Raw genomic sequence first — 52,431 nt, forward strand, 5'->3', positions numbered from 1 at the left:
CCTGGAAGCAATGGCTGCGCCATGCGCATGAAAGCGAAATACCAGCTCTGATCCAGTTCGCCAAACGGCTAAAGGGTTACTGGCGGGGCATCGTGAGCCGGGTTCGCTGGCCGATGCACACCGGTCAGTTGGAAGGAATAAACAATCGAATAAAGGTCATCAAGCGGATGGCGTACGGTTACCGGGATAGCGAATTCTTTTTCATGAAGATCAAGAGCGTCTTTCCCGGTAATCCGTGAAGAACCTTTTTTTGGTGCGCCAGGCATGGCGCGTTGCGCGCAAGCGCAACCAGCTTGGCTGTGGTGGCCACGCTGGTGACTTGGAGGTGAAAGTCCTCTACACACCCGGCAAGGGGAAGTGTTAGCCAGAGGCAAGGGTGTCGCGGGTGACTGCGAATCTGAAGGAAGCCCAAAATTGCCAAAGCCCAATACTTGCACGGAACGCTGTGACGTAGATCCGACAGGCATAAGCAGGAAGGTCGCGCGAATTACCCTGGGAGATCTGCCCGTTTGCCAATGTGCTACCGAGCGTCGAGAGGCGACGGGATGAACGTGTAGAAGTCAGCCGAAGCCGTAGTAAGTGGCGGTTAACCGCGTCACCAAGGGCCGAACAGGTTGTGCCGCCGGTAGGCGTCAGAGTCTCGTTGAATACCGAAATGCAGAAATTTCTCCCAGAGAAGACTGTGACTCCGAGTCCCGGACAGAATCCGAGGATGACGGCTGACAGCGCACAGGTATCAACGGCGTTTGTGACGTGGACGAACGCGGAGCCGGACACGCTGATGGAGCGAGTGCTTGCACCCGCCAACCTCAGACGTGCGTATCAACGTGTGGTCAGCAACAAGGGCGCACCGGGTGCCGATGGCATGACGGTCGACCAATTGGCGGATTACGTGAAACAGTATTGGCCTATCGTCAAGGCTCGGTTGCTGGCCGGTGAGTATCACCCGCAAGGTGCACGCGCCGTCGAAATCCCCAAACCCAAAGGCGGAACCCGTCAGTTGGGTATCCCCAATGTGATGGATCGCCTGATCCAACAAGCTCTGCTGCAACAGCTCACGCCGATCTTCGATCCTCTGTTCTCGGACTACAGCTATGGCTTTCGTCCAGGTAGAAGCGCTCACCAAGCTATCGAAACCGCCCGTGCCCATGTGGTTGCGGGTCACCGCTGGTGCGTGGAACTCGATCTGGAGAAGTTCTTTGATCGGGTCAACCACGATGTATTGATGGCCTGTGTAGAGCGTCAAATCGAAGACAAACGGGTGCTGAGGCTAATCCGCCGTTACCTCGAAGCCGGTGTAATGGTGGGCGGGATCGTCAGCCAACGGCGAGAGGGCACGCCGCAAGGCGGCCCGCTCTCGCCACTGCTGTCGAACATCCTGCTCAACGAATTCGACCGCGAACTGGAACGGCGGGGCCATCGCTTCGTGCGTTATGCCGACGACGCCAACATTTATGTACGTAGTCGTCGTGCAGGCGAGCGAGTGATAGCCGGTGTCGAGCGCTTCCTGAGTCTGCGGCTGAAACTGACGCTGAATCGGGAAAAGAGCCGGGTAGCAGGATCTTGGGTCTGTGATTACTTGGGGTATGGGATGAGCTGGCATCAACAGCCAAGGCTTAGAGTGGCAACGATAAGCCTGGGTCGCTTGCGCGACCGGCTCACAGACCTGTTGCGCGGAGCGCGGGGGCACAAGATGGCGAATGTCATCGAGCGGATAAACCCCGTGCTGCGCGGTTGGGCGGGCTACTTCAAGTTAACTCAAGGCAAGCGAGCGATGGAGAAGCTTGATGGCTGGGTACGTCACAAACTTCGCTGCATGGTATGGCGTCAATGGAAGCAACCCTCGACGAGGGCTCGCAACCTGATACGTCTGGGAATCGGCGAAGGGCGCGCCTGCGCATCAGCCTCTAATGGGCGAGGCCCATGGTGGAACTCGGGGGCACCACACATGAATCAGGCGCTACCGAAGAAGCTATGGGATCGACTGGGTCTGGTCTCGATACTGGATACTGGATACGATAAACCGGCTTAACCGCACAGTCTGAACCGCCGTATACGGAACCGTACGTACGGTGGTGTGAGAGGACGGCGGATGTAAATACGCCTCCTACTCGATCCTGTAAAATGCCTAAACGTTTGATGCGCTGTGCTAAACGTCGGACCGCTCCTTCTTGGGATCATCCTATGCTGAGCGATAAACAGAGACAATTACACCTCATTACAAGAAGTTCGAGCCCTACGGGGCCGAATGAGCAGCGGGCGAATGAGATCGGGCAGCTGGCCAAGGCCAGTGTTGAGTTAACTCACAGTAAAGGACAGATAATGCTTATCGTATTCAGCGGTCTTCCTGGCACCGGAAAAACCACTATTGCCAAAGGGCTGGTCGATACGATAGGCGCTCTCTACCTGCGGATCGATACTATTGAGCAAGCGATACGAAATTCCGGTGCACTTGCTCAAGATGTAGGGCGTAGTGGTTACATGGTCGCTAATGAACTTGCGCTGAGTAATCTTGATCTAGGACGTACCGTCATCGTTGACTGTGTAAATCCAGTGATCGAAAGCCGATTGGCCTGGAGCGAAATCGCCTCAAGGGCTGGTGTTCGGTTGATGAATATTGAAGTGATTTGTTCGGACAAAAATGAACATCAGCGTCGTGTAGAGACAAGGCTGGGTGATATTTCGGGGCTGACTCCACCAACCTAGCAATCTGTGTTGGATCACGAATATGAAGCGTGGGCTGAAGCACCGTTTACGATAGACACGGCCCTGACTTCGCCGATTCAAGCCGTATCGATGCTCGCCAAACGCTTACTGGCCGGTGCGTAGCGTCCGCTAAGTGCAATGCGGCAAGGCGTAATACCCGTTCACTTACCCCTGTCCCGCCATACGCACCAACGGAGTTTTTTGTGGGCGAGCGTTGCCTCACTCAGCGCTTAACGCTAGAGTCTGGTCTTAGGCGTTCGCTGCGCCCGCGGTCCGCGCGAAGGGGCAACCCAGGCTCGTTTTACTTATTTTCTTTTTCCAACTCCCGGCTTGCGGGCGGACCGAGCCAGACAAGGAGTTGGCATGCCCGCCATTAATACTTCCCGCCATCACGGCCGCCTCGATCTACCCACCTTGCGTAAACGCGCCAAGCGCTTGTTGACGGCGTTGAAAGATAACCAGGCCAGCGAAGCTCGCGCACAGCTTTGCGCGCTCGGCTTGCCTGGTCCCGCTTACTGTCTCGCTGACACCCAGTGGCTGGTGGCCCGCGAGGCCGGCTTCGCCAGCTGGCCCAAGCTCAGAGCCCACGCCGATGCAGTGGCCTTCGCCGCGCGCCATCCGGGTTTCGTTGCCGATGACGAGACCGCAGTACAGCATTGGCGGTGCGGCAACGATATCGAGCACAGCTTGCGCACTGCTGGCTTCCAAGGCGCGTTTCACATGTTCGACGACCCGATGGTGATGGGGCCAGTCCCCACACTGCCGGAACCTGAGTACTGGCAGGTACGCAGCGCCTATGCGCAACAGGCGTTCGGCCTTGCCGCCAGTGATATCGCACAGCGCCAGGCCACACAGAGGTTGGCATTGGCGCAACTTCATGCCGATAGCGAAGTGGTACTTTGGTGCGAAGCCGACGCCTATGACCAGTTGTTCCTGATCCGTCTGCTGGCAAGCCTCTCCAGCCGACCGCGCCGACTCGAACTGATCGAAATTGCCCAGGTGCCGGGAGTTGAACGGTTTATTGGTATCGGTCAGTTGGCGCCAGATCTGCTCGCCTGGCTCTGGCCACAACGCCGCTCGCTAGGGGACGACGCGCTGGCGCTGGCGCGCCAGACGTGGGCCGCGTATACCGCGCCGGATCCGCGCCAGTGGGCGCAGTTGGCGGGCCAGCAGCATCCGGTCTTGCCGCTGCTGGGCCCCGCCCTGGCACGGCAACTACAGGAGCTTCCGGGCGTAGACGACGGCCTGAGTCTGACCGAGCGTCTGGTGCTACGCATCCTGGGAGAGCATGGCGAGCTGCCCGCAGGTCGGGTGTTCGCCCAATTAATGCAGCACGATGAGCCGCTACCGTACTTGGGCGACTTGATGTTCCATGCATTGCTGCGGCCATTGATCGATGCGCCCCAGCCGCTATTGCGCGAAGGGCAGGGAAACACCTGGCCGCAACGACTTCTACAGTTGACGGAGCTGGGTGTCAGGGTTCTCACCGGACAGGCGCATTGGCTCGACCAACAGCCGCCGGAGCGTTGGGTGGGTGGGGTGCATTTGGCTGCCGGCAAGACGCCCTGGGTGGTCAGCGCGGAGGGGCAGGTATGGCGGCGCTGAATGATTGCAAGCCTTCTTGGACGACCTGGGATTTGAACGGCTTTGAGTTCCGTTGATGCATGGCGATCCTGCTTGCATGAGCTAAAAATGGTGTCCACTTAAATAGGTAGACATCAAGCGTCACTGGTGTGCCAGGCATGGCGCGTTGCGCGTAAGCGCAACCAGTTTGGCTGTGGTGGCCACGCTGGTGACTTGGAGGTGAAAGTCCTCTACCGAGCGTTTAGGAGGGACGGGACTGAATGCGCAGAAGTCAGCTGAAGCCGTAGTAGGTGGCGGTTAACCGCGCCATCAAGGGCTGAACAGATTGTGCCGCCAGCCCATCAGGTTTGGGTATTCTCCGATGTCACAATCTGCAGCGGAATATGCACCCGGTGACGCACAGGATCGAACTGCTCCGCGGTCTGCAATTCCACCAGTAGATCCACCAGCGCCGTTGCAGTCTGGCGCGGCTGAGAGTCGATCACCACGTCGACCAAACCCTGGGCAAGGGCTTGGCGTGACAGCTCGGTGGACTCCTGCAAAATGCAGCACAGCGTCGGGCGCTTGGGCAGTTGCGCCAACGCGTTGATAATCCCGTCGCCACCGCCGCCTACCACGCATAGCCCGCGCAAATCGTCATGCCGAACCAGCAGGTCGAGGGTTGCTTCCTCGGTGATGTCGCAGTTGTCCAGATTGATCAGCGGCTCCAGCGGGCGCAGCCCAGGTGCGTGTTCGGCCAAGTAACTGTGCAAGCCTTCGACCCGCGCCTGGTGGCCAAGAAAGCGATGACCTCCGAGCAGAATGCCGATGCTGCCTTTGCGCGCGCCACAGGTGCGGGCCAGCAGCCACCCCATCGTGCGCCCGACGACCTGATTGTCTTGGCCGACATAGGGCTCGGTCGCCGCCTCATGAATGCCCGACAGCAGTGCCACCACGGGCACGCCAGCCTCGCGAATCTGGGCAAGGGCGGCGTTGATCTGCGGGTGGGCGAAGCTGACCACCGCCAGGCCGTCGCACTGCACCGCCAACTGTTCGATCTGGGCGATGATGGCGCTGGGGGTGCGATCAAAAACGTATTCGAATTGGCAGGTCAGGTTGGCCCCGACCTGGCGTTGCGCGGCCTCGGTGATGGCTTGGGCCAGGTTGGCGTAGAACGCCTGGGCGGTGCCCAGCAGCAGGATGCCGAAACGGTACGTGGGGCGACGTTCGAGAATACGTTGGCCGATCAGCCGTGCGGCAAAATAGCCCACGGCTTCTGCGGCCTGAAGCACCTGTTCGGCTGTGGCTGGATTAACCGGGGCGCGAGCGTTGAGCACGCGGTCGACGGTGGCGACACTTAAGCCTGCGTGTTTGGCGACCGTGGCGATGGTGGGGCGTTTATTGTTATTCATGATGGACCTTCAAAGCGTCTTGATAGAAAACTATCAAGCCCTGCAGTAGCTGGATGATAGCTTGATAGGGAATGTATTCAAGACCTTGAGAGGGCCTTTCACGCTCTCTATATTTTCTTACGCAAAGCACCTGACATCTCACGCTTGCGGAGAACAATAACAATGTCTCAAGACAACACAGCCTCTACTCGCGACTATCGCCTGACCGGCCCTGAAGCTGCCCGCGCGGCTGAAAAAGGCCTTGTATCGGCCAGTTGGTACCAGTCGCCCATCTCCCGTCAACGTATGAAGCAACTGATGCAGCGCCGCGACGGCCCGGCCTTGCTCGACACCGCCATCTGGCTGCTGGCCCTGCTGATCACCGGCTTCGGCGGCTACTGGTTCTGGGGCACTTGGGCTTGTGTGCCGTTTTTTCTTGCGTATGGCGTTCTGTACGCCACCGCCTCCAACCCGCGCTGGCATGAAAGCGGTCACGGCACGGCTTTCAAGACTCGCTGGATGAATGATGCGCTCTACCAGGTGGCGAGCTTCATGTGCATGTTCGAGCCCCACGTGTGGCGCTGGAGCCATGCCCGGCACCATACAGACACCATCGTCGTCGGCCGCGATCCGGAAATCGTCGAACCGCGTCCACCGAGCTTGTTCATGATGCTGCTGAGCCTGTTCCAGATCCCGTTGCTGCTGAAGACGATGGGGGGCGTGTGCCGGCACGCGGTTGGCAAAATGAATGCCCAGGAACAGACGTTCATCCCTGAGTCCGAGTGGCCCAAGGTGTTCCTGGCGGCCCGTATCTGGCTCGTGATTTACGCCGTTATCTTTGGCGCGGCGCTTTACCTGCACAGCTGGTTGCCGCTGATGTATATCGGCCTGCCCATCCTGTATGGCGGCTGGTTGTCCTACCTGTTTGGCCTCACCCAACATGTAGGCCTGGCGGAAGATGTGCTGGACCACCGTAGCAACTGCCGCACCATCTATATGAACCGGGTACTGCGCTTTCTGTACATGAACATGAATTATCACCTTGAGCACCACATGTATCCGATGGTGCCGTACCACGCCCTGGCGCAACTCCATGAAGAGATCCGCCACGACTGCCCGCCGCCTTACGCCAACATAGGTGAGGCCTTCAAGGAAATCATTCCGACCCTCTTGAAGCAGCGCAAGGACCCGACGTATTTCGTGCGCCGCCCCGTCGGTAGCTCAAGGCCTGCCACCGACGCTCATCCACAGGCTGAAGCCACCCTGGGCTGACACCTTCCGGCTGTATCCCGAACAAGAGAAAACGCCATGAACGATCAATGGATCGATGTATGCGCCGTGGGCGAAATCAATGAAGAAGACGTCATTCGCTTCGACCACGGTCCGCATACCTATGCCATCTACCGCTCTGCTGACAACGAGTTTTTTGCCACTGCCGGCCTGTGTACTCACGAGTCGATTCACCTGGCTGACGGCCTGGTGATGGACCACGTCATCGAGTGCCCCAAGCACAATGGGCGCTTTGACTATCGCACCGGCAAAGCCTTGGGGGCGCCAGTGTGCGTCAACCTCAAGACCTATCCGGTACGGGTCGACGCGGGACGGGTTCTGCTCGCCATTTCGGCTTGACCGCCAGGAGTGCACGCCATGAATGCTCCACTGATTATCGTCGGCGCCGGCCATGCCGGTGGCCGCGCGGCGTTGACCTTGCGCGAGCAGGGTTATACCGGTCGGCTGATCCTGATCGGCGATGAACTCCATTTGCCGTACGAACGTCCTCCGCTGTCCAAGGGCTTGCTGCAGGGCACGATGGACCTGGACGATTGCAGCCTGTGGAGCGATAGCCGGCTCACTGAATTGAACATCGAACACCTGGCGGGCAACCCGGTCAAAAGCCTGGATCCGCAGCACCACCGCCTGCAATTGACCGACGGACGTTGGTTGCCTTACAGCCGATTACTGTTGGCAACCGGGGGCAGAGCGCGTCGCTTGTCCCTGGTGCCTGAACCTCTGGCCAACGTGCTTTACCTGCGCACGCATGACGAAGCCCTGGCCCTGCGCAGCGCATTGATGCCCGGCACGCGCCTGGTGATCATCGGCGGTGGCTTTATCGGCCTCGAAGTCGCGGCAACGGCCCGAACCTTAGGCTGTCAGGTGACGTTGCTGGAAGCCGGGCCACGACTGGCCGGGCGAGTCTTGCCTGAAGCCGTATCCCAGTCCTTGTTGGAGTTGCATCGGCAACAGGGCGTGGACGTGCGGCTGAACGTAGCGCTTGAAAGGGTACAAGGCATCGAACGCGCTGAGGCGGTGCAACTGGTGGACGGCCAGGTGTTGCCCTGTGACTGGGTGGTAGTCGGTATCGGCATGCAACCCAACATCGAATTGGCCGCGGCGGCGGGGCTTGAGGTGGGCCAGGGAATTCGAGTCGATGCCCAGTTGCGCACCAGCGCGCCGGACATCTTTGCTGCCGGCGATGTGTGTGAGTTTCGCCTGCACGCCGACGCGTTATTCCAGCGCCAGGAGACCTGGCGCAATGCCGAGACCCAGGGCCGTCACGCGGCATTGAATCTGTTGGGCGGCGAGCTGCCGTTCGAAGGTGTTCCCGGCTTCTGGTCTGATCAGTACGACTGGGGTTTACAGACGGTGGGCGTGATCTCACCGGCGCCACTTTCCGCCGCTCGCACCTTGGCAGGCGGTGGTCTGCTGCTGTTCTACCTGGACACCGAGCAACGTTTGCAAGGCGCCTGCGGCTGGGGGCAGGGCAACAGCGTTGCCAAGGACATCAAGTTGTGTGAACGGCTGATTGCCAACCTGACCCCACTCTCTGTGGACGCGTTGGCCGATGCCGATGTGCCTCTCAAACATCTACTAAGGCCCTGACATGCGTGAGTTCCTGGTATTTCAGTCCCTGTGGGCCATGCAAGATCACCGTGGTCAATGCGATCTTTCCCTGGAGGCGCAGGTGGAGAAGATTGCCGCTGCTGGCTTCGATGGGATCACCGACCATTTCTGGATCGCGCCACAGGCCGAGCGCCTGCATGCCGCTGCCAAGGCGCAAGGCCTGCAAATCGAAGGTCAACTGTTTCCTCGCACCGTGAGTGACTTGGCGCAAGCGCTTGAGGTTGCCTCCCGCTACGGCTGCCACCACCTCACGCTGCAAGCCGATGTCCGGCCGCGCACGCTGGCACAAGCGATCACTCTGGTCGAAGGCTGGCAGCGTCTGGCCGAGCAGGTGGACTTTCCGATCCTGCTGGAAACCCACCGCTATCGTCTCACCAGTGACCTGTTGTTCACCCTCGACTTGCTCGCGCAGATGCCCGACCTCAAGTTGTTGGCTGACTTGTCTCATTACGTCGTGGGCCGCGAGTTGCCTGAGTCGGCCGCGGCCGAAGACGACGAACAGATTCACACCATCCTACGACACAGTTGGGGTTTTCACGGGCGGGTCGCTAATAGTGAGCAGGTCCAGGTGCCCTTGACCTTCGCCAAGCATCGCCTCTGGTTGGACTGGTTTCTGGGCTGGTGGCGTTACGGGATCAAGGATTGGCTCGCGCGACCGAACACACCCGCGAGCCTGTCCTTCACCTGTGAACTTGGCCCGCCACCCTATGCGATCACAGGGAGTGATGGGCGCGACATAACGGATCGCTGGCGCGAGGCGCTGACGCTGAAGGAACTGATGCGGGGTGTTTGGGATGAATGTCAGGCGGGGCGCTGATCTAAGGCATGACGGGTTATGACGGTTTGTATCGATGGTGTCTCTGGAACCATCATTTGCCTGCCGAGCCTCGAACCAGTCAACCATGCGAATCAAATGCGGTGTCCAATCTCGATTGAGATCCACGGTGGCCAATGCGGCAGCACCCCACCCGAACTTGCACAACTGAACAGAGGGCAGATCCTCGAACTGTTCCGGTGTGCCATGCTGCCGGGCTATTCGGAGCACAGCGCCTTCACTCGCGTCTTCAAGGAGTGGAGCGAAGGTCGCCGCATGAGGCCAGGCAACTGAATTCGGAGCCTCACTGAGCAGGAGTGGAGTTAAGGACGCTCCAGGGAGCGGGCCTGTCTCTGGTCGGCTTCGGGACATCAAGCCCTATATGAGTGGTCGCAAGTGGTCCAGAGTGTATGAATGCACTGAGGCACTATCGGCGAGCAGCGGGGGGACCAAAGTACAGACCTCCTCAGGCCGACGGCGACTTTATTAAGCCGCAGGTAACGAGAGCTTTCATAACCCGCTTTAAGTTGTAGTCGAGGATGTTCAGGTTGATCTTCGCACTTACTTTGTTCAGTTCTCGTGCCAGGAAATGCGTGGCGCCCATTCGTTGTTTGAGTGCCTCGAATGGACACTCAACCTTCTGTTTGCGTAACAGCATCATCTCCGGCGTGTTGCTCAGCCTATTCTGCATTTCATCCACTACGGCCTCATGCTCACGGCGTCTAATCTACCATTTCGTGCTCGGTGTGCACCGCGTTTTCATTGCGCCGCCCGGCATTTCGAATTCCAGTGACGATGCAGCGTCGGGCCGTTTTCAACGTTGGGATAGCGCCAGGTCAACGCCTCTCCAGTGGGGCAAATTTCTTGGTTTTTTGCCGCCTCAGATACAGGCATCGTTATTGAAATGCTCGTCCGCTTTGGCTCCAGAAGTCATCGGCTTGGGCACGTAGTCAGTGATGCTTGCATCATGGCAAGCCACGATATCTTCGCTTTTGAAGTAACTTCAATCGGCTACTATCGACACAGTTTCTGACGCCGTAGCTTCAAGGGCCTGCTTGGCCGTCGAGCTGAGTTGATCTCGGTCGGAACCGACGTTAGTAAATTCATGGCAATGATCAAATGGTGCCTATCGACCCCTGTCTATACGTTGTAAACAACGATTGCGGTGCCGTACATCATCATGAAGCGACTGTTTGAACCGGTCATTGAGACCTATTTATTCTCGATGCATTAAGCTGGATTTTGATCGTTTGAAGCTCTTTCATTTGCGTTTTGAGCTTGGCGACTTTTTCTTCCAGCCGTACGGCGCTCAGCTCGGAAGCTGTGGCTCTTGCTGATCGGCAGCATCGAGTGCTGTCTGGTAACGATTGAAGCTCGATTCAATTCACTTCGTTCGTCGCTCAGTTTTGCGCAGGTGAAATGGCGGTCGCGGTTGTTGATTTTTTTAAATTTACTACCCTGATGGTGACCAGATTTTCCAAGCATTTCCAACTAATGACAGAGCACAACTAATTGGCGACACCTATGTGAATGTACTTTTTGTAACCCTTGAGGCTGTTCCCTACATTTCTGCGGTTTGTAGAACCAGCAGCAAAAAATAGAAAGGCCTTGCTATCTAATGGAAGGTGATTTCGCCAAGTCAAGTCGTGCTGAATTGGCCGTTCGCAATTTCTCAGGGCGTAAAAATGATTAAGCACATCGTTATGTGGAAGGTTGTGGGGGATGATGAGGCGAAACGCTGCGCTGCAGCACATCTGGTTAAACAATCTTTTGAGGCGTTACGCGGGCGTATTCCAGGCATGCTGCACATTGAAATCGGCATTGACTACTGCCATTTCGAACACAGCTGCGACGTGGTGCTTTACTCCGAGTTTGAGTCAAAGGCTGCATTGAATGCTTACGCCATGCACCCGGAGCATCTGCGTGTACGTGATCTCTTGATAGGGGTGCGTATTACTCGTCACCAAGTCGACTATCAGTCCGAGTAAGACTGGCTGAATGGGCGTCTCTAAATCAGGATTGCTGCTATTGCGGCGAAACGCTTCCTCGCAATTTTCTCTCTGCATGAGACGGTAATTCTGTAGCGTTGTCCTGATTTTTTTGCTTGCGTTACTACGCCCGTCCCCCTCAATTGGTTCGTTTTTTTTGCATAGGGGCAGCTCAATACCACTTTGCATTAATGCGTCATTAACCTATCGAACAAACGTCGCGACGGCGGGGCGCCTATCTTTCGAGAGGCGATTTGCAGGCGAAGATGGCGGGAACATGGAGTCACCATAATAAAAGGAGAACCCCATGTCTCAAGCCATCTCTCTTGACGAGCGCATAGCTGCCGAATGGGCATGTGAGCGCCTAATCAAGCAATTCGCTCAATTGAACGATGCACAGGATCATGACGGTATTGCCGAACTATTCGTTGAGGACGCCCGCTTTTCGCGACCTTTGGCCCCGGATGTTTACTTTCAAGGTCGTGAAGCTATCCGCTCCATGTTCCGTGACCGGCCAACACGGTTAGCACTGCACATCATGGCTACCATTCTGATTGAGCAGACATCAGCGTCGACCGCGCGTGGTCGCTGCTACCTGATTTACGTGTCGAATGGAGATGCTTCATCTGCGCATCCTGCCCCCCTTGAAGGTGCACCAATGTATGGCCAATTCGATGACGAATTTGTCCTGACGAATGATGGATGGCGGTTCTCACATCGTCGTGGCAGCTTGGTACTTAAGGGCTGAGGATCTAGCCATGGCAGCTCAAAAATTCCGCTGTTGGCAGGTAGGTGACGTACTCATCACCCGCATTGTTGAAACCGCGCCCGTCGTTTCTCCCGTTTCCCTAATGTTTCCCGAGGATGATGATGCGCTCATTGCTCCTCACCTCGACTGGCTCAAGCCTCACTTCCTTGATTCTGATGGCCAGATGCTCGTCGCTTGGCAGTGTTTTATCATCGAAACACCGGATCGCCGAATCATGGTCGATACATGTATCGGCAACGATCGTAAGCGTTACTTTGATATTTTCAACGACATGCATAACCCTTTCTTGGAGGATCTGCGCAGCGCAGGTTATCCGCCAGAAAGTATTGATACTGTTCTTTGCACCCATCTTCACTACGACCATGTTGGTTGGAATACCCGATTGGTTAATGGCAAATGGATTCCGACATTCCCGAATGCTCGGTACCTGTTTGGGCAGGTGGAGTGGGAATATATGCTCGGTCTTGCTGAGTCGGGAGATTGGCATCATGCCGGGCACGTTCCTGACTGTCTGCTGCCAATCATGGAATTCGGTTTGGCAGACCTTATTGATACGGATTTCGAGGTTTGTGCGCAAGTCCGTCTGCTTCCCACTCCCGGGCACACCCCAGGGCATGTGAGTGTACATATCGAATCTCAAGGACAAGTCGCGGTAATCACCGGTGACATCATGCACCACCCGGTTCAGATGGCGATTCCTGATAAACATTGCGCGTTCGATCATGACAAGGCTCAAGCCTGTTGTACCCGTCGTACTTTCCTGGCTCGTTACCAAGACAGTGATGCATTGGTGATCGGTAGTCATTTCCCCGAGCCCACCGCTGGCCATGTTCTTAGTGACCAATCGGCATGGCGTTTTGAAGGGAAAGTTAACGATATAAAAATAACCGAAAGAGGGGGACTGAACTTGACTAAGGCTACCAACGCGAATGAACAATTGGTGATCGATTTCTTCACGACGTTGAGCACGGGTGATCTTGTAAAACTCGGTGCTTTCATTGATGCCGATACAACTTGGACACCGATGATTGAAAATGTCCCAGGTGCCGGAACACACACCGGAAAGGCGATTTGTGAAGCGTTCCTTGCTCCAGTTCGTGGCCTCTTCACTGATGGTGACCCGAAGGTGCTCGTCGACAGCGTTGTCTCCAGTGGTGACAAGGTGATGTGTGAAACCCGAGGAGTTGGAAAGTTGCGTGATGGGCGCCCTTACAACAACCGGTATGCGTGGGCATTTGTCATCTGCGATGGCCGTATCAAAGTGATTCGGGAATACATGGATAGCCACTACGTTATGGTCAATCTCATGGATGGGCAGTCATGACTCACGACTTCTCTCGTTTCAATATCTTCATTTCCGGCGCGGGAAGGGGGTTAGGGCATTCCACGGCGCAATATATGGCTAGCCTCGGTGCGACCATCGGTGTCGCTGATATTGATGCAGCCGGATGCGAAGAGACGGTGAAAAAAATTCGAGAGGCTGGTGGGAAGGCGTATGGCTATGTAGCCGACTTGGCCTCTCGTAGTGAATTTCTTCGGGTTGCTTCGGAGTTTTCTGCTGAAGTAGGAACACTCAACGCCGTACTCAACAATGCTTCAATCCTTCGTTATGCACCGATTGAATCCGTCGACGAGCAGACAATCGACCTGATGGTAGGCGCTGGCCTGAAAACAGTGTTCTGGGGTGCTCAAGCTCTCCTCGCAAACATGGATGCCAAGCAGGGCGGCATGATCATTAATTATGCCTCGCCAGTTTCCCATCGTGGGTTCGCGAATGCTTCTGCCTACACCGCCGTTAAAGGCGCAGTGCACGCATTAACTCGTTCGATGGCCGCTGAACTTGGTCCTCGCGGTGTGCGAGTGAATGCCATTTCTCCAGGTTCCGTACCAACGCCTGGAGCCGTCGCACATGTCTCTCAGGAGGAATACGCCAAGCGAGCTGCCAAGATTCCTTTGCGTCGATTGGGTGAGGACGCAGACATCGCTCAGGCGATTGCATTTCTTCTTAGTCCAGGCGCCGCATTTGTACATGGTTCCGTCTTTTGTGTTGACGGCGGCATCGTGGCAGCAGGCTAACGGCCATTTAGATTATTTGAGGTGCACATGGGTGCAAGTAATGTAGGGCGGCATTTTAATGAGGAGCGCCTTCAGGAGCTCCGTGCAGTGATTGAGCGTGACATTGCTAGAGGTGACTATCATGGCGCTGTGATTCGAGTTTCATTGGGGGGAAAGGTTGGTCTGGATACTGCGATTGGAAGTGCCGACGCAGATCAGACTATGCCCCTGTCTGTGAACTCTGTCTTTAGCATTTTCTCTCTGACCAAAGCCCTCACAAACGTGTTGGCGTTACGCTCGGTAGAGCTCGGACGGTTAGCGCTAACGACTCGTGTTGTTGACATTATTCCTGAGTTCAAAGGTGTACCACGTGAGCAGGTAACCTTGTTCCATCTGCTTACCCATACCACCGGCATGCCAGGCGTATGGATCCCTAAAGTAGATATGTACCAGGATCGTCTTGATGAACTTGTGCAAGCAGTTTGCGAGAACGTACATGGAAGCGTTCCGCCTGGAGAGCGCTGTGATTATTCACCTGTAGCCAATCAAGTTTTGATTGGCGAAATGTTGCGTCGTACAGACCCAGAAGAACGCAGCTTCAGTGATTTGATTCGCGAGGATCTTTTTGAACCGCTTGGTATGCATGACACCCACATGGGAGTGCGTTCAGATTTGCGAGCGCGCAAGGTCGTGCCTGACATGCGGGGCGTCATTCCGATCAAGTGCCTTGGACGGACTCAGCCTGGGCCCTTCAGTCTGTTTGAGGAAGAGGTATGTGAGGCGCCACACGTAGGGGCCGTATCGACTACACGAGACATCTGGCGGTTTGCAGAAATGCTTTGCCGTGGTGGTGAACTTGACGGGGCTCGTATTCTTTCTGCTCGAATGATTGAGGTGGCACGACGCAATCACACGGGCGATCTCTACAACGAGCTGTATCGAGCGGTTGCACTGCGCGCGGGATGGTTTACTCCGCCGCCTGCGTACATTGGACTTGGATTTAGCGTACGCGGTGAAAAAATCGTGCATCACCAGTTTGGTACCCTCACCTCGACAGAGACATTCGGTAACTACGGCGCAGGTACGACTATGTTCTGGATTGATCCGACCCTAGACCTGGTTTTCTCCTGCCTCACCGCCGGTGTCATGACTCAGGCTGCCAATATTCAGCGCTTCCAGCGATTGTCCGATCTTGCCGTTTGTGCGGTGGTGTGAGCTGACCTATGAACGATATTTTCGACTATGTGATCGTAGGTGGTGGGTCGGCTGGTTGCGTTCTAGCCAATCGTTTATCAGCGGACGGCCGCATCACCGTGGCGCTCATTGAGGCAGGCCCCAAAGACGATCATTGGGTGCTGACGATTCCAACTGGGGTGGCAGCAGCCTTGAGCAAACCGCAATTTAGCTGGGGTTACGAAAGTACACCTCAGCTTGGCCTGGGATCTCGTCCGTTCCCGATTCCACGCGGTAAGGTCTTGGGGGGATCAAGTTCAGTCAACGGCATGGTCTATTTCCGTGGGCACCCTGCGGATTTTGACGATTGGGCAAACAACGAAGGTGCCACAGGATGGAGCTATAGGGAGGTACTTCCATACTTCATACGCTCCGAGGATAACCCTTCGTTTGCGGAATCCCCTTACCATGGCAACAAAGGAGAAATGCGTGTTTCCAGCCCACCTCGTCCAAACAAGCTTGTGCATAGCTTTTTAGACGCCAGCAGCGATATGGGCCTGCCCAAATGTGAGGACTTCAACGCCGCCGATCCTGAGGGGCTTGGGCTACGCCAGGCTACGATACGAAAAGGCCGCCGTGAATCAATGTCGACGGCTTTTTTACGTCCAGCGCTTGATCGGAAAAACCTCACTGTCATTACAGATGCGTTAGTCGACAAAGTGTTGCTCGATAATGGCCAGGCCACAGGAGTGAGTTTTCTGCTCAAAGGCGAACAATGCAGCATTCGTGCTCGTTTGGAAGTGATTCTATCTGCCGGAGCATATGGCTCGCCTGCGGTGCTTTTACGTTCTGGGGTCGGTGATGCCAAGGAGATACAGCGACATGGCATTGCTTTGCAGCATCATTTACCCAGCGTAGGGGTAGGGCTGCGCGATCACCCAAGCGCTGCTGTGCAGATGTATACCGACAAGGACTACACCTCATACGGTGTTTCGGCACGCTCGATGTTGCGTAATATCGGCAACGTTGCTGAGTACTTACTCTGGCGTCGTGGTCCGATCGGAGGCAACGTTTTTGAAGCAACGGGTTTCCTGCGTACCACGCCAGATTTAGACCGCCCTGACTTGCAACTCGTTTTCATGCCGGCGCATCGTGGGCCAAAGCCGACCTTGCTGCCCATAGGACATGGTTATGGCGTATTATCAATTGCAGCTCGCCCGAAGAGTTATGGTCGAGTGACGTTAGCCGACAGCAATCCGTCGTCCAAGCCACTGATCGATCCGAATTTTTACGCTGATGAAGACGATCTTGGAGTTGTACGTCATGGTCTGAAGCTAGCGCGTCAAATTCTCGATCATGCTGCATTTTCTCGCTATCAAGCCCGGGAGATTTTGCCTGGCATGAATGTCCAGCACGAGAGCGAGTGGGACGATTACATCCGCCGAACTACTGTGACTGTTCACCATCCTGGATGCACCTGCAGAATGGGTAGTGATCCAGCAACGACTGTGGTGGATCCTCAACTCAAGGTGCGTGGAATTCGTGGGCTACGAGTAGTCGATGCATCGGTATTCCCGACACTGATCGCCGGTAATACAAACGCGGCTGTGGTTATGATTGCAGAGAAAGCTGCTGACATGATTCTGGGTAAGCGGGCTCCCGCCCCCATTGATGTGCCGTACGCCAAATAAGCCAATTGTCCAGGAGCACTGCTCATGGTGCTCCTGTGCTGATCTTGTGTTGACCTGCTAGCAGCATCCTGAAGGTATTTCCGATCGCTGTGTAGAGCCCTGCGAAGGGCTACTACTTGTGTCCAACAGCCCATTGCCTGGTTTTCGGCCCAATTGCTATCTATGAGTACGGCCCCGCACCGAGGTAGCGCGACAGCGCTGCCTAGCGTTTCAAACTATAGTCGAGTGATTCACTGTATGAATTTCTAGCGAGTGCACAATGAAAATCCCGGCAGTGTGGCCGGGATTTTCAGTTCCTTGACGTGTTACGCAATGAGCCGGCTCAACTCTGAGTGATTACTCAATCTCACTGGTGTGGCTCAACGTACTGGTTGTGCCACCGACTAAAGCTTTCTGCTTTTCGGCTTCACTTCGCTCTTGATCCTGCTTAATCACAGCCTCTCGCCAATCAGATTGATATGGACGACTTTCCAAGCCGAAGACCGACATCAGTGCACCGCGTAGAATTTCATGGTTGCCAGTCATGCCAAGGAAGTTACGCTCATCTTCGGCACGTTTTTCAGGATCGGCCTCTTGGGTTCTACGCTTGAATTCAATGGCGGTTGGATTAGCAACTTCGAGGAAAATACGGCGGCGCTCATAGGCATACCAATCAAGCACATCGTCACCTGCCTGCCCTTTGAATAGCTTCTCAAAAGTATCAATGAGCGTTATGGCATCCTGAATGCCCGAGGTGAAGCCCATGCCGCCGATAGGGTTGGTAGCATGCGCAGCATCGCCGGCAAGCAGTACCCGTCCTGCACGGAATGTTGAGGCCGCTCGTTGGTGCACTCGATAAGAGTTGGCTCGTTCCAAACGGTACTCAGCCCCTTTCGGTAGCCAATGGCGCAGCCGCTGATCGACTCGAGCCATGCGTTCTTCATCACTTGAACTGCTGTCTTCACCGTAGGCTACGCGCCACAGATTATCGTTGTTCACCCGTGCGATAACTGCCCAATTTACCGGGTCAGAAACCATGTTGGAGGCAGCATATCCATGCTTGCTGAAGTCGAAGAATATGTTAGTGGCCATGAATGTGTCTGGCCAGGTAAAGCCGTCAAAGCTTGCACCTATCAGTTTGCGCACCGTACTACGTGCCCCATCAGCACCGATCAGCCAATCTGCTTCGAGCTGATGCTTACCACTGCTATCACTGATGTTTGCAACCACACAATCATCATGCTGCTCAATACTGTCCAGCGTTGTGTTCCAGAGCACCTGACTACCAGGAAAAGTAACGAGTCGTCGGAGTATCATTTTGGCAAGCACATCCTGACCAAAATGCAGGACGTAATGATAAGGCGTAAGGTCTTCTACAAGGCGATGATCCATTCGTCCCACGTTGCCAGACTGGGCAAAGTAGCATTGATAGTCGTAACTTTCCGGCCCGAGTTTTTTGGCCGCTTCGAGTAGTCCAATTCTATCCAGGGCTTTGACTGTCGAAGGCAGGTAAACCATCGCTCTAGGTGAGTCAACCACTTGTGGTTCGCGGTCAATGACGGTGACTTGCGCCCCTCGTTGAGCCAAACCAAATGCAGTAACAAGGCCAGCAGGCCCGGCCCCAATAATGATGATGCGTTTACCTGCAGTCATCGCGTATTCCTCTTGTTGTTTTTCGAGTACTTGGATCAGGGTTTGAAAGCTTCTATTGCGGGAGCGGTATCGGTGAACTCTTTCAGTTTCTGCAACAGCCCATTCCGAACGATGAACAGGAAGTGATAGCGATTGTTGTAGATGCGCTCGTTGTTCAACTCAGCTCGTCCATCTACCTCGACAGCAATACGCTCTCCGTCTTCGGTTATGCCGCGAATGGTAAATTTCATTGAGCGAATAGCCGGCAATACAGAGCCTAGGAAGTTCGCGAAGGTGGCCTTGTCTATCTCGCCAGTGTTCGGTAACCAAATCACGGCATCATCGCTGACCAGTTCCAAGGCATTCGTTAGGTCGCCGGCTTCAATGAGCGTCAGATATTCAAGTGCGATTAAGCGATTCGAAGAGGTTTGCATGGAGCTCGCACCTCATCGTCTTAGCAGCATGCTGATCAGGAACAGGGTGAGTTTTGCGCTTAGAAGTCGGAAGCCGCCGCGCAGCTCCTCGGGGCGCAGCTGTGCAGATATCGGCATTGCTCCAAACGCGGTTCCCTTCAGAATCAGTCGATTTCCATCGCGCTCTAAGGCATCGATTTTCATCAGTTCGCTACCGTCGGGGGAATAAAGTCTCATTGCATTACGCCTTATTAAATTGGCTGAAGTTCATTTTTAGGTCGTCGAATACACGCATTGCGGCAGCGCGGCCGGCACCGAAAACACCGCCGCCCGGGTGTTGGAATGGGCCTACCAGATACAGCCGGTCGACGCCTGGAACAGTGTTTCGGCCAAGATCTGGAGTTGGTCGGTGAGCACCGAATTGGTGCTGGTGTCCTGCGATCCCATGAAGGTCGCCACGCTGGAAGCTTGGAGATGTGCGCTGCATATCGAGAGGTGTGTCGACATGGCGGCCAATGATCAGATTGCTGCTCAAGTTATGGAAGTAGGGTGACATGCGCTCCAGCAGTCTGTCGGCATAGGCTTCCTTGATCTCGTCCCAATACGCAGCAGGGCGACCGTCAACTTCGAATGGAACGTAAGCCCAAGCGTGCATGGTGGCTTTGCCCATCGGAGCGCGACTGGGGTCAATGTTTGTCGGGGATGCGAGGGCAAGAAGCGGATCTTTTGGCAGCTCGCCATATCGAACATCATCAAATGAGCGACGGAAGCGAGCAATACTGACCGGCAGCAGTTCGATAAAGGCTGCTTTGTCGACATGGTTCCCAGCTTTGAACTGGAGTTTTTCTTGCAGTGATGCATGGATAGTGATGCAGGCACAAGGCGAAGTAGTCGTTCGTTCTGCTCGTTCAAAAACATGAGGCGCTACGCCGGCCTCATGCAAATACCCGCGTAGGAGGTGTGGGTGGATACCTCCAATGACTGCATCTTTAGCTTCGAAGCGTCTACCGTCATGCGTTAGCACAGCCGAAGCCCGGCCAGCTTTGGTCTCAATTATCGAGACGTCTACTTCGGAAATGACCTCGCCGCCATGATCTTCGATGCAACGAATCAATGCAGCGGTGAGTGCACCGCTGCCTCCGACTGGAATACCAATTCCGTATTTTTCCATAAAGCCAAGGAACATGAACAAGCTAATACCGGAGCCAAGCTCCTCCGGACTAGCAAGGTTTTCGCCAACCATGCGCGCGAAGTGCAGGCGCGTTTTTTCATGTTCAAACCAGTCGGTAATGATTTCCCAACTGCTCTTCATCATGGTGGCAAACATCTCTCGACCTTCTGGGCTTTGATCCATCATGGCGAACTGAGCACCCATTGGAACTGGTGCTGAGTAGAGTGTGCCGATCAGCATAGGCAGATAGTGAGCGGCGATCTCAGAGAATTTCAGGTATGCCTCAGCGTCTCTCTGGGAGAATTTTGCAAGCTCCTGGTAATTGCGTTGGCGATCACGGTAGAGGCTCAGAGTCGTTCCATCATCGAACACTGAGATTAGAGGTACCTCGGGGTAGATGTACTTCAGTCCATACTTACTGATGAGACCCAACTCATCGTTGCGTATTAGCGGGTTCGCCTGGATGAAGATATGACCAACGCTGTGCTGGTCATGCTTGAACCCTTGAACCGTGAGTTCGCGCGTGACAACGCCGCCACCAAACCAGGCGTTACGCTCAAGTACCAGAACTTTTCTGCCGGCTGCTGCTAGATACGCAGCGGCTACCAAGCCGTTATGGCCGGAGCCAATGGCTACCACATCGTAAGCCATGGACATGTTTGGTTCCTCTTGTTTTTATCGAATCGAATGACTTCACGATGCGACAAGCAATCAGACCAAGCACCTATCCATGGATAGCGTAAAGTGAGAGTAGAGCCGCAAGGCAGAGCTTGCAGCTCTAGTTATCGGAGGATGCCAAGTTGGCGAGCCCTCTCCGCAGCTTGAGAACGCCGGCGAATGCCGATCTTGTCGTAGATCTGCTGGAGGTACCACTTGATGGAGCCTTCGGTCATTCCGAGTTTGATACCTATCTCCCGATTCAGCATGCCAATGCTGACCATCTTCAAAATATCTAATTCTCTGCTGTTTAGAGCGCCGAAAATGGCGCTGCCTTGCTCATGGGGCGCTGCTTTTGGCGTGGGAGTGGCGGGAACACTACCATCCACTCTTTCCAATAGGTTGCTTGCGAATGCGTCCGCTGGTTCCCCCTCGAGTGTTGCCGCCCGCAGTTGATCGCGTAGTAACCGCACTAGCCATTCACCTTCATCCAGGAACACGCGAATGAATCCACAAGGTGCTGCCTGGAACAATGCTCTACGCAGAGCACGTTGCGCAGCTCGCTCATCACCGGTAAGCAGTGATAGATGCGCGATGATGACATTCCAGCGAAGCGCGCTACGAACTGCGTTGGCTGCTTCAAGATGACGATTCCACAGCTTCGCCAGGTTGAGAGCTTCGACAAGCCGGTCTTCGGCTTGAGCGACCCTTACCCAACAAAGGGCACGCGCCTCATCGCGAGTACTCACATTTCGATGAGGAGTTACATCGCTTACTGGCCCTCGTAGTTTGTTTTTCCGACCAAGACGAATGACCTCGTCTACTTCACCTTGGCGCAGTAACCATTTTATTCGCTCGGCCATGCTGAAAAGGCGGAGTCGTTCGAAGCCATGCTCGTTGGCGAACACATCTGCTTCATCTAGCATTTGAAAGGCGTTAGCCTTGTCACCATCAATCATGGCTATGCGTGCACGCGTCAGCCAACCAGCAATTGCCTGATCGACGAAACCAAGGTAACTCGCATGCTGGAGGTACTGCTCAAGCAGCGTACGAGCTTGCTGCAGTTCGTCCCGCTCGTAGTGCACTTTAGCCAAATGAACCGCAATCATTGCCGCCAAAGGTGAGCCATGGCCTGTGATTTTTATTGCAGAGCGCAAGGCTGAGCTGAGTGACTGAATAGCTGCATGGGTGCGACCTGCAACGAGCCTTGCGGGTGCTAAAACTGCATTGTGGAAGACTTGTGCCGCTTCGCTGGGTAAGCGCTTGAAGTTTTCCATGCATATGGTATTCAAACGCTCCACTTCATCGAGCTGATAGTGCTCACGAAGCGCATATAGTTCTGCAGTGTAGAAACTGCCTTTCACTAAGGGGGGAGCGTCTTGGTAATTTTGCTGTAGGTACTGGGCTTGCGCCTGGACGGCGGAGGGGTTGTCGCCGAGCATACCGAGCATCAGCTCTCGGTGGAGCCATTCATAACGAAGAGTCTGAATGCGATTTTTGGGAAGAAGATTGTCTCGTTCGATCTGATTAAGGCGTACTTGAGCCTTTTCGAGCAGCGTCTTGCAGATTTCAAATTGCCAACGAACCTCCAACTGCCAAATTTGGTTAAGGATAATGGCGGGAAATCGCATTGCAACTTCCTCAGGCAACATGTCCACGAGCGCCCACGCATGAACGTTAGACGAGAAGATTTCGACGTTGTAGGTATCCATAATTTCAGCTGAGCGGAGATAGTCTTTTGTAGCTATCGCTTGATTGAAGGCACCCACGTAATCTCCGGCCTGAATCAACCATTCACTGGCCAACATGTGAAGCTGAAGCATGTGCTTCTCGTTTATCTGACGAAGTTCTCGCCTCAGGAACTCTGCAAAAAGTGGATGGTATCGGTAGCTTTTTTGCTCCTCGTCCATTGCCATTAGGAACAGCCCTCGACTCTCGCATTCGCGGAGCATGGCTTGGCTATCCTGTTGTCCAGTGAGCGCATTGCAAACGTCCGCATCGAGACGCTCCAAGATAGACGTGTGCAGCAGAAAGTCGCGAATTTCCTGCGGTTGACGGAACAGTACGTCTTGCAGAAAGAACTCTGAAAACTGACGTCTCTCACCAGAAAAATTGGCCAAGTTATACACTTGATCAGGATCGTGCCGCAGCAAAAGTGCGGCTAAAACCAAGCCGCCGGCCCATCCTTCAAGACGGATCTCAAGCTGACTTAATTGCTCTTCAGGAAGAGATTCCACCCTTAGAAAGCGAAGGAGAGAGACGGCTTCCTCATGATTTAAGCGCAGATCTCGCACATTTATATCTGAAACCAATCCTTGCATTCGCTGCCTGGCTACAGATAGACAAGGCTCACCTCTGAAGCTGAGGATAAAGTGCAGATGTGGTGGTGCTCGTTCCGTCAGCATGGAAAGGCAGCGAACCGCGTCACTACCTGCAAGATGGTGAACATCATCGATGAATAGATAAATCGGCGTCTGATCACCTTGCAGAAGCTCTAAGAGGGCCGTGAGTGATTTGCCTAGACTGGTCTCTCCAACCCTGGTAAGCAGCCCGTTTACGGGGATCGGTTGGTCAACAAGCTCCAGGGCTGCTTTGAGGTAGGCACTGAACGTGGCTAAGTCTCCATCTCCGTCTTCAAGCGAGAGCCAGGCAGTCTTGGCGCCGTCTCGCTTCAACTGTTGGTAATGCTGCTTCAATAGTCCAGTTTTGCCATATCCAGGGGGAGCTTGAACGAGTGTTAACGGAGTATTGGACGAGGCCATCATGCGCTTGAGCAAGCGCGGAAACGGAACCAGATTAACACAGGCAGTGATCGGACACAGTTTTGAGGCTATCAGCGATAACTGCAGGGGGGCATGCAGGGTTTGGAACATGCTATTGGTATGACTACGCATGGGGCAGTCTCCGCGGCTAGGGCCGATTTTTCGGCCTCTTGTTACTATTGAGCCCCTACAGAGGGGCGATGCATCTCTAATCTCTTATTGATAGCCCCTTGTCTACGTGTCTTCGGGGGATAGATGTAGAGCAACGATGTCGTTCATTGGGTCGTCGTGAAACGGGTAGATTTCTCGTACGCGTGGATCATGGCCGGGGACTATGTGATCCGCGGAGCAGGCTAGCGAACGCAGCTTTCGATAGCCATCGAGCATTGCCCCAACATCTAAAACAACAGGGAAGGGCGAGTCGTCTTCCATATTTGCGTAATAGTGGCTTGCGTCAGATGCGAGCACGACCCAACCTCGTGCTGTGTGCACTCGCACAGCCTGTAATCCAAGTGTATGGCCACCGACATGAATGAGCTCTACACCTGGGGCTAACTGCACATCACCCTCGTGGAAAACTACACGTTGCTGATACACGCCTCGGACCAGATTGACGACATCTTCGACGTTGAAGGACTGACGCAGTGGTTGATACAGCATGTACCTTCCGGTGGCGAAGCGCATTTCAGACTCTTGCAGGTGGAAGCGAGCATGGGGGAGTAGATCCACGTTCCCTGCATGGTCGTAATGCATGTGGGTGATAATCACCTCATTGATATCGGCTGGCGTTACTCCTAGTGCTTCAAGCGCGCGAATAGGGCAGCGAAGGAGCTTGCGACCACGAGCGTCTGCTGCTGATTGATTGAAGCCGGTGTCGACCAGGAAAACGTGTTCATCACTACGGATTAGCCAGACGAAATAGTCCATCGGCATCGGTATGTCATGCGCGTCGTGACTGTCGATGAAGTTGTCTCGACGGAGGCGATTAACGCAGGCATATCGAATCGCGAATACCTCGTAGTCGGGCAGTGCGTTCATGGAGCCTCCAAATTGCGTTCGGGCCGCCGACCAAAGGTCGGCGGCTGAAGATCAGGCATGCTCGGCTTCCCACGCTTTTATCGCCTCGCTGGCAACTCGGAATGCGGCCAGGGCAGCAGGTACCCCGCAGTAAATAGCGGCCTGCATCAGTACCGCACGGATCTCTTCCTTGGTGACGCCATTAGTGAGCGCGCCTTTGACATGCACACCTAGTTCGTGATGCTGGTTCATGGCAGTCAGAGCGGAGAGATTGACGATGCTGCGTGTTTTGAAGGAGAGGGTGTCATCCCCCCAAATAGCACCCCAGCAATACTCCGTGACGAGTTCCTGCATTGGACGATTGAAATCATCAGCCGCAGACCAGGACTTTTCGACATGCGCAGCACCCAGCACGGCCTTACGGTTGGCAAATCCTTTATCAAAGAGCTCTTTGCTCATTTCGAGATCCTATTTTTCAGTTGGCATTAAGTGGGCGGGTAGGTAGTTCGATGCCTGCCCATTGCTCCATCAAGCAGGTGATGCGAGTGAAGTCAGCGTCATCGCCGAAGGCTGCGCGGGTCATGTTGAGCACTTGGCGAACGCTACTGCCTACCGGCATGGGAACGCCCATAGCCTCAGCCTCATCGAGGCAGAGACGGGTATCCTTCAGAGACAGCGCTGTGGTGAATCCGAAATCGAATGTACGAGGTAGTACCGCGCGAGGCAGCTTGTCTGCGGTAGCACTGTTGCGCGCGCTGCCAGCGTTGAATACATCGAGCATGACTTGAGGATCCAGCCCTGCTTTCACACCCATGACCAGCGCTTCACAGGAGACCGCCAATGCCGTAACGGAAACCAGGTTATTCACCAGTTTCATGGTCTGGCCAAGCCCTGGTGCCTCACCACAGAACAGCGGTTTCCCAATGTTCTTCAGAATAGGGAAGAGCTCCTCATAGGTGGCATCAGGGCACGCCACCATCAAGGCGAGCGTGCCTTTCTCGGCCCCCGCTGCTCCGCCGCTGACGGGGCAATCAACGGCCACTACATTTTTCGCTAACAGAGCATTTGCAACTGTTTTGGCCGTACGGGGACCTGTGGTCGACAGATCAATGAAGACACGGACTTGCGCTCCCTGGATCACGCCACCCTCGCCAATCGCTACCTTTTGGACAATGTCCGGAGTGGGCAAACTGGCGAAGACTATTTGCGCGTTATCTGCAACTGTCTTGGGATCGGCTGCGCGTGTGGCGCCAAGTGTTTGCAGGCGTTCGACGGCAGCTTCGTTGAGATCGAACACCGTCAGTGCGAAGCCAGCCTGAACCAAGCGACGAGCCATTGGCTCACCCATGGTACCCAGGCCAATGAATCCGAGTGTTGGAATTGCCATCTAAATATGGTCTCCCGCCATGTGCCATTCAGGCATTAATTTTTTGGGGCGCAAGTAAGCGTTGCAGCAGTGAGCGTACCGAATCGATCTCTTCATCCGATACCAAATGGGGTCGATCGGGAAATACGTTCAGTTGAACGTTGCTGGCCCGCATCTCTTTGAATACCGCTGAAGTCTCGACTGTACGTTGCAATGGAACCCATTCATCTTGGTCGCCGTTGCTCATCAAAACAGGAGTGCCTGACAAGTCGGCAGCGGTTGACCACGTCATTCCTTCAGGGCCGATGAGCCCCCCGGTCAACGAGACCAGCCCGCCGTATGCGCTTGCATGTCGATAAACATATTCACACGCCAGGCACGCACCTTGAGAAAACCCCAGGAGGACAATTTTTTCTCGCTTGATCGACATCTTCTCCAGGGTGGTCAGGACGGAAGTAATGCTGTCGAGGGCGAAATCAAGCCAAGGACTATTGTCCGCAACGGGGGCCATAAATCGATTGGGGTACCAGGTTTTGTCGGCCGCTTCCAAGGCGATGTACGGCATGTCATCTAAGCCAATGCGCTCGGCCATAGCGAACATGTCTGAGGGTTGTTGATTGCGACCGTGTATCAATATGGTGGCCACGCCGACTTTCTTGGGCGAAGGCCCGAGGAAGTGCACTGGCATTGATAGATGTGGGTTGTTGGTCATGAGCCACCTCAGAACTTAAGTGGCTCAAGGTATGCGGCGATCTCTTGAGCGCGAGCGCCCAGTTGAGGAGGGATCTGGATTGTTTTGCCGAGGTCTTCGAAGGGTTCGTCCACCAAAAATCCTTCAGGCTTGGAGACCGTCGCTTCGAACAGTGCTCCACCTGGGGTTCGGACATAGACCGAGTCGAAGTAGCCGCGATCTTTGCGCTCTGACACGTCGGTGTAACCCATACCTTCCAGGTGGAGTTTCACGTTACGTTGCACATCAAGGTCGGTTACTTCAAACGCGCAGTGGTGCACGGTACCTTCGCCATAGGCCCACGAACCTTGGGGCAAGTTTGGCTCCAGTTGGAAGTCAATAATCGTGCCCGAACCACCATTGCCTACTTGGTAGCGAACGAAAGCACCATCTCTTGTGAGTAGCTTGCCTGTCCAGCCGTAATGCATAAATTCGGCAGAGTTTTCCATGTCGCGTACCGATACCGTAATACCGTGAGTGCCGCGGATACCGAACTCAGACGGAACGACACCATTGGAGTAGGGCTTACGATTATCGTCGTTGATGCCTACAAGTTCGTACTCGATTCCACACGGGTGGCTGAAGTGCAGCAGGCGCTCGCCAAATCTTTCCAGAAAAACAGGTGTGAATCCGTGACTGCTCAAGTGACGAGCCCAAAACGACAGCGAAGACTCTGGTACCGAGAGCGCCAAAGTCTTAACTTGGCCGCTTCCCCGGCGTGCTTTTCGTCCCGACTGCCGCATTGGAAAGCAGGTGATCAGCGTGCTTTCTTCCCCAATGTCGTTACCGTAGTAAAAGTGGTAAATCGGCTCGGAACCATCATACAGACCTGTTTTTTTGATGCTTTTCAATCCAAGTACTTTGGTATGAAAATCGTAGTCTTCTTGTGCACCACCCACATTGAGGGTGATGTGGTGATGGCGAAGGATATGCGGGTTGAGTTCCATGATGTTCTCCAAAGGCTGTCATTCAACAAGTGCCAATCAAGGGCGGCGGCCGAAAAATGCGTTATCGAGCAGATGCTTAATGCCTTGTGCCTCAATCGGCCGTGGATTCCAGTACGGAGAGGAACAGGCAATTTCCACGGCGCGCGGTAGGTCTTGCTCGCGCAGACCTATTTGTTCGAGCCGAGTAGGTGCGCCGAGGCTGGATGCCAAGTCATAGAGGCCTCCAGCAGCATCACTACTGACGCCTCCCAACGCGCGACAAATACGAGCCATGGCATCGGGGGCGGCGGCTGCGTTGTACGCCGTCGCATGCGGAAGGACGATGCTGTGTGTTTCGGCGTGAGGCAGATTGAAGCTGCCACCCAACGTATGGCAGAGTTTGTGATGGATCGACATTCCCACCGCACCCAAGCAGACACCGCACGCCCAGGCTCCGAACAGCGCGTCGGAACGAGCGTCGAGGTCTCCAGGGTTTTTATGGATCCGGGGGAGGGCGCTCGCCAAGGCAGCAATACCTTGTTCGGCAAGTTGCGTGATGAGGGGGTTGGCATCTTTGGAGTACAACGCTTCCACTGCGTGGGCAATTGCATTGAGCCCACTTGTAATACTGATTTCCGGCGCCAGGGTGATTGTCAGATCAACGTCGTAAAGAACAACCTCCGGCAGCACTTTCAACGTGCGCTGTGTGGTCTTCAGCCCATTCTCTGTTTGGCCAATAATCGGTGTCGCTTCGGAACCGGCATAGGTCGTAGGAATGACTATCTGCGGTAGATCTGTATTGAGTGCAATGGCTTTACCAAGACCGATGGTTGAACCACCGCCCAATGCCACGACGCAATCAGCATTGTTGCTGGCAACGAACTTCAGAGCGTCTTTCGTCACCTCGATCGGCGTATGCATGGTCGCGTTTGCATAAAGACCGACGGCCAGGTCTCCTAACTGCTCACAAAGACGCTCCCCATCGCTCTTTTGCTGCTTGGTCGTTAATACAAGCGCTCGGGACGCACCCAGAGCCCTGATTTCGTCAGCCAGCTGCGTGATCGTGCCCGAGCCGAAAATCACTCGGCTAGGAAGGGCGTTGTAGACAAAAGGTTGCATTGAAGCTCCTGGTCGTTGGGCAGTTTCAGATGAGTTTTGTTATTGCCGAGGCCGGGGGCACCTGCCGAAAGATAGTGCGCAGGCTGGTCTCGCGGCCTCCTCAGTCCAGAAAATCCAATACGGCCTGGCGTGCTTCTGCCGACTCATCAAGTGGAAGATGGCCGATGTTTTCGAATACCTTGACCTTGGCGCCGGCAATATTGTTTTTCCAATGCTCGGCTTGGCCAACTGGAAGCATTCGGTCTAAGCGACCCCAAAGAATCAAGGTCGGAGCGGAGATACGTTTCAAAAGCTCTGGCATATTCGGGTTGTCCAGGCCCGTCTGACCTAAAAGGCGCATGACCGCACTACCTTCTCTGACCCGCATGTTCATAAATTCTTCGTCCGGCCCGTGCGGAAGGAAGGGGAGAAGGACTTGCATATCGTTCACGAGATATGAAGGGAAGTCCTGAGGCGAAACTTTCGACAGATCGGGCAGAGGGTGTTCGGGAACGGCAAGGCCGGCGGGTGCAGCAAGTACAAGTTTGCTCACTCGATGTGGATATCGGGCAGTGAACTCGGCAGCGATACGGCCACCTAACGAGCTACCAACCAGATGGACGCGTTGGAGCTCGAGTGTGTCGAAAACGCTTTCGTAGTGCTCGACGCAATCTGCAATAGAGTCGACCTGGGAGTTGTCTTCGGATAAGCCAAAACCTGGATGGTGAGGCAGGTAGACTTTGAAGCGATCCGTCAGACCAGAGGTGAAACCCAGTCCGTGCCAGGTTCCACCACCATGGAGATAAACAACAGGCGTACCTTCGCCGGCGCTATGGACTGCAACCACGGCGCCATTGATTTGATAATACTGACGATTCCAGCTTGAAAAATCGACACGAGAATCCCCCGTAGGAAGCATGCTCATAAATACCTTCTTTCTATGATTGTGATATTTGGATAATGCGAGATTGCTGTCGGTGGTACTGCCCTGCACCTATCTATGGATAGGAAGGGCGGTTAAGGGCATTGGAGACTTGGTTGAAAGCCACCAGCTTGAAGCGCACTTGAAAGCGCTTGTTGGCGGCCGCGCGATGACTATGCTCGAACTCAATCAGGAGATCGCCAGTTTCAGGCGCGTGTCGTAGGTCTATCGGGTCGTCTATCACGGCAAGCTGGAAGATCATTTTTCTCCATGTCAGTCGATCAGTTTTAACTGGCCCTTCATCAAGACCGAGTGGCCCGGGAAGGAGCAGAAAAAAGTGTAGCTTTCGTCAGGCGATAGCTCGCTAACGTTGAAGATGACATCGGCGCTTTCACCTCCGCCTATTAATCGAGTGTGAGCTATGATTCGGCTGTCCCCAGTCTTCAGGAAACTATTTGCACTACCGGCAGTGATTCCGTCGGTGGCGATACCGTGAACATCACTGGTTTTGCTCAGCACCCAGTTATGCCCCATTGCTGCGGCAGGCATTCGTCCCGTGTGCTGAAGCGTCACGGTGAACTGTTTGCAACTTCGGCTCACGGAAATATGATCTTGCAAGTATGTCATTTGATCGGTGGAAACAATGGTGACTTCACATTTCTGAGCGAATGCTGGTGAAGCCACTGCGAATAGAGCAGCGAGTAAAAGCCGATCTAACTTAATGCATCCTCTACTGATCATGGTTTGGTTGGCTGTTTGGTAAGAAATTTCGTAATCGCACTCAGCTCCGTGTCGGAAATCTCAGTCTTGCGGAAGAAAGGCATGATGGTGACCCCGTTCCGGACGAAGTACTTGATCATCTCGGGATTAAGATCTGTGCGGTGTTCCAACGCATCGGGAAGTGCTCCCTTGTACTTGGCTCTTAAAGCCAGAGTGCCTGGATATAGATCACCGGGGGCGTGGCACGGAGCGCACCATTTTTGATACACCTGCTTTCCAAGATCCGGATTATTATCGGCAGCGAAGCTATTGAAGGCGGCTACCGCCAAAAAGGTCATAATGATTGAGCGCTTCATACTGAGTCGCCTCCTTTGTAGCGATGCTTATCTCGAAGGTGCTTCGGCCAGATGCCATATCGGCCTGGTGACAAGATTCCTTTAGGGTCAATGGCGTCCTTGATCGACTCGTGAAAGCGCAACAGAGCATGATCGCCAAACGAATAGGTATCCATTACATCGGCCTGGAACGTAGGGGCGGTTCGATACTCCCCCCAGCCATGATCGGCAGCCACTCTGATGAGATGCCTGAATGCGTCGCGGCTCCTCTTGTTCTGTGCAGGATCATCGCTGATGAACAGAGGGATGATGAACGTGAAACTTCGCTCCCATGATGGAACAGGTACGATCATCGCGAATATCAGCGGAATGCCGAGTCGACGAGCCTCTGCTCCGATGACTTCATTGATCTTGAGAATCTCCGCGCCATCACGAGGAATAACCGGAGAGAACCAGGCATGCCCATGGCTTGGTGGAGCTGAATTCCAAGTCGAACGCGCGCCGATTGCGAATGTGCGTAGATTGGGGATACCGAATTGGGCGGGGTATTCAACTTTCTCTGCTTGCTCAGGCGAAAGTGGAAGATTGTAGAACTCGCGTTCTTCAAATTTCACCCCAGGTATGGCTTTGCTGAAACGTTCCTGTGCATATTCCCATTGGGCTCGAATGACTTTTTCCGGGCCATAGAACGTCAGTGCGCAGCTCCAAAAAGGGATTCCCTTTTTGCTTGCGTATGCCTCGTACTCTTTTGGTTTAGCTCCGCGCCCAATGAGGGCCATGAATTCTGGGTCTAGTTCCTTAGGGCCATGTGCGAGAAATTCGTGCAGGCCCGCTAGACTCGGCGTACCCATGGCTGGGCTATTAATGTCGGGGTAGCCAGTGAAGATTTTAGAGTTTTCCAGCTCTGTCATCAATTGGACCAGAGGAATCAGATCTTCATACCGCGAGAGGTGGACGCGACCTTTTAGGAACGCTTCAGGCTCTGGCATAAGCCAAAAACCCATCTTCGTTACAATGCCAAAATTTGACTGGCTAAAGATGCCGTCGATTGCTGGGCCGAAGCCGGTCTTATACATTCCCCAGGTTTTAGAGCTTGGCATTGCGCCCATTCCAGTACGCATAATCTCGCCGCTGGCCAGTACCACTTCCATTCCGCAGTGAGCATCGAAATGATTGCGGAATTGGGAGGCGGTATAACCGGCACCGCGATCCATAGCATTCCCCACCATACTTCCCCAGCCTGGGTCTGGTACGTCAATCCACAGCGCGCTTTTCTTCTCTTGCAGATAGCGGTACATGTCGAAGTAGCTGACACCAGGCTCGACGATGCAGTAAGCCTGTTTCTCGTTGACCTCAATGATGCGATTCATACGCTTGAGGTCTAACACCACGCTGCCGCTATAGGTGGGGGCGGAGCCTCCATAGCCAAGGTTCTTGCCGGTAGAAATTGTGTACAACGGAATGCCGTACTTATTAGCGATCCGCGCAATTTCTTGTACCTGTTCAGAAGAGTCCGGAGCTACGGCAGCTGAAGCGACGCGCTCTTCAGGCTCGCCCAGGTAGGGCGAGTAGGCGTCGCGATAGAGTTTCAGATCATCTTCGCTGGTGAAGACCCATTCTTTGCCGACCACGTTCTCGAAAGCGCTTATTGCCTTTTGAAAAGTCGCGGAATCGATGCCAGGAGGCAGCATTGGAACTCTCCTATTTATAGTTATGAATGTCTGACCGGTCGGGGCGGTTTCAGGCGGATCGAGTTGATGGGGCTATTACCCAGGTCACGAGTTGCTCATTGAGGCAGCCCTTGCTCATCACCTGTCGACTGAAGCAACTGCCGCTAAGCAGCGAAGACGAGCAGGAACTTAGAAGAACTCCCAGATCAGTGGGCCAAAAATGTTCGTTCTGGACTGCCAGTGTGGTTTTTTCTATCAGACGTGGTGGAGCTATGATCGAGTGCGCTATTCGTCCCTCACCTACAGCGTTGTGTTCTATGCGCATTAGAACTTTCATGCCACGATCCCAAGCCAGGCGCTCAAGGCAGAAAAGCTGTTCTTGGGTGGTTAAGCCCATGACAAAGGCACTACCTTGCTTCCATATAGGATCAAGATGCTTTAGCCAAACCTTTGTTATATCTCCATTGCTGACGAGGAGAGGTACACCCAGTGTTTTGGCATGCGAGCCAAAAGAGTTACTGGCTGCAAAGCGAGTATCGGAAACGATGGCCGTCAATTTGACTTTCGATTCGAAATCGAGAGCTTTAGCGATACCGTTGAAGCCTATTAGCGGAAGCAGGCTGGAGGCCAGGCCAGCCTTAAGTACACTGCGCCGGTTCATTGGATTCTGTCCAACGCATGGCGGGAATCGAAGAAAGACTCTAGCATTGCGGCGAGCTCCGATGATTTTGTGGTTATCGGGATCCGTCCTGGATCACTTTCATCGGAATATTTACGCAAAGCGTGTTAGGGCAACACCTACCCAAAGATAGTCGCTATGTTTTCTGTGGAGTCTCTGCGTGGTGTTTTCTGTAGTCGCACGGTGGCATTCCAAAATGGCGAATGAAAAATTCTCTAAAGGCTCGCTCGGGTTTGTATCCGACGGCCTCCGTTATCCGTGAACGCTCTGGTGACGCTGGAGAACGAGTTCAGCGGCCACTTGCCATCCTGCGTTCAATAAAATATTCGATTGGGGTCTGTCCGGTACGCTTGGTGAAAAGTCACCCGAAGCTGAATCGCGACATTCCGGTTTGTTGGGTAAATCGCTTCAGCACCCATGGTTTCTGGGAGTGACAATGTATCGCTACAGGCGCTTGCTGATGCGTGGGGCATTGATTCCACTGAGCCAACTGTTATTTCAAGCTGGTGCATTGAGAACGTAAGCTCGAACCAGGCTCGGGAAAATCAACTCCGCCAAGTGTGAGGCTGTGGCCGTGTATCACGGCGTGGTCACGCTCTGTTCGGTCGTAATGAAGTTCAAGCAACTATGGCATCCAAGGAAGCTGTCCTCGGGCGCTGCTTTTCAGGGTGATCAAATCAGGAAGAGTGCGTAGGAGATGATTGCCGGTAGCGTCATCCGATGATGACGCCCATCGTCAGTATGCGGTCATTGCGGGGGGGGCTGATGCTTTTAAACCGCACGGGGGTGGCAGGGAGGGGGAGCCTATCTCTTCTATCTTTGGATAGGTGCTCCTACGGTGGGGCATCTCTAATTTGGACGCTATGGATCCGTGCCTGATCCACTTGTAACAACTTCTTAGGGGAATCCAACTCGGGCACTTTGTGTAGACATGCACCACAACCGGAGAATAAAAATAATGAAGAAAATGACTCTGCCTGCTAGCCTCGCGCTTGAACCACCTCTAACGCTTTCTGCATTATTGGGTGGTGTTCTGTTGGCATCTAGCACCACAGCTATGGCGGTTGAATTCGAGTACGGTGACATCAAGGGCAACTGGGATAATACCATTAAGTACTCGCTTGGATCGCGAATCAGCAATCCAAGTGATACCAATCTCAAAAGCGTCAACGCTGATGATCCTGAACACAACTTTGATCGTGGCTCGTTGATGATGAACCGTTTCGACTGGCTTACAGAGTTGAATGCGCGCTATAAAAATTTCGGTCTGAGTCTCAGTGCCGCGGCTTGGTACGATGACGTATACAACCACCGCAATGACAACGACTCACCAGGTACCTTTAACCCTTCCTCGGTTTCAAATAATGATTTCACAGATCAAACGCGCAAGTGGGCGGGTAATAAAGTTGAGTTGATGAATGCTTTCGTTTCTGGTCAGTTCACGCCTTTTGACGTTCCGGTAAGTGTTCGATTGGGGCAGCACACGCTTCTGTGGGGAGAGAGCTTGTTTTTCACCGACAATGGAATTGCTGCAGCCATGGCTCCTGTCGATGTCTATAAAGCACTTAGCGTCCCTAACACCAAGGCGCAAGAGCTTTTTCTACCGACCAAACAGATATCAGCGAGCGCAATGTTCGATGGCGGTTGGACGATCGAAGGTTTCTATCAATTCCAGTGGGAAAAATCCCGGATACCACCGGCTGGCAGTTTCTTATCCTCTGTGGACATTCTCGATGAGGGCGGGGAGCGTATCATCGCGGGACCTGGCGCATTTTTCTATCGCGGCAGCGACAAAGAGCCAGATGCACCTCAGTTCGGTGTGTCTCTACGGTGGCGTCCAGAATCACTGAATCTTGATCTCGGTCTCTATGCGATTGAATACAACGAAAAAACCCCTCAAGTTGTAATTAGTCCCTCCGGTGGCTTTGATCCCACAAATGGCTCAATCGGTACTTACTCTTTGCGGTATCAAGAGCGGGTCAAGCTCTACGGCATCAGTGCGAACACTACGGTCGGACAGTTGAATATTGGTGGTGAGATTTCCTACCGAAAAGATGCATCGTTACGCGCCAGCGGTGATGTTCTGGATCCCCAAGTTCTGGGGGATACTGTACATGCGCAAATCAATGCTATTTATGTAGGTAACGCGGGTGTTTTTTGGGATGGATACTCTCTCGCAGGTGAACTCGCAGGTCACCACCTGACAAGCATTACAAAAAATAAAGCGGAGTTTGATAGTAGTCTGGATGATACCTCGTATGGCGTTCGAGGCGTGGCTACCCTTAATTACTATCAAGTCTTTCCAGGTTTGGATATCGACGTGCCTCTCGGGCTGGGGTACAACTTTAAAGGCGAGTCTCCCATTTCAGTGGCGTTTAATAACTACGGCTCTGACCACGGTGGTGACGTGAACGTTGGTGTGGTTGGCACCTATCAGCAGGATTGGAAGCTGGGTCTGAATGTGACTCACTTCTTTGGTAGCGAAGATAATAACTACTACCGTGGACGAGATTTTGTCATGGCATCGCTGACTCACACATTCTAATCGTGTATCTGTAATCAGCGTTTGATTTTAATTCTGCCTTTTCTGAAAGATTGTCAGCGGCGTTAAAATGTTTTTTAGATGTCCGTCCTTAATGGCCGGCGAGTGAGCTTTATAACTGATCTTCGGAGAGCTGTATGTCAAAAGAAATCATTAACTTCATGCGCAATACTACCCCGCCGTATTCTCCGGGCTGGGGGGGGCCAGAATTTACATCTTGGCAGGATGAGCAGCTGTCTTGGAAGAGCACATGCTATATCGGAGATTGGTCATTTCTATGGGATGTTGAGTTCGAAGGCCCAGAGGCATTGAGGCTGTTTCGCGATATTAGCGTTAACAGCTTTGAAAACTTTTCCATAGGCCAAGCTAAGCATGTGGTTCAGTGTGATAGTAACGGTAAGGTAGTGGGCGAAGGCGTTTTGATGCGTTTGGGCGAAAATAGATTTTCTTCCCAAGCTGGCAGTGCCTTTTGGTCTGCCTTTCAGTTGACAAAGCGTGGTTATGACGCAACGTGGAAAGAGTGCCAGACGTTTCAACTGCAGGTTTCTGGGCCAACAGCTCTTGCGGTCTGCCAAGAGGTTACCGGTGACGATCTATTGGACATTAAGTTCATGCACTTTCGTGAAGTTACCATTTCCGGGTGCACCGTCAAGGCCCTTCGTCAAGGTATGGCAGGCGAAATCGGCTTCGAGTTTCATGGTGATCTGAAGGATAAGGACGCGGTATATAATGCCATTATCGCGGCAGGTCAGCGTTTTGGTATACGTCGTCTTGGCCGGCGAACGGCAATGATCAACCACTTGGAAGCTGCGTTCCCAACCACGTTTTGGCATTTCCTACCATCATCCTTCGGACCAGAGAGCGAAGGTCAACTTGAATTTATTTACGAGCACTTCGATCTTAAAGGCATCGTTCCGGTATTGCAGGGTAGTTTCCAGGGAGAGTCAATCGACGACTATCTGCTTAGCCCATATGAACTTGGCTGGGGACGTAACGTTAAGTTTGACCACGATTTCACTGGGCGGGCCGCATTGGAGGAAGAGGCGAAAAATCCTCGTAAAGCGCGAGTAACGTTGGAGTTTAATAACGATGACGTTATCGCTCTCTATGCTTCTCTTTTTGGCGAGAAAACACCGTACGACTTTCTCGATATTCCACACCCGCACCGGTGGATGACCTGGGCTGATGCAGTTCTGAAAGATGGGAAGACGGTAGGGTTTTCATCCTCTCCAGGCTACAGCCTTTACTTCAGAAAAGTTCTAACCTTGGCTTTTATCGATGCTTCGCTGAGTGAGCCTGGAACCGAAGTTGAGGTGTTGTGGGGTAACCCAGGTACCGAACAGACTCGGATTCGTGCGACCGTGGCTCCCGCGCCATATAAACAAGATAAACGGCGAGACGTATTGAGCTAACGCTCAGAGTCTGTTTGATGGCGCAAAATTTATTGCGCCATTTTTCTTTCGAGGTATTAGTTGGGGCTGCTATGAGAAATAAATGGTTTCCGATTACTTTGATTTATTTATATGGCTTAGTTGGAACATCTGCCTTAGGCATGATGGGCCCTTTAAGCACTGATATCAGTCGCACATTTGGGGTCACAGCTTCTGCGGTCGGAATGGCAATAGCTGGTCAGCTGATTCCATTAGCTTTCGCAGGGCTGCTGATGGGATGGTTGATAGATCGTATAGGGCCAAGACCGCTCTTACTTATTGGTCTTCTCGCCATGGGAGCGTCCAGTTTTGCGAATTCATGGTTGGAAACATTCGATGCACTGCGTATTACACTGCTGATCGAAGGTGTAGCTTTAGTCTCGCTGCTCACTTCTGGGCAGGGCCTGTTGATGATGTTTACTACGGGTAAGCAGCAAGTGCAATCGCTCACGCTCTGGTCAACAGTGATGCCAGTGGGGTATTCCATCGGCCTGTTGCTGGTTTCACCGTATGCCGGTGGTGACACATGGCGTGAAGCTTTTCTATGTCATGCCATTATTGCGGGATGTTTGTGTTTTGTCTTCCTCGGCATTCCGGGCTTGAGAATCGTTTCCAAGGGGAACGGTTTGACTGAAGTGCTTTGCAATAAGAGGGTACTGCGCTTCGGCTTTAGCTTGAGTCTTTCCGCATTGGCAGGCATCGGTAGCAGCGCAGTAGGTGCGATCTATCTCAGCAAAATTCATGGGATGGAAATGGGACTCGCTGCTCAGTCGATGGCTGTGGCAAGTCTGTGTGGGATCTTGGGTAGTATTATCATTGGTGGACTACTGGCAAAGGGCTGGAGTGCTGCTTTGCTTGCCATGCTTATTCTTGCCAGCGCGACTATAGGCAGCTTCATATTTTATTGGCCAAGCGGAGTGCTTCCCTTCGTTGTTGGTGGAGCCATGCTTCTTCAATTGTGCGTAGGTGGATTTATCGCTTTTGTATTTTCCTTGCTTCCAAGAGTGCTGTCGGAACCTGGTCAATCTGGAGCTGCTGCTGGCCTGGTCGGACAGATCACTGGCATAGGTGCAGCGCTTTCCGCTCCGTTGTACTTCACGACTTTACAAATGGGGCACTGGTATTACTTCGTCGTGATTACCGTTCTCGCTTGGGGGGCCAGTTATCTCCTTCTACCCATGCGCAGTAGAAGCGTCAGTGCGACTGCACGCTTCGAGTAAACGAGAAGCTAGATTTGGTCACTGGCTCTAATTCATTGGTAATGACGCTGCTGGCACATCCAGCTCTTTGATGTGAGGTAATCACGTGCTCCTAGTCAAGGGGTCGTGCTGGTCATGGAGTCGATATGTGGAACGCTTTTGATAATTTTTCGGTGAATAACAAACTGCTTTGGGGGTTTGGAGTTACGGTGTTATTGGCGCTCGGTGTCGCCGGTGCCGGCTTTTATGGAATATTTGCACTCTTCGAGCGAGGTGATTTGATGACCGGCGTCTCGGAGAGTCAAATCCTTCTTCTCAAGGCCGAGGTTGCGCAACAGAATTATCGTATCGATGGTGCTTTAGATGCGGCACAGAGTGCGAAGGAATCACTCGAAGCCGTCAAGTCAAAACTTGACGCGCTAATCGAAAAGTACCCTGATAGCGATCAGCGGCCAGTCCTCGATGAAATGCGGCGCGCGGCTGTCGAATATCGAACGCTTTTCGAAGAAATCAGAAAGAAACAGGAGAGCGAGGCTGCTACTCCGGCAGAAGTTGAAGCATTGGGGCGGCAAGCTAAAAATCTCATAGAAAAGGGCGACTCCGCCTATTGGGCGCAAGGTCAAAGCATGATCGTTGTTAGCCAGCGTGTGCTAATGATGTTAGGACTTAGTAGTTTCTTACTCATCATTGTCGCGACATTCTCCACAGTTCTATTGCGTTATCAGATCGTGAACCCATTGCACCGCTCGGTTAGCGCACTACGCGCCATTGCAAATGGTGATTTGCGAGCGGAGTTTGACCACCAGCGTAAAGATGAACTAGGGGAACTTCTCGGCTCCATGCAGGCAATGACCCTCGGACTACGTGGAATGGTAGAGCGCGTTGTTAAAGTGGTTGAGCAATTGGGTAAGGTCGCGTCAGACTTCCAAGACGTTAGCAGCAATGCGGGTCATGCGGCACAGCGGCAAACTGAAGAGTCCGAGAAAAGTGCTTCGGCTATGATCGAGATGGCTGCCAGTGTCCGTGATGTCGCGGGGCACACTCAACGTGCCTCTGAAGCGGTACGGCAAGCAGAGCACCAGGCTCGTTCGGGGGCCAAACTTGTGGCCGACGCCGTTGAAAGTATTGATAGCCTCGCAGAAGGGGTGACAGCAACTCGGGCTAGCATGGTTGACCTCACACTGGAAAGTGATCGTATTGGCGGTATTCTTGATGTTATTAGATCCGTAGCAGAGCAGACAAACTTATTAGCTTTGAATGCTGCCATTGAGGCCGCCAGGGCGGGCGAGCAGGGAAGGGGGTTCGCAGTGGTGGCGGACGAGGTGCGCGCATTGGCTAAACGCAGCCAAGGCGCCACCATGGAGATTGCTTTAACGATCGAGTCGCTGCAGGCGCTCACGCGACAGGCGCTATCCCATAGTGAGAACTGTCTTGGCCAAGCTCGTCAGGCTGTCGATCAGGCAGGACTCGCTGATACAGCGCTTCGTGCCATTACCGAATCTGCCTCATTGATAGGTGAAATGAGTGAACAGATTGCTACGACTGCCGTCCAGCAAAGCAATGTTGCGGAGCAGGTTAGTCGAAGTGTGCTGCGCGTTCGTGATGAGGCGCAGGTGGGGGCGTTGAGCGCGCGTGAAAGCGGTCATTACAGTAAGGTACTGAAGAACCTTAGCGTTGAATTGAGTCAGTGGGTCCGGCGGTTTCAGATCTGATCACATCATGCAAAAAGGGGCACCGAGTGGTGCCCAAACCCCGACGGTAATCGGTAAGAACAAGAGTTACTGAATGTGTATCTTGGACACGTCAGCACCCACTCTGCAGGCATCAGCTGTTCCTTTTGCCAATTTGAAGTCATAGCGAATCGAAGAGAGCCCAGAAAGTGGATCCATCTCGTCCCGGCTCGGCGTGACAATGAGCTTTGAAGTGGTAACGCCGAACACGGTGTCAGACTGGAGATACGGGTCCCCCTCGAGATACAAGGCCGTCACAAGTTCTTTATAGCCTGGTGCGCTAATAAGGAAGTGGATATGTGCCGGTCGATATCCGTGTCGTTCCTGGACTGTGAGCATGCGCCTCACTGGACCGTCTTCGGGTAGTGGATAACTCTTCGGTAACACGCTGCGTGCTCGATACCAGCCATCCGAGTCACTGGTGAAGCTGCCCCTCATATCCATTACCTCCTGGCCGTGAAGCTGGATGTCGTACCGGCCCTCTGAGTCAGTCTGCCAAATCTGTATGTTTGCGTCGGCTATCGGAGTGTCGTCGGTATCGGTTATCTGTCCATAGTAGGAGACTGCGACACCTTCATTGCCGGGTTTGGCAATGGATTCCCCATGGCCGAGCGACGGAGCGTTCTCCCGAAAGAAGGGGCCAAGCACGCTGCTTTCTGTCGCTTGGGAAAGACCATCTTGGTCGTGCAGCAAATTTACAAGGCTTGAAAGGCCGAGGGTGTCCGAAAGCAAGATGAATTCTTGTCGGTTGGCGTTACACATTTGACCGGTTTCTGTGAGAAATGAAATACCTGCTATCCATTCTTCCGGTGTCAGTTGAACCTCGTTAGCGAATGCGTGAAGGTGGCGTACGGCGCTTTCCATGATTTCTCGCAAACGTAGCGAGGGCGTGCCAGCCATCTGTTTTATAACGTCGTTGGTGAGGCCAGTAATCTTATCGCTCATAAAGGATCCTAGATTGACACTTTTCTATGCGATGTCGTGGTGAAAATTCATCTTTCCATTTTTATTTTGGAATCACTGACGCGTTTCTGCTCCTACCTAAAGATAGCTAAGCGTTTCATGACGGCCCTCTATCTTTCGATAGGTGTGCGTACGCGGCGGCGGAAATAGGTTTAGTCATCGGTCTGTCCGTAAGAAAGCGTTAAGCGGCCTAAATGCTTCTTGGCCGATATCACAGGAGCAATATCGCGCCTGCGGATTTAGCGGCTTGGAATGGAAAGGTCGGTCAAGTCTAAAGCGTCGCATGCATTGCGGCTGCCATTTTCGCGACGGTGCCGGAACCAGCCTCTGTAATAACAACAAGAGAACCATACGCATGAACAAGAATAAGATGGCTTTGCTGCTGCTATTTCCGCTTTGTATGGCCAGCGGTGCTTATGCTGCTGTCAGCCCCGAGCAAGCTAAGCAACTGGGTACCACGTTGACACCCGTTGGCGCAGAGATGGCAGGAAATGCTGACGGTACCATCCCTAAGTGGACCGGTGGATACCAGCAAAAGCCAGCTGGACACCAGCCAGGGTCGTTCTCCCCGCTTCCATTTCCAGATGAAAAGTTAAAATTTCAGATCACTGCTGCTAATGCCGATCAGTACAAGCCGAAGCTTTCCGACAGCGTGTACTACATGCTTAAGAATTATCCTGGCTATCAAGTAGATGTTTACGACACACACCGTACGGCGTCTGCTCCTCAGTGGTTCTACGACTACGCGGCGAAAAACGCTGTTAGCGCGAGCTCGGCTAAAGATGGATTGGCCATCGAGAACGCGTACGGCGGCACTCCATTCCCGATCCCAAAGACGGGTAGTGAAGTGCTATGGAACCACTTTCTTTCCTGGAAGGGGACCGCGGTAGATACCGTCTACCGGCTCTACATGGCCGATGGCAGTGGCCGTCGCTCTTTGACATCCGTAATCGACATCAACGAGTTCTACCGTTACTCATTGCCTGGTGGTGAGAAAGATTTTGATGGTTGGTGGTGGTGGCATCGTGCAAAAACTACTGCCCCAGGACGTAGCGCTGGTGAAGCTTTGATTGGCCTCTTTCCAAGCGACTACGAAGCCCACCAGCCAGGTTCTTGGCAGTACATGCCAGGCCAACGACGCGTTCGTAAACTTCCGAACGTGCAGTTTGACACGCCAAACTTCTATATTTCAGGTCTCGCGCAGTTTGATGAGTCATACGGCTTTTTCGGGTCACCTGAGCAGTACAATTGGAAGCTGGTAACCAAGCGTGAAATGTACATTCCATACAACACCAACGCATTGCTCGCTTCCGATCCGGAGAAAACGTTGGGCGCTAACTTTGTGGATCCGTCTGTCGTTCGCTGGGAACTGCATCGGGTATGGGAAGTGGAAGGCATTCTTAAGGACGGAAAGCGCAATGCTGCACCTAAGCGCAAGGTCTATATGGATGAGGACAGCTGGAACATCGTAGCCTCTGACCTTTACGATGCTCAGGGTAAGCTGTGGCGCGGTGGCATTGGTTACACTGCGGTAAGTTACGATCTGCCGGGTGTAGTGACTCTTCCATACCAAAGCCTGGACTTCCAGCAACGCGCCTACACGGTTGCTGGTTACGTCAAAAACTATACCCCTGTCGAGCCTCGTCCACGTTCTTATTTCACCGCTGAAGCATTAACTCAGGACGCTCTTCGTTAAGAAGAAGGTTTGAGTTGGAGGGCAGCGGCGCTCCGCGTCGCTGCTTTGCAGTTACTTTCTCATCGGTGAATTGTATGGTTGAGAAAAAAGCAGGACGAATCGCGACAGCATTCTTGCTGAGTGGTTTGGGATATTTCGCACACGCAGATGTGCTCTCGTTGCCCGAAGTGTTGAAGCAGCCAAGTGTTGTAGTCAATCATCCGGAAAATGGATACCTGCTCAGCGTAGTAAGAGCGGGCGATCGTCTTGTCGCTGTGGGTGAAAATGGGCGAGTGATTCTTTCCGACGACATCGGTAAGACCTGGCGCCAAGCTGAAGTCCCTGTAAACGTTCTTCTTACCCAAGTTCGGTTTGCTACTGCCAAGGAAGGTTGGGTTATCGGTCACCTCGGCGTGGTTTTGCACACTGCAGACGGCGGCGAGAATTGGGAGGTTCAGCTCGATGGCATGAGGGTTGCCCAGTTGTTTCTGGAGCAGGCCCAGCGCGAAGTCTCACTAAAAGGCGATCAAGATGAGCGTGCTTTAAAATTCCTTCATCAAGCTGAGTTGCTGGTACAGGACGGCCCAGACAAACCCTTTCTTACTATGCAGGTGGAGGATACCCAGCGGATCACCATTTTTGGTGCTTTTGGCATTGCATTACGTAGCCTCGATGGAGGTAAAACTTGGTTGCCATTACAAACCGAGGATTTCAACCCGGGTTCGCTCCATTACTACAGCAGCACGTCGCTAAGAGGGCAAGATCTGGTGGTAGGTGAGCAAGGCCTGCTGCTTCGCCGCCTCGGTAACGGGGCTTATCAAGCTATCGATCAGCCATATTCCGGTACCCTATTTGGGGTCGTTATGGGTGATAGCGCCTCGGTGGCGTTTGGTCTGCGGGGGAGTGCCATTCGATCCTTTGATCGGGGCGAAAGCTGGCAGCAGTTTGAAACAGGGACTTCCGCATCTATTCAGGGCGGCTTGGTTCTGAAAGATGGGCGCATTCTTCTCCTGGCTGAAAATGGTCAGGTTGTCATGGGAAATCAGCGCTCCGATGATTTTCGTGCCCTAAATAAACAGCTTGCGCCAGCTGCCGAAGCAATCCAAGTAAACGACGATCAATTGTTGTTAGTTGGCCCGAGTGGGGTGCAGACCCTAAGTCTGTCTGCAGGGGAGTCCGCACAATGAAAGTTGAAATTCAAAACTCAAATGAGCCTTTTGACCCCGCAGCAGGGACTTTTCTGGAGCGGGTACTATTTAGTCGCCGCGGTTTGATAGTGCTTCTGTGCCTATTGGTAACATTATTTCTCGCTTTCCAGACGCGACATCTGGAACTCAACGCAAGTTTCAAGGCAGTGATCCCAAATGATCACCCGTACATTCAAAACTATCTTTCCCATGAGGATGATCTCAAAGGGTTGGGCAATAGTCTGAGAGTCATCGTTGCCACCGACAATGGAAGTGTTCTCGACCCGAAATATCTGGACACTCTGCAGAAGGTCAATGATGAGCTGATTCTTCTGCCGGGCGTAGAGCGCTCGTATGTCCAATCTCTTTGGACGCGTGGCGTTCGTTGGATGGCCGTAACGGAAGAGGGGATTGACGGCGGCCCCGTCATGCCTGACTCCTTCGATGGATCTAAGTCCAGCATGGAAGAACTACGGACTAATATCATGCGATCCGCAATTGTCGGGCGGCTTGTTGCCTCAGATTTCCGTTCTAGCACGATTGTTGTTCCGCTGTTGGACTACGATGCTCAGGCCGAACAAGCACTCAATTACGGAGTGCTTTCCCAGCGTCTTGAGGCTATCCGTGCCAAGTACCAGAAAGACGGAATAAGTATCCACATCGTCGGATTTGCCAAGGTCATGGGTGACCTGATAGATGGCCTGCTGCAAATCCTTATTTTCTTCGGTATCGCGGTGGCCATCGCTACGGCAATGGTGTTTTGGTTTACCCGTTGCCTGCGTAGTACTGCGATTGTCGTAGCCTGCTCATTGATCGCCGTGGTATGGCAGCTTGGACTGCTGCCAATGATTGGTTTTCGGCTGGACCCCTATTCGATATTGGTGCCTTTCCTCATCTTCGCCATCGGTATGAGCCACGGTGCGCAGAAGATGAATGGAGTGATGCAGGATATCGGTCGTGGCATGCACCGCGTGGATGCAGCCCGTAATACGTTTCGCCGTTTGTTTATGGCGGGGTTTACCGCCCTCGTTTGTGATGCTGTCGGTTTCGCGGTCCTGATGTTGGTGAACATTGAGGCAATTCGCCAACTGGCGATCACGGCGAGTATCGGCGTAGCGATTCTAATTTTTACCAATCTGATTTTGCTGCCAATTCTTCTGACTTACACCGGCGTGAATAAACGGGCGGCTACCCGAGCGTTGGCCCAGGAGCAAGCTGCATCGGGGGCGCCCAGCGGATTCTGGCGTTTCCTTGACCTTTTCACCCAACGTCGTTGGGCGGCGTATGCGATAGCTGTCGCAATTGCACTGGCTGTTGGTGGAGCAGCCATTTCCACTCACCTTCAAATTGGTGATCTGGATGCGGGGGCACCAGAGCTACGTGCCGACTCTACTTACAATCGTGACAATGACTATCTGACCAGGAATTACGCGACAAGTAGCGACCTGTTGGCGGTCATGATTACTACGCCCACTGACAAGTGCGCTGATTACGGGACCTTGGTGAAAATGCGTGCGCTGCAGCAGCGGTTGGAGCAGCAGCCAGGTGTGGTGCTCAGCAACTCTTTCGCCGACCTGGCGAAGCAGTTGGGTTCCGCCTTCAACGAGGGCAGCTTTAAATGGGCAGAAATCGTACCTAATCAGCGTGTGCTCAACTCCATTGTTACGCAGGCCCCTAGGGGCTTATTCAACGAAGACTGCAATTTGCTCTCTTTGTATGTTTATTTGGCGGATCACCGAGCTGCCACATTGCAGGGTGTCGTTTCAGAGATCGAACGTTTTGCACAGGAGCACAACACCGACGATGTGAGGTTTCTCTTGGCTGCTGGAACTGCCGGCATTGAAGCCGCAACCAATCAGGTGGTCAAGCACAACAACTACCTGATGTTGTTTGGTGTGTATACGGCAGTGGTTCTACTCAGTTTGCTCGCATTCCGCTCATGGCGTGCGGTACTTGTTGCCGTACTACCTCTACTGTTGACCAGTATTTTGGCTGAAGCACTGATGGTGGTCCTAGGTATCGGGCTCAAGGTTGCGACATTGCCAGTAACGGCTTTGGGTGTGGGTATCGGTATCGACTATGCACTTTATATTCTCAGCGTCACATTAGCTTGTCAGCGCGCCGGAGCTACGCTTTCCGAGGCGTATGCCAGATCGCTGCTGTTTGTTGGGCGGGTGGTCATGCTGACTGGCCTGACCTTGGCTGCGGGTGTAGCTACCTGGATGTTTTCACCGATCAAGTTCCAAGCAGATATGGGCTTGCTGCTAGCGTTCATGTTCTTGGTCAATATGTTTGGGGCCCTGATTCTGCTCCCCAGTTTGGCGGCGTTCCTCCTGCCAGGCGCGAAAAATAAAGATGAGGTTTTTCAGCCAGCGCGCAAACAGGAGGCTGACAAGCCAAGTCGTCACTTACTGAAGGAGCAAGTATGAGCAACATAACGTTCGACTTCTCCGGCAAGGTGGTGCTGGTGATTGGTGGCACCTCAGGTATTGGGCTGGCAACCGTGGAGCTTTTTGCAGGAGCTGGGGCTCGAGTAATGATGGCAGGCATCGATGAAGAGCAGGGTAACCAAGTTTTATCGGAACTCATTGGCGATATCGCATTCCTGGTAGTTGATGTTCGAGATGAGACCGCAATCGAAATGCTCATTCGAGCGACGGTTGAGCGCTGGGGCCGAATCGACATTGCGATTAACAACGCCGGAATCGAGGGGCCTTTTGGCCCCGTTGAAACACTTTCTGCGCAAGATTGCCAGCGTATTATGGACATCAATCTGAAGGGGGTCTGGCATGGCATGAAGTACCAGATTCTGCATATGCATACACAGGGAGGGGGCATCATTGTCAATACAGGCTCCAGTGCGGGCCTTCGCGCTATCTCCAACGTTGCGATGTACAGCGCGAGCAAACATGCCATCGCAGGGTTAACCAAAGCAGCAGCAGTCGAGCAGGGAAGATGCGGCATCCGCATTAACGCGGTTGCCCCTGGTCCGGTGCGCACTGGTCTGTTGGACAGGATGGTGGGTGGGCATATCGCACTTGATGATATTGCCAACATGGTGCCAATGGGGAGGATTGCTCATTCATCGGAGGTTGCTACTGCGATCGCGTGGCTGGCTTCAGATGGTGCTTCCTTCGTCACTGGCCATGTTCTCGCAGTGGATGGCGGTCTTACGGTCGCCTAGCCATATCCGGCGCCAATGAAAAGCAAACCTCGACAAGTAAACGGTGCTCCGATCCGGCCGCCAGATCGGTTGGATCTTGAGTGGTTGGTGTTTCCCTTGGCGTTTGTCCAAGGACGGACGTTCTGGATCCGCTGTTATCCTCATGGATAAAGCCTACTTCTCATCAGTATCCAGCCTTGTTCAGGAGAGAGTCTTGGTAGCTCGCCTTTCGAAAGATAGGTTCAAACCTGCCTCAGAAAGGATCAAATAAAGACTGAGATTCTTCTCTGGTGGAGCGGTGAGATGAAAATAACAAAAAAGATCGTCGTAGTGTTCTTTGTCACTTTTTTCGTTCTTGGATCGGTAGGTATTTTGCTAACCCGAAAAGAACCTGTCTCTAGAGGTGCGGAGTGCCTGAACCCCCACTACCCATGTGTAAGCCTGCCACTGGGTTTTACGGGGTGGCCGAACTTTCCGTAACTAATGTTTATGTCGGTTTTTAATGCTTGATAATGATTTTTTATGGGTGTGCCGCGTTGATTGAGTTTGTCTGATCGACGATTTGCATGTTTGCAAATTAGAAGATCGGCTCAAGGGTGCGCTTTCGTAGTTTTATTTATAGGTTGGTGATTTGGAGGTGCCAAATTGAATGGCGAAAAATATATTATGTTGCTCTCTTGTCCGAACAAGGCGGGCATTGTTGCTGCTGTTTCTAGCTATTTGTTTGAGCAGCGTTGCAACATTCTTGATGCGCAACAGTTCGATGATATCGACACCAATCGTTTTTTTATGCGAGTGGTTTTCGACGCCCTGGACCCTCAGGTTGTCCTCTCGCTTTCTGAAATCAAGGAAGGTTTCGCCCCCATTGCTGATCGCAACAACATGGATTGGTCATTGCGTGCTCAGACAGAGCGCAAGCGCGTGATGCTGCTGGTTTCCGGTTTTGACCATTGTTTACGAGACCTACTTTATCGGAGCCGGATTGGCGAGTTGCCAATGGAGATCTCCGCAGTAGTGGCGAATCACCCTCAGGAGCGGTATCGCGGAGTAGATTTGCAGGGCATCACATTTTATTACCTGCCTGTCACACCGGAGACAAAGGTCGACCAAGAGACAAAGCTCTGGGAACTCGTTCAATCGACCAAAACTGATCTCGTTGTACTGGCTCGTTACATGCAAATTCTCTCCGACGACCTATCGAGAAAGCTTGAAGGGCGTTGTATCAACATTCATCACAGCTTCCTCCCCGGCTTCAAAGGCGCCAGGCCATATCACCAGGCTCATGAACGGGGCGTGAAACTCATTGGTGCAACGTCCCACTTCGTCACTGCGGACCTTGATGAGGGGCCGATCATTGAGCAAGACGTAGAGCGTATTTCTCATCGCGACTCTGCAGATGATTTGGTGCGTAAGGGCAGAGATATTGAGCGCCGTGTATTGGCTCGTGCTGTCCGCGCATATCTTGAAGATCGCGTAATCCCTAATGGGCGTAAAACGATCATTTTTGAAGGTTAAATCCTTAAGAAAAATCGTAGTACAAGGAGAAGCAACGTGCTGCCGAAGAATTTCAGAAAAACCCCAGAAGGTTACTTTACTTCTCGATGGGGAATGCCGGAGTACACCGACTGGCTGGATGAAAGTATGTCTTGGAAAAACAATTGCTATATCGGCGATTGGTCTTTCCTTTGGCAGCGACGTTATCGTGGGCCCGATGTGCTGAGGTTGTTTTCCGATACATCAATTAATAGCTTCGCTAAATTCGACGTCATGCAGTCAAAGCATGTGACCCATTGCAATCAAGACGGTAAGGTAATCCACGAAGGTATTTTAAGTCGTTGGGGGGAAGACGATTATATGCTTTTCGGTCGTGGTGGATTCCTTATGGATTTCCACTTGCGCAAGGGTAATTATCGAGTTACTTCGGAAGTAGTGAACGGCTTCAATTTTCAGATTGCCGGCCCACATGCGGCGGCTGTGATTGCTAGGCTCACAGGCGTCTCTCTGCATGAGATCAAATTCATGCATTCGCAAGTAGTCAATATCGCCGGGCACGACGTGTATGCGTTGCGTCAGGGCATGTCGGGAGAGCCTGGTGTTGAGCTTCAAGGTCCGGCCGAATATGCAGACGAAGTGTATGAGGCCGTTTGGCAGGCAGGCCAAGAGTTCGATATGCGTAAGTTAGGCGGCCGAGCGGCATTCATTAACCATCTGGAAGCGTGTTTTCCAACCATCATCACCGATTATTTGCCAGCCATCTTCAGTGAGGACATGGCTGAGTATCGCGCGGAGTTTGAGGCCAACCTGCCGGCTTTCGCGTCAACCTTTAATGTCGCTGGTAGCTTCGAAGCAGACGATGTGAGTGCTTGGTACCGCAGCCCCGTAGAGCTAGGTTGGGGCCGCAACGTGAAGTTTGACCATGACTTCATTGGCCGCCATGCCTTGGAAGCCGAAGTCGCAAATCCACGCCGTGTAATTCGGACCTTGCTTTGGAATCCGGATGACGTCCTCCAAGTGTTCGCCTCTCTGTTCAAAAAAGGTGACCCCTACGCATTCATGGAGCTGCCACGTGATCAGCGAGGATTCATGTACGCCGATAAGGTTCTGCTTAACGGGCGTGAAGTGGGAGTATCGACTTCGCGGGGTTACAGCTACTTCTTCCGCGAAATGCTTTCTCTTTGTGTCATTGATGTCGCATCAGCAGCCGTTGGAACAGAGGTCATCGTTGTTTGGGGGAACCCAGGCGAGCCGCAGCTTCCGATTCGTGCCACTATCGCACCGGCGCCTTACAAGACCGACAACCGCCGTACTTGAACGGCTCCAGTGACAACGGGTGGAATGACAATATATGTCAGCTCAATTGATTGATGGAAAGGCTGCGGCGTTGCGATTGCGTGAGCAGGTTGCACTCGGCGTACGTGATTTCGCAGATCAATACGGTTACGCACCTGGTTTAGCCGTTGTTCTCGTAGGTGGCGATCCGGCGAGCGAAGTATATGTCCGGAACAAGGTAATCGCGACCGAGGCTGTGGGTATGCACTCTTTCGAATTTCGTTTGCCTGCTGATGTAACAGAAGAGGAGTTGCTGGGTCGTATTGATAATCTCAATGACGACGAGTCTGTGCATGGAATCCTCGTGCAGTTACCTTTGCCTAAAGGGATTGATGTGAATCGAGTAATCGAACGGATCAACCCCAATAAGGACGTTGACGGTTTCACTGTTACCAACACGGGTCGATTGGCTGCTGGCTTGGAGTCGATTGTGCCTTGCACGCCCGCGGGCGTGATGCTGCTTATCAAACATGTTCGGACCGAGCTTGCGGGATTGAATGCTCTGGTTGTAGGAGCCTCCAATATCGTAGGCAAGCCAATGGCTCGGCTCCTATTGAAGGAACGCTGTACGGTGACGATTGCTCACAGCAAGACTATAGATCTACGAGAGCGGTGTCGTGAGGCGGATATCTTGGTTGTGGCAACCGGGGTGCCGCAGATGATCTCAGGCAGTTGGATCAAGTCAGGTGCCACAGTCGTCGATGTCGGGATCTCTAGAATCGCTCTCGAGGACGGCCGTACCCGGTTGGTCGGCGACGTAGATTTCGATGGTGCATGTGAACGCGCTGGCGCCATCACTCCTGTGCCAGGTGGGGTTGGGCCTATGACCATCGCTTGTTTGCTTGAGAACACGCTTGTAGCTGCCAAGCGCCAGATCGATTGTAAGAGCTCCATAAACCCCACCTAGTCAAAAGTGGGCGACGCGTTTAGCTGTGGGCTCGAGGCTTGCAGTTCCACGGCCACAGGGCTTCGTAATCTTCGACCGAGGATGCCTGTGGCAGGAGTTCGAGTGCGTGGTGCAGCCACGCATAAGACTCTTGGCCGTTGGCTTTGGCGGTCTCGACCAGGCTGTAGAGGTGAGCACTCGCCATCGCGCCTTTGGGCGTATCGCTGAACAACCAGTTCTTCCTTCCGATGACGAAGGGCCGGATCGTACGCTCGGCGGTGTTATTTGTAGTGGACAACTAATCCCGGACACGACGTTAAGGTTTTTTCTCGTACTGAGCGGGTGCCAGTCCATCATTGAACTGGTGTGGCGGAATCCAGTTGTAACGATGCATCAGATAATGACTGAAATCCCGCTGAGCCTCTTGGGCCGTCATGTAGCCCACGGTCGGTATCCACTCAGTTTTCAAACTGCGGAATACACACTCCATCGGCGAGTTGTCGTAGCAATTACCTCGGCGACTCATGCTCTGGCGTATGCGGTATCACCAAAGCCGCTGGCGAAACTGTCGGCTCCCATATTGGGCGCCCAGATCGAAGTGAAACAGCAGGCCCTGAGGCTTGCCGCGTTGCTCATAAGCGATGTCCAGCGCCTTGATCACCAAGTCCGTATCCGCCTTGTTCGAAAACGCCCAACCCACAATCCGACGCGCATAAAGATCCATAACCACTGCCAGGTAATGCCATTTCCTTGCGCCCAGACGTAGGTGATGTCGCCACACCAGACCTGATTGGGTGCGGGTACATCGAACTCTCGATTCAAAATATTCGGAATATCAGGCCGCGCCCCTGTTGCCTTTTTATAAGCATGCAAGCCCGGTTGCTTGCTGATTAATCCCAGCTCCCGTATCAGGCCACGCACCTTGAACCGACCGATTTGCTCGTCATCCTCCTGCATCATCGACACGATACTGCAGCTGCCGGCTGCGCCTCGACTTTGCCCGAACAGTTCATTGACCCGGCTGCGTAGACGAATCCGCTCAGCGTTTGGGGCTCGGCGTTGCAGGCAATGGTCGTAATAGCACGAGCGAGGTATCTCGAACACTTCGCACAGCAACTCGATCGGCTCATGGGCATTGAGCTGATCAATCAGCGCATGCGCTCGTACTCTTCTGACATCAAGAGCGCGGTAGCCTTTTTTAAAATGGATTTCTCCCGCTCAAGACGGGCGATCCGGGCTTCCAGCCCCTGGATTTTCTGCTGCTCGGGCGTCAGGGCGTTGCTCTGAGGCGTTACGCCATTGCGCTCCTGCTGGAGCTGGCTCACCCAGCGACGCAGCGCAGACTCGACCACCTCAATGGGGGCGGTCCGAAACGCTGGAGTATTTTTTTCCATAGGCGGTTTCGCGTGCCCTGTAAGTCAAATCTTGTAGTGCTCGCCTTGTCTGCCGTTGTCTTTTCGGCGCAGGCTCAATCTGATCGTCAAGTGGTCGAGGACATGGTGACTCGCTCGGCCAATGTCTGCCCCGGCCACAGCACCGAGCGCACCACGCCCACGGTGAAGGCGGTGCCTGTCGGCGCGTTGCGGGTTATGCTTGACCGCGGCCTGGTCATGTGTCCCGACCGGCGCCTCGACGCCAACGCGCCGGCTGTGTTCTACGGCAGAGTTGGCGTATTCGAATGGAACCCCGAAGTGCCTGC

At 53.5% G+C, this 52,431-nt stretch carries 42 protein-coding genes and 7 pseudogenes; 27 read left to right on the plus strand and 22 right to left on the minus strand.

Going from position 1 to position 52,431, the window contains the following annotated elements; genetic code table 11:
• The 4 genes and pseudogenes from BM317_RS25865 to BM317_RS25880 all read left to right on the plus strand — a co-directional run.
• On the plus strand, positions 1–239 hold a 239-nt coding region (locus BM317_RS25865; protein WP_139236071.1), incomplete at its 5' end, for a transposase.
• A gap of 377 nt (positions 240–616) precedes the next feature.
• A pseudogene (ltrA, locus tag BM317_RS25870) lies at positions 617–2,045 on the plus strand (group II intron reverse transcriptase/maturase).
• Positions 2,046–2,322: 277 nt separating this feature from the next.
• A pseudogene (locus BM317_RS25875) lies at positions 2,323–2,829 on the plus strand (AAA family ATPase).
• A gap of 240 nt (positions 2,830–3,069) precedes the next feature.
• Entirely contained in the window at positions 3,070–4,311 is a 1,242-nt protein-coding gene (locus BM317_RS25880) for a DUF1835 domain-containing protein (protein WP_092476803.1), read from the plus strand.
• Positions 4,312–4,631: 320 nt separating this feature from the next.
• On the opposite strand, the gene BM317_RS25885 is transcribed toward BM317_RS25880, so the two are convergent.
• Positions 4,632–5,681, minus strand: coding sequence for a LacI family DNA-binding transcriptional regulator (locus BM317_RS25885; RefSeq protein ID WP_092476805.1), 1,050 nt, complete (start codon positions 5,679–5,681; stop codon positions 4,632–4,634).
• Positions 5,682–5,843: 162 nt separating this feature from the next.
• On the opposite strand from BM317_RS25885, the gene BM317_RS25890 reads away from it, so the two are divergent.
• From BM317_RS25890 to BM317_RS25905, 4 genes are read left to right on the plus strand one after another with little or no spacing between them, the layout of a single operon-like run.
• The gene (locus BM317_RS25890) at positions 5,844–6,932 is read left to right on the plus strand and encodes a fatty acid desaturase family protein (protein WP_092170154.1); all 1,089 of its coding nucleotides are present in this window, start codon (positions 5,844–5,846) and stop codon (positions 6,930–6,932) included.
• A 36-nt stretch (positions 6,933–6,968) separates the two neighbouring features.
• Positions 6,969–7,289 (plus strand): MocE family 2Fe-2S type ferredoxin, encoded by a 321-nt coding sequence (locus BM317_RS25895; RefSeq protein WP_018608132.1) that lies wholly within the window; start codon positions 6,969–6,971, stop codon positions 7,287–7,289.
• 9 nt (positions 7,290–7,298) lie between these two features.
• Positions 7,299–8,540 (plus strand): NAD(P)/FAD-dependent oxidoreductase, encoded by a 1,242-nt coding sequence (locus BM317_RS25900; RefSeq protein WP_092170150.1) that lies wholly within the window; start codon positions 7,299–7,301, stop codon positions 8,538–8,540.
• A 1-nt stretch (position 8,541) separates the two neighbouring features.
• Positions 8,542–9,378 (plus strand): sugar phosphate isomerase/epimerase family protein, encoded by an 837-nt coding sequence (locus BM317_RS25905; RefSeq protein ID WP_092476807.1) that lies wholly within the window; start codon positions 8,542–8,544, stop codon positions 9,376–9,378.
• A gap of 463 nt (positions 9,379–9,841) precedes the next feature.
• Here the strand turns inward: BM317_RS25905 and BM317_RS31280 are convergent.
• Positions 9,842–10,896: pseudogene (locus BM317_RS31280) on the minus strand (transposase); the annotation flags it as partial.
• 164 nt (positions 10,897–11,060) lie between these two features.
• On the opposite strand from BM317_RS31280, the gene BM317_RS25920 reads away from it, so the two are divergent.
• The 6 genes from BM317_RS25920 to BM317_RS25945 all read left to right on the plus strand — a co-directional run bounded on the left by BM317_RS25920 (position 11,061) and on the right by BM317_RS25945 (position 17,051).
• Positions 11,061–11,363 (plus strand): Dabb family protein, encoded by a 303-nt coding sequence (locus tag BM317_RS25920; RefSeq protein ID WP_092170469.1) that lies wholly within the window; start codon positions 11,061–11,063, stop codon positions 11,361–11,363.
• 307 nt (positions 11,364–11,670) lie between these two features.
• The gene (locus tag BM317_RS25925; protein ID WP_092170136.1) at positions 11,671–12,111 is read left to right on the plus strand and encodes a nuclear transport factor 2 family protein; all 441 of its coding nucleotides are present in this window, start codon (positions 11,671–11,673) and stop codon (positions 12,109–12,111) included.
• A 10-nt stretch (positions 12,112–12,121) separates the two neighbouring features.
• Positions 12,122–13,456 carry an MBL fold metallo-hydrolase gene (locus tag BM317_RS25930; RefSeq protein ID WP_170842328.1) on the plus strand — a complete coding sequence of 445 codons (1,335 nt, stop codon included), beginning with the start codon at positions 12,122–12,124 and terminating at the stop codon, positions 13,454–13,456.
• Entirely contained in the window at positions 13,453–14,208 is a 756-nt protein-coding gene (locus tag BM317_RS25935; RefSeq protein ID WP_092170128.1) for an SDR family NAD(P)-dependent oxidoreductase, read from the plus strand. Before BM317_RS25930 ends, BM317_RS25935 begins: the two co-directional genes overlap by 4 nt.
• A gap of 87 nt (positions 14,209–14,295) precedes the next feature.
• Positions 14,296–15,402: a serine hydrolase domain-containing protein gene (locus tag BM317_RS25940; protein ID WP_170842327.1), complete on the plus strand. Its 1,107-nt coding sequence runs from the start codon at positions 14,296–14,298 to the stop codon at positions 15,400–15,402.
• 8 nt (positions 15,403–15,410) lie between these two features.
• Complete coding sequence (locus BM317_RS25945) at positions 15,411–17,051, plus strand: GMC family oxidoreductase (protein WP_092170119.1); 1,641 nt, start codon at positions 15,411–15,413, stop codon at positions 17,049–17,051.
• Positions 17,052–17,387: 336 nt separating this feature from the next.
• On the opposite strand, the gene BM317_RS25950 is transcribed toward BM317_RS25945, so the two are convergent.
• The 17 genes from BM317_RS25950 to BM317_RS30450 all read right to left on the minus strand — a co-directional run bounded on the left by BM317_RS25950 (position 17,388) and on the right by BM317_RS30450 (position 33,110).
• Positions 17,388–18,683, minus strand: coding sequence for an FAD-dependent oxidoreductase (locus tag BM317_RS25950; RefSeq protein ID WP_092174317.1), 1,296 nt, complete (start codon positions 18,681–18,683; stop codon positions 17,388–17,390).
• 35 nt (positions 18,684–18,718) lie between these two features.
• Complete coding sequence (locus BM317_RS25955; RefSeq protein ID WP_092174313.1) at positions 18,719–19,096, minus strand: nuclear transport factor 2 family protein; 378 nt, start codon at positions 19,094–19,096, stop codon at positions 18,719–18,721.
• A 12-nt stretch (positions 19,097–19,108) separates the two neighbouring features.
• Positions 19,109–19,312, minus strand: coding sequence for a hypothetical protein (locus BM317_RS25960; RefSeq protein ID WP_092174310.1), 204 nt, complete (start codon positions 19,310–19,312; stop codon positions 19,109–19,111).
• Positions 19,313–19,316: 4 nt separating this feature from the next.
• Entirely contained in the window at positions 19,317–20,903 is a 1,587-nt protein-coding gene (locus BM317_RS25965) for a phytoene desaturase family protein (protein ID WP_092174306.1), read from the minus strand.
• Between the two features lie 125 nt (positions 20,904–21,028).
• Positions 21,029–23,797 (minus strand): winged helix-turn-helix domain-containing protein, encoded by a 2,769-nt coding sequence (locus tag BM317_RS25970; protein WP_092174302.1) that lies wholly within the window; start codon positions 23,795–23,797, stop codon positions 21,029–21,031.
• 102 nt (positions 23,798–23,899) lie between these two features.
• A complete protein-coding gene (locus tag BM317_RS25975) occupies positions 23,900–24,703 on the minus strand; it encodes an N-acyl homoserine lactonase family protein (protein ID WP_092174297.1) in 804 nt (267 codons plus the stop codon).
• A 51-nt stretch (positions 24,704–24,754) separates the two neighbouring features.
• Positions 24,755–25,141 (minus strand): carboxymuconolactone decarboxylase family protein, encoded by a 387-nt coding sequence (locus BM317_RS25980; protein WP_092174293.1) that lies wholly within the window; start codon positions 25,139–25,141, stop codon positions 24,755–24,757.
• 16 nt (positions 25,142–25,157) lie between these two features.
• On the minus strand, positions 25,158–26,069 hold the full coding sequence (locus tag BM317_RS25985; RefSeq protein ID WP_092476809.1) for an NAD(P)-dependent oxidoreductase: 912 nt from the start codon (positions 26,067–26,069) through the stop codon (positions 25,158–25,160).
• A 28-nt stretch (positions 26,070–26,097) separates the two neighbouring features.
• The gene (locus BM317_RS25990; protein ID WP_092174283.1) at positions 26,098–26,760 is read right to left on the minus strand and encodes an alpha/beta hydrolase; all 663 of its coding nucleotides are present in this window, start codon (positions 26,758–26,760) and stop codon (positions 26,098–26,100) included.
• Positions 26,761–26,768: 8 nt separating this feature from the next.
• Positions 26,769–27,725 carry a VOC family protein gene (locus BM317_RS25995; protein WP_092476811.1) on the minus strand — a complete coding sequence of 319 codons (957 nt, stop codon included), beginning with the start codon at positions 27,723–27,725 and terminating at the stop codon, positions 26,769–26,771.
• Between the two features lie 36 nt (positions 27,726–27,761).
• Positions 27,762–28,823, minus strand: a complete 1,062-nt coding sequence (locus BM317_RS26000; protein ID WP_092174276.1) for a maleylacetate reductase — start codon at positions 28,821–28,823, stop codon at positions 27,762–27,764.
• Positions 28,824–28,923: 100 nt separating this feature from the next.
• Positions 28,924–29,727, minus strand: coding sequence for an alpha/beta fold hydrolase (locus tag BM317_RS26005; protein WP_092174273.1), 804 nt, complete (start codon positions 29,725–29,727; stop codon positions 28,924–28,926).
• A gap of 73 nt (positions 29,728–29,800) precedes the next feature.
• Positions 29,801–29,986 (minus strand): hypothetical protein, encoded by a 186-nt coding sequence (locus BM317_RS26010; protein ID WP_092174270.1) that lies wholly within the window; start codon positions 29,984–29,986, stop codon positions 29,801–29,803.
• Between the two features lie 11 nt (positions 29,987–29,997).
• Positions 29,998–30,465 (minus strand): azurin, encoded by a 468-nt coding sequence (gene azu / locus BM317_RS26015; RefSeq protein ID WP_092174267.1) that lies wholly within the window; start codon positions 30,463–30,465, stop codon positions 29,998–30,000.
• Positions 30,462–30,800, minus strand: a complete 339-nt coding sequence (locus BM317_RS26020) for a c-type cytochrome (protein ID WP_092174264.1) — start codon at positions 30,798–30,800, stop codon at positions 30,462–30,464. Before BM317_RS26020 ends, azu begins: the two co-directional genes overlap by 4 nt.
• A complete protein-coding gene (locus BM317_RS26025; protein ID WP_092174261.1) occupies positions 30,797–32,470 on the minus strand; it encodes an FAD-binding oxidoreductase in 1,674 nt (557 codons plus the stop codon). Before BM317_RS26025 ends, BM317_RS26020 begins: the two co-directional genes overlap by 4 nt.
• 49 nt (positions 32,471–32,519) lie before the next feature.
• The gene (locus tag BM317_RS30450; RefSeq protein WP_139197935.1) at positions 32,520–33,110 is read right to left on the minus strand and encodes a hypothetical protein; all 591 of its coding nucleotides are present in this window, start codon (positions 33,108–33,110) and stop codon (positions 32,520–32,522) included.
• Positions 33,111–34,086: 976 nt separating this feature from the next.
• Between BM317_RS30450 and BM317_RS26030 the strand changes: the two genes are divergently transcribed.
• The 5 genes and pseudogenes from BM317_RS26030 (at position 34,087) to BM317_RS31290 (ending at position 40,011) form a co-directional block, all read left to right on the plus strand.
• Complete coding sequence (locus tag BM317_RS26030; RefSeq protein WP_170842376.1) at positions 34,087–35,673, plus strand: DUF1302 domain-containing protein; 1,587 nt, start codon at positions 34,087–34,089, stop codon at positions 35,671–35,673.
• Positions 35,674–35,807: 134 nt separating this feature from the next.
• The gene (locus BM317_RS26035; protein WP_092174254.1) at positions 35,808–37,082 is read left to right on the plus strand and encodes a glycine cleavage T C-terminal barrel domain-containing protein; all 1,275 of its coding nucleotides are present in this window, start codon (positions 35,808–35,810) and stop codon (positions 37,080–37,082) included.
• Positions 37,083–37,099: 17 nt separating this feature from the next.
• Complete coding sequence (locus BM317_RS26040; RefSeq protein ID WP_092174251.1) at positions 37,100–38,320, plus strand: MFS transporter; 1,221 nt, start codon at positions 37,100–37,102, stop codon at positions 38,318–38,320.
• 635 nt (positions 38,321–38,955) lie between these two features.
• A pseudogene (locus BM317_RS31285) lies at positions 38,956–39,153 on the plus strand (HAMP domain-containing protein); the annotation flags it as partial.
• Between the two features lie 153 nt (positions 39,154–39,306).
• Positions 39,307–40,011, plus strand: coding sequence for a methyl-accepting chemotaxis protein (locus BM317_RS31290; RefSeq protein ID WP_256574265.1), 705 nt, complete (start codon positions 39,307–39,309; stop codon positions 40,009–40,011).
• 66 nt (positions 40,012–40,077) lie between these two features.
• Here BM317_RS31290 and BM317_RS26050 read toward each other — a convergent pair whose 3' ends face one another.
• Complete coding sequence (locus BM317_RS26050) at positions 40,078–40,974, minus strand: dioxygenase family protein (protein ID WP_092174245.1); 897 nt, start codon at positions 40,972–40,974, stop codon at positions 40,078–40,080.
• A gap of 373 nt (positions 40,975–41,347) precedes the next feature.
• On the opposite strand from BM317_RS26050, the gene BM317_RS26055 reads away from it, so the two are divergent.
• The 7 genes from BM317_RS26055 to folD all read left to right on the plus strand — a co-directional run bounded on the left by BM317_RS26055 (position 41,348) and on the right by folD (position 50,753).
• Positions 41,348–42,688, plus strand: coding sequence for a DUF1329 domain-containing protein (locus BM317_RS26055; protein WP_170842375.1), 1,341 nt, complete (start codon positions 41,348–41,350; stop codon positions 42,686–42,688).
• A gap of 74 nt (positions 42,689–42,762) precedes the next feature.
• Positions 42,763–43,854, plus strand: coding sequence for a WD40/YVTN/BNR-like repeat-containing protein (locus BM317_RS26060; protein ID WP_092476813.1), 1,092 nt, complete (start codon positions 42,763–42,765; stop codon positions 43,852–43,854).
• On the plus strand, positions 43,851–46,283 hold the full coding sequence (locus BM317_RS26065) for an efflux RND transporter permease subunit (RefSeq protein WP_092174236.1): 2,433 nt from the start codon (positions 43,851–43,853) through the stop codon (positions 46,281–46,283). Before BM317_RS26060 ends, BM317_RS26065 begins: the two co-directional genes overlap by 4 nt.
• The gene (locus BM317_RS26070; protein ID WP_092174233.1) at positions 46,280–47,038 is read left to right on the plus strand and encodes an SDR family NAD(P)-dependent oxidoreductase; all 759 of its coding nucleotides are present in this window, start codon (positions 46,280–46,282) and stop codon (positions 47,036–47,038) included. Before BM317_RS26065 ends, BM317_RS26070 begins: the two co-directional genes overlap by 4 nt.
• A gap of 624 nt (positions 47,039–47,662) precedes the next feature.
• Entirely contained in the window at positions 47,663–48,532 is an 870-nt protein-coding gene (gene purU / locus BM317_RS26075) for a formyltetrahydrofolate deformylase (protein WP_256574263.1), read from the plus strand.
• Between the two features lie 36 nt (positions 48,533–48,568).
• On the plus strand, positions 48,569–49,828 hold the full coding sequence (locus tag BM317_RS26080) for an aminomethyl transferase family protein (protein WP_256574264.1): 1,260 nt from the start codon (positions 48,569–48,571) through the stop codon (positions 49,826–49,828).
• Between the two features lie 34 nt (positions 49,829–49,862).
• The gene (gene folD / locus BM317_RS26085) at positions 49,863–50,753 is read left to right on the plus strand and encodes a bifunctional methylenetetrahydrofolate dehydrogenase/methenyltetrahydrofolate cyclohydrolase FolD (RefSeq protein ID WP_092174224.1); all 891 of its coding nucleotides are present in this window, start codon (positions 49,863–49,865) and stop codon (positions 50,751–50,753) included.
• Positions 50,754–50,772: 19 nt separating this feature from the next.
• On the opposite strand, the pseudogene BM317_RS26090 reads toward folD, so the two are convergent.
• Positions 50,773–51,018, minus strand: a pseudogene (locus BM317_RS26090) (transposase domain-containing protein); the annotation flags it as partial.
• 11 nt (positions 51,019–51,029) lie between these two features.
• A pseudogene (locus BM317_RS26095) lies at positions 51,030–52,090 on the minus strand (IS3 family transposase); the annotation flags it as partial.
• Positions 52,091–52,228: 138 nt separating this feature from the next.
• On the opposite strand from BM317_RS26095, the pseudogene BM317_RS26100 reads away from it, so the two are divergent.
• Positions 52,229–52,431: pseudogene (locus BM317_RS26100) on the plus strand (hypothetical protein); the annotation flags it as partial.

The sequence above is a fragment of the Pseudomonas sp. NFACC24-1 genome, from assembly GCF_900115235.1.
GTDB classification, from domain to species: Bacteria; Pseudomonadota; Gammaproteobacteria; order Pseudomonadales; family Pseudomonadaceae; genus Aquipseudomonas; species Aquipseudomonas fluorescens_AA.

Coding starts and splice junctions, on each gene's coding strand:
- BM317_RS25880 (WP_092476803.1), top strand. CDS start 3,070: ATGCCCGCCATTAATACTTCCCGCCATCACGGCCGCCTCGATCTACCC.
- BM317_RS25885 (WP_092476805.1), bottom strand. CDS start 5,681: ATGAATAACAATAAACGCCCCACCATCGCCACGGTCGCCAAACACGCA.
- BM317_RS25890 (WP_092170154.1), top strand. CDS start 5,844: ATGTCTCAAGACAACACAGCCTCTACTCGCGACTATCGCCTGACCGGC.
- BM317_RS25895 (WP_018608132.1), top strand. CDS start 6,969: ATGAACGATCAATGGATCGATGTATGCGCCGTGGGCGAAATCAATGAA.
- BM317_RS25905 (WP_092476807.1), top strand. CDS start 8,542: ATGCGTGAGTTCCTGGTATTTCAGTCCCTGTGGGCCATGCAAGATCAC.
- BM317_RS25920 (WP_092170469.1), top strand. CDS start 11,061: ATGATTAAGCACATCGTTATGTGGAAGGTTGTGGGGGATGATGAGGCG.
- BM317_RS25925 (WP_092170136.1), top strand. CDS start 11,671: ATGTCTCAAGCCATCTCTCTTGACGAGCGCATAGCTGCCGAATGGGCA.
- BM317_RS25930 (WP_170842328.1), top strand. CDS start 12,122: ATGGCAGCTCAAAAATTCCGCTGTTGGCAGGTAGGTGACGTACTCATC.
- BM317_RS25935 (WP_092170128.1), top strand. CDS start 13,453: ATGACTCACGACTTCTCTCGTTTCAATATCTTCATTTCCGGCGCGGGA.
- BM317_RS25945 (WP_092170119.1), top strand. CDS start 15,411: ATGAACGATATTTTCGACTATGTGATCGTAGGTGGTGGGTCGGCTGGT.
- BM317_RS25950 (WP_092174317.1), bottom strand. CDS start 18,683: ATGACTGCAGGTAAACGCATCATCATTATTGGGGCCGGGCCTGCTGGC.
- BM317_RS25955 (WP_092174313.1), bottom strand. CDS start 19,096: ATGCAAACCTCTTCGAATCGCTTAATCGCACTTGAATATCTGACGCTC.
- BM317_RS25960 (WP_092174310.1), bottom strand. CDS start 19,312: ATGAGACTTTATTCCCCCGACGGTAGCGAACTGATGAAAATCGATGCC.
- BM317_RS25965 (WP_092174306.1), bottom strand. CDS start 20,903: ATGTCCATGGCTTACGATGTGGTAGCCATTGGCTCCGGCCATAACGGC.
- BM317_RS25970 (WP_092174302.1), bottom strand. CDS start 23,797: ATGCGTAGTCATACCAATAGCATGTTCCAAACCCTGCATGCCCCCCTG.
- BM317_RS25975 (WP_092174297.1), bottom strand. CDS start 24,703: ATGAACGCACTGCCCGACTACGAGGTATTCGCGATTCGATATGCCTGC.
- BM317_RS25980 (WP_092174293.1), bottom strand. CDS start 25,141: ATGAGCAAAGAGCTCTTTGATAAAGGATTTGCCAACCGTAAGGCCGTG.
- BM317_RS25985 (WP_092476809.1), bottom strand. CDS start 26,069: ATGGCAATTCCAACACTCGGATTCATTGGCCTGGGTACCATGGGTGAG.
- BM317_RS25990 (WP_092174283.1), bottom strand. CDS start 26,760: ATGACCAACAACCCACATCTATCAATGCCAGTGCACTTCCTCGGGCCT.
- BM317_RS25995 (WP_092476811.1), bottom strand. CDS start 27,725: ATGGAACTCAACCCGCATATCCTTCGCCATCACCACATCACCCTCAAT.
- BM317_RS26000 (WP_092174276.1), bottom strand. CDS start 28,823: ATGCAACCTTTTGTCTACAACGCCCTTCCTAGCCGAGTGATTTTCGGC.
- BM317_RS26005 (WP_092174273.1), bottom strand. CDS start 29,727: ATGAGCATGCTTCCTACGGGGGATTCTCGTGTCGATTTTTCAAGCTGG.
- BM317_RS26010 (WP_092174270.1), bottom strand. CDS start 29,986: ATGATCTTCCAGCTTGCCGTGATAGACGACCCGATAGACCTACGACAC.
- azu (WP_092174267.1), bottom strand. CDS start 30,465: ATGATCAGTAGAGGATGCATTAAGTTAGATCGGCTTTTACTCGCTGCT.
- BM317_RS26020 (WP_092174264.1), bottom strand. CDS start 30,800: ATGAAGCGCTCAATCATTATGACCTTTTTGGCGGTAGCCGCCTTCAAT.
- BM317_RS26025 (WP_092174261.1), bottom strand. CDS start 32,470: ATGCTGCCTCCTGGCATCGATTCCGCGACTTTTCAAAAGGCAATAAGC.
- BM317_RS30450 (WP_139197935.1), bottom strand. CDS start 33,110: ATGAACCGGCGCAGTGTACTTAAGGCTGGCCTGGCCTCCAGCCTGCTT.
- BM317_RS26030 (WP_170842376.1), top strand. CDS start 34,087: ATGAAGAAAATGACTCTGCCTGCTAGCCTCGCGCTTGAACCACCTCTA.
- BM317_RS26035 (WP_092174254.1), top strand. CDS start 35,808: ATGTCAAAAGAAATCATTAACTTCATGCGCAATACTACCCCGCCGTAT.
- BM317_RS26040 (WP_092174251.1), top strand. CDS start 37,100: ATGGCGCAAAATTTATTGCGCCATTTTTCTTTCGAGGTATTAGTTGGG.
- BM317_RS31290 (WP_256574265.1), top strand. CDS start 39,307: ATGGCTGCCAGTGTCCGTGATGTCGCGGGGCACACTCAACGTGCCTCT.
- BM317_RS26050 (WP_092174245.1), bottom strand. CDS start 40,974: ATGAGCGATAAGATTACTGGCCTCACCAACGACGTTATAAAACAGATG.
- BM317_RS26055 (WP_170842375.1), top strand. CDS start 41,348: ATGAACAAGAATAAGATGGCTTTGCTGCTGCTATTTCCGCTTTGTATG.
- BM317_RS26060 (WP_092476813.1), top strand. CDS start 42,763: ATGGTTGAGAAAAAAGCAGGACGAATCGCGACAGCATTCTTGCTGAGT.
- BM317_RS26065 (WP_092174236.1), top strand. CDS start 43,851: ATGAAAGTTGAAATTCAAAACTCAAATGAGCCTTTTGACCCCGCAGCA.
- BM317_RS26070 (WP_092174233.1), top strand. CDS start 46,280: ATGAGCAACATAACGTTCGACTTCTCCGGCAAGGTGGTGCTGGTGATT.
- folD (WP_092174224.1), top strand. CDS start 49,863: ATGTCAGCTCAATTGATTGATGGAAAGGCTGCGGCGTTGCGATTGCGT.